Genomic DNA, 52,906 nt, shown 5'->3' with positions numbered 1-52,906 from the left:
CCGATCTTCTTGCCGTAATCCATCACGACGACCCGGTCGGACAGGTCCATGACCACGCCCATATCGTGTTCGATCAGGCAGATCGTGGTGCCGAACTCGTCGTTCACGTCGAGGATGAAGCGGGACATGTCCTCCTTTTCCTCGACATTCATGCCGGCCATCGGCTCGTCCAGCAGCAGAAGCTGCGGCTCGGCGGCCAGCGCGCGGGCCAGTTCCACGCGCTTCTTCAGGCCATAGGGCAGCCGGCCGACGGGCGTCTTGCGGATGTTCTGGATCTCGAGGAAGTCGATGATCTTCTCGACGGCCTCGCGGTTCTCGTTCTCTTCGCGTTCGGCGCCGCCCCACCACAGGGCCTGGGCCAGAAAGCCCGCCTTCATGCGGTTCAGCCGCCCGGTCATGATGTTGTCCAGAACCGACATCCCGTCGAACAGCGCGATGTTCTGGAAGGTGCGGGCGATGCCCAGCCGGGCGACCTGATAGGGTTTCATCGGCCCGCGGCGATAGCCCTTGAACCAGACCTCTCCCTCTTGCGGGGTGTAGAAGCCCGAGATGATGTTCAGCATCGAGGACTTGCCCGCCCCGTTCGGCCCGATGATCGCGCGGATCTCGCCCTGGCGGATGTCGAAGCTGATATCCTTGATCGCCACCACGCCGCCGAATCGCAGGGTGATGTTCTTCAGCTCCATCAGCACGCCGCCGATCTGGCGGCCATCGGGGGTGACGTAACCTTCGGTGTTCATCTGGTTCATTGGGCGGCCACCTTCTGCTGGCGCTTGTCGCCGAAGACCGGGGCATCCTCGATGCGCAAGGTGGCCTTGATGCTGCCCTTGCGGCCATCCTCGTAGGTCACTTCGGTCTCGGTATAGATGCTGGTCGATCCGTCATAGAGCGCGCCCACGAGGTCGGCGAATTTCTCGCTGATGACGGCGCGGCGCACCTTGCGCGTGCGCGTCATCTCACCGTCATCGGGGTCCAGTTCCTTGTGCAGCACCAGGAAGCGGTGGATCTGGCAGCCCGACAGCATCGGGTCTGCAGCGACCGAGCGGTTCACCTCGGCCACGTGTTCGCGGATGGTCTGATAGACCTGCGGATGCGCGGCCAGTTCCTGATAGCTGCCATAGGCGATGTTGTTGCGTTCGGCCCAGTTGCCCACGGCGGTCAGGTCGATGTTGATCATCGCGGTGCAGAAGTCGCGCCCGTTGCCGATCACCACGGCCTCGAGGATGTTAGGATAGAACTTCAGCTTGTTCTCGACATATTTGGGCGCGAACATCGACCCGTCGGCCATGCGGCCCACATCCTTGGCGCGGTCGATGATCCGCAGATGGCCGCTGTCCTTGTCGAAGAAGCCCGCATCGCCGGTGGCGACCCAACCCTCGGGATCCTTGGTCGAGGCGGTGCTTTCGGGGTTCTTGAAATAGGCGACAAAGGTGCCGGGGCTGCGATAGAACACCTCGCCCGTCTCGGCGATGCGGACCTCGACGCCCGGAGAGGGCACGCCGACCGTGTCCGAGCGCACCTGCCCGTCAGGCTGCTGGGTGATGAAGACCGACGCCTCGGTCTGGCCGTAAAGCTGCTTGAGGTTGATCCCGAGCGCCCGGTAGAAATCGAAGATCTCGGGGCCGATCGCCTCGCCCGCCGTGTAGCCCACGCGGATGCGGCTGTAGCCAAGCGTGTTCTTCAGCGGCCCGACCACCAAAAGCTTGCCAAGCGCATAGGACAGCCGGTCCATCGCGCTGACCGGGCGTCCATCCAGAAGCGCGGGGCCGACGCGGCGCGCGACGCCCATGAAATGGCGAAACAGCGCCCGCTTGACGCGGCCGGCATCCTCCATCCGGATCATCACGCTGGTCAGCTGGCCCTCGAAGACGCGGGGCGGGGCAAAGAAGTAGGTCGGCCCGATCTCGCGCAGGTCGGTCATCATCGTATGCGCGCCCTCGGGGCAGTTCACGGTGAAGCCGCACCACATCGCCTGACCCATCGAAAAGATGAAATCGCCGACCCAGGCCATAGGCAGATAGGCCACGATCTCCTCGCGCTGGTCCAGGCCGTCGAACTCGGCGCTGTTCTTCGCGGTCTCGATGATGTTGCGGTTGGACAGGACCACGCCCTTGGGCTTGCCGGTCGTGCCCGAGGTATACAGCATCACGCAGGTCGAATCGTAGTCCAGCGCGGCGATGCGCCGGTCCAGTTCCGGCCCCAGACGCTGCGCGGCGGCGCGGCCCTCGGCCTGCACATCGGCCAGCGCGTTCATGCTGGAATGGTCGTATTTCCGCATGCCGCGCTTGTCGGTATAGACGATCTGCTCGATCCCCTGGACGGTCTGGCCGACCTCCAGCACCTTGTCGACCTGCTCCTGATCACCGCAGAGCACGAAGCGCGCGCCGCAATGGCCCAGCACATAGGCCATCTCTTCGGCGACCGCGTCCTGATACAGCGGCACCGGCACCGCGCCGCACATCTGCGCCGCGATCATGCCCCAGTAATGCGCCGGGCGGTTGCGGCCGATGATCGCCATGTGATCGCCCGGCTTCAGGCCAAGCGCCAGAAGCCCAAGGGCCAACGCCCGGATCTCGTCTGCGGCCTCGGCCCAGGTCCAGCTTTGCCAGATCCCGAATTCCTTTTCGCGATAGGCGGGCCGGTTGCCGAAACGGGCCACATTCCGCGCCAGAAGCGCGGGCACAGATCGCAATTCGCCCGAAGGCGTCAGCCGCTCTGCCATGTTTCCTCCCTCATGCGCGGATCGCGCCTGTCCGCCGGGCCTCCCCGCCCTTGTGCGAACGGGCCCAGTCTTGTCCGCAATCCTTGCCGCAGTTTTGCCGGATTCCAACGAAATGTTACGGCGCTTTCGGCGCGTGACGCAGGGTGCTATCCCCGACAAGGGGGGCAGCCAGGGGGGACGGGGCCATGCACCAGCCGGTGATCGACACGGCGCTGACACAGGCGGAAATCGAGGCCGAGCTGATCCGGTCGGGGCTGAACCTGATCGGTCAGGCCCTGTCGATCTTTGACGCCGATCTGCGGCTGCGGGTGGCGAACCGCCAGTATCAGGCGATGTTCGATCTGCCCGACGCGCTGACCCTGCCCGGCACGCGCTTCGAGGACACGATCCGCTTTCTGGTCCTGCGCGGCGAATACGGCCCCCAGCCCGACCCCGATTCGGCGGTGGCCTTCCGCGTCGAACAGGCCCGCGCCTTCCGGCCGCATTATTTCGAACGCGAACGCGCCGATGGCCGGTGGGTCGCGGTCGAGGGCGCGCCCCTCTCGCAGGGCGGCTGGGTCACGGTCTATACCGACATCACGGACATCAAGCAGCAAGAGGCGCTGCTGCGGGCGCGCTCGGATGCGCTGTCCGACCAAGTGCTGCACCATGCCGAACGGCTGGCGGCGGCGAACCGAAAGCTGGCCGCCACCAATGCCGCCCTGTCCGAGGCGCAACGCATCCTGACCCGGACCGAGGCCCGAACGCGGCAGGTGACCGAGATGGTCCCCGCCCATATCGCCCATATGGACGCGCAGTTCCGCTATACCTTCTCGAACCGCAGGCTGGCCTCGGTCTTTCCGGGGGCGGCCAGCGACATCGTCGGCAAGACGGTGGAACAGGCCCATGGCGCGGAAACCTTCGCGACGCTGGAACCCCATATGCGCCGGGCGCTGGCAGGCGAGGCGCAGGTCTTCGAGATCACGCATCCCATATCCGGGCGGCGCATCCGCATCGCCCTGACGCCCGACCGCGAGGGCCAGGGCGTCTATATCCTGTCCACCGATGTCTCGGCCGAGGTGCAGGCCCGCGAGGCGCTGGCCCATGCCAGCCGCCGCAGCCTGGCCGCGCAGCTGACCTCCGGGATGGCGCATGATTTCGGGAACCTGCTGACCATCATCCTTGGGCTGCAATCGCGTCTGGCCGCCCGCGACCTGCCCGCAGACGCGGCCGAGGATGTCGAGGCGACGCTGGCCGCGGCCCGCCGCGGCGTCGCCCTGCTGGAGGGCCTGTCGCGGATCAGCGCGCCGCGCGACCTGACGCCCGAACCCGCGCTTCTGTCGCGGCTGCTGCCGCAACTGGCCCGGCTGGCCAGGCCCAGCCTGACCGAGGGCAAGGAGCTTCATCTGGATCTGGACCTGCCCGAGGGCCAGGTGCTTCTGGACCCCGGAGCCCTGCAGGATTCGCTGCTGAACCTGATCCTGAACGCCAATGCCGCCATGACCGGGCCAGGGCGGATCACCCTGTCGGCCCGCCGGAACGGCGAATGGCTGGAACTGACCGTCGCCGATTCCGGGCCCGGCTTCACGCCCGAGGCGCTAAAGCGCGCGACCGAACCCTTCTACAGCACCAAGAAGGGGCGCGGGTCGGGGCTGGGCCTGTCGATGGTCTATGACCAGACCAAGTTGGCGGGCGGCACGCTGCGGCTGGACAACGACCCCGGCGGCGGCGCGCGGGTGACGCTGCGCCTGCCCTGGCGACCGGTCGCGCCGCAGATGGTGCTTCTGGCCGAGGATGACGACGCGATCCGCGCCGAGGTGCGCGACCAGCTGACTGGTCTGGGCCATTCGGTGATCGAGGCTGCCTCGCTGGCCGAGGCGCGCGCGCTGTCTGACCTGCCGGGCCTGACGCTGATCCTGTCCGACATCCAGCTGGGCGACGGGTTGGGCCATGACCTGGCCGGACGCGGCCTGCCGCTGGTGCTGATGACCTCGCTGCCGGCGGGCGACGCCCTTCGCGACAGGGCCGACGGGCCGGTGCTGACGAAACCCTTCCCGCCCGCCCGCCTCGCCGCCGCGCTGGCCGCCGCAACAAAGGCCCTGCCATGACCGACACGCCCCTGATCGCGATCCTCGACGACGAGCCGGAAATCCGCCGCCTGCTGTCGGCCGCGCTGGAAGATGCAGGCTTCCGCACCCAATCCTTCGCCCGCGCCACCGAATTCGAGGCCGCGCTGCGCCGCATCACCCCCGATGCCTGCCTGATCGACCTGGGCCTGCCGGACCGCGACGGGCTGGCACTGGTCCACCGCCTGGCCAGCGACACGGGGGCGGCCATCATCATCATCTCGGGGCGCGCGCAGGTGCAGGACCGGGTGACGGGCCTCGAACTGGGCGCGGACGACTACATCATCAAGCCCTTCGAGCCCGCCGAGGTCGTGGCGCGCATCCGCGCCCGCCTGCGCCGCCCGGCCCAGGGCCAGACGGCCCGCGCCCAGAACCTGCGCTTCGCGGGCTGGCAGGCGGATTTCGACCGTTACATGCTGACGGCGCCGGACGGCACAGAAACACCCCTCAGCCATGCCGAGGCCGAGGTGCTGCGGCTCTTCACGGACAATCCCCGGCGCCTGATCACCCGCGCCCAGATGCTCGAGGCGCTCGGCGGGGCAGCGGGCGACAGCTTCGACCGCGCGATGGATGTCCGCATCTCACGGCTCAGGACGAAACTGGGCGAAGACCCGAAGAACCCCCGCCTGATCAAGACGATCTACGGCGCGGGCTACATCTTCCTGGCGGAAATCGGCTGAGCCTCCGCCACCACAGCCCCGGACGAACAGCCTGCGGAATTGCCCTGCCGGGCGGTGGCAGCGAAAGCCGGTCCCCATTTAGGGGACCATCTTTCGCGGGGGCCATGCCCCGCCTCGCCCCCTCGGGCAGAGCACACGCAAGCCCCTTTGCCTTGGTTGAAATATCCCACAGGGGGGTCCGGGGGGACGTGAAGTCCCCCCGGCTTCGCCTGCCCGTCAGGGCAGGCAATCAGGCGTCCGTGTCCCAGCCGCTGATCGCCTTGCTGTCCATGAACTCCTCAAGCCCCATCACGCCGCCCTCGCGCGCACGGCCCGACATCTTGACTCCTCCAAAGGCCGAACCCGCCCCGCGCGAGACGCCGTTCATCTCGACCATGCCAGACCGCAACTGCCGCGCCACACGGTTGCGGCGGGCGCCGTCCTGCGACTGGACATAGTTCGTCAGGCCATAGGGTGTGTCATTGGCGATCCGGACGGCCTCTTCCTCGCTGTCAAAGGGGATGATCGACAGGACCGGGCCAAAGATCTCCTGCTGGGCGATGGTCATGTCGTTCGTCACGTCGGCAAAGACCGTGGGCCGGACGAAATAACCGCGATTGACGCCCTCGGGCAGGCCCGTCCCGCCCGCGACCAAACGCGCGCCCTCGTCGATCCCCGCCTGGATCAGGCCCTGGATCTTCTCCCATTGCTGCTTGCTGACGACGGGGCCGATATGGCGGCCCGGCTGGTGGGCGCTGGCCACGGCGGTCTCGTTGGCGACCTGCGCGGCGATCTCGACGGCCCGGTCATAGGCCGAACGCTCGACCAGCATCCGGGTCGGCGCGTTGCAGGACTGACCGCTGTTGTAGAAGCAGTGGCGCGCCCCGCGCACCACCGCCTTGTCGTCGGCATCGGCAAAGACCAGATTCGCGCCCTTGCCGCCCAGTTCCAGACAGACCTTCTTCAGGCTGTCCGCCGCGGCCTTGCTGATCGCGATCCCTGCCCGGGTCGAGCCGGTGAAGCTGATCATCTCTACATCGGGATGGACGGAAAGCTGACTACCGACGCCGGCCCCGTCCCCATTCACCAGGTTGAAAACGCCCGCCGGCACCCTGGCCTCGTCAAGGATCTCGGCAAAGACCATCGAGGACAGCGGCGCGATCTCGGACGGCTTCAGCACTGAGGCATTGCCCGCCAGCAATGCCGGGATGACCTTCAGCGTCACCTGGTTCATCGGCCAGTTCCAAGGGGTGATCAGGCCGACCACGCCCACGGGCTCCCACGCGACCATGCTGGTCGGGGCGTGATCGCCAAGCGGGCGCACGAAGCGGAAATCGCGAAAGGCGGTGATGAAGTTGCGGATGTGGTAGCTGCCCGAATCGACCTGGTCGCCAAGGGACATGTCGGCCGGTGCGCCCATCTCCAGCGTGATCGCACGGGCCATGTCGGGGGCGCGGCGCTTGTAGATCTCCAGGATCTTCTCGACCAGGGCCAGCCGCTCGGCGGGCGGCGTCGCGGCCCAGGCGGGAAAGGCGCGCTTGGCCGCGGCCACGGCGCGGTCCGTATCGGCCTGTCCGCCAAGCGAGATCACCGCGACCGGCTCTTCGGTCGAGGGGTCGATCACCTCGAGATCGCGCGGCGCGGCGGGCGCCACCCAGGCGCCGTCGATATAGAAGCTGCGCTTGTCCAGCATGTCGGCCATCTGTTCCTCCATCTGCGTTTCGTGCAAAGCCTGTCACCGCAAGCCGCCCGCCGCAAGGCCGGTTCCGGCGGCACCCCGCCCGCCATCCGGTCAGAATGCCCGCCCCCGATGCTCTGGCATTCCCGCGCGGGCTGCTTATGTTCAGCCCGAGCCAACCAACCGAAAGGACAGGCCATGTCCCTGCGCATCAACGACATCGCCCCCGACTTCACGGCCGAATCGACCGAAGGCACGATCCGCTTCCATGACTGGATCGGCGACAGCTACGCCATCGTGTTCAGTCATCCGCGCGACTTCACCCCGGTCTGCACGACGGAATTCGGCGCCGTCGCGCAGCTGGCCCCCGAATTCGAGGCCCGCAACACCAAGGTTCTGGGCGTCTCGGTGGACAGCGTGGACGATCACCGCAAATGGAAGGCCGACATCGCCAAGGTGGCGGGTGTGCCGGCGAATTTCGCGATCATCGACGACAGCGATCTGGCCGTGGCCAAGGCCTATGACATGCTGCCCGCCGATTACTACCTGCCGACCGAAGGCCGCACGCCCGCGCATTCCGCGACCGTCCGTACGGTCTTCATCATCGGCCCCGACAAGAAGGTCCGCCTGACGATGACCTATCCCATGTCGGTCGGCCGCAACTTCGCCGAGATCCTGCGTGCGCTGGATGCGGTCCGCAAGACCGACGGCGTGCCGCTGGCGACGCCCGCGAACTGGGTGCCGGGTCAGGACGTGATCGTGGCGCTGGCGCTGGACGACAAGGCCGCCGAGGAGAAGTTCGGCCCCCTCGACATCAAGCTGCCCTATCTGCGCTATGCCAAGGATCCGGCCTGAGCCGGCGGTGCGGGACGCCCGGCGCGCCTAGCGCGCCAGCCGGGCGGCCCGCAGCAGATAGGCCTCGGTGACGGGGCCGTTCATCAAGGCCAGCGTGTTCTTGCGGATGCGGTATTTCCCGCGGCCCAAGGCAAGGCCCAGCAGCATCTTGCGGTCCCGATTCAGCAGGGACAGCCGGCGGCGCAGGCTGAGCTTGCATCGCGGCGGCATCAGGTCCGCGATGCGGTCCGCATGGAACTGCCAGATCCGCCCCAGAGGCGTCGGCAGCGCCCAGGGCTTGTTGTTGACCACGTAATGCAGGACCAGCGGGGCCTGCGGGAAATCGGCGCTCTGCGGGTAAGAGCCGGGATCGGAATAGACGTTCAGCCGCGGGTCCAGCAGCCGCATGCGCCCCCGCGCGATGATGTTGATCGCGGACTGGTCCTCGCTGAGAAGCGGGCGGTCCGGGTCGGACAGCAGCCGCATGCAGGTCTCGGCCACGCGCTCCTGCCGCCAGAGCGGCAGGTTCATCACCAGAAGCCCCGCATTGACATAGGTGCCCAACATGTGGCCCGTCGCCTCGACCTCCAACGGGTCGGGGCTGGGGCAGGGAACGGCGGCGATCAGCGCGTCGCCCAGCTCGACCTGATCCAGTTCCGACAGATCGCCCATGACGACCATGTCGCAATCCATGTAGATCGCCCGGTCCTCGTCGGGGAACAGGTCGGGGATCAGCAGGCGCAGATAGGTGCTGCGGGTCAGGTGGTCGCGCTTGATCAGCAGGTGGTCGAAATGATCCTCGGACACCTCGACCCGGCGCAGCGAGACGCCCAGCCGATGCGCCAGCGCGTCGATTCGGGCGCGGTTCTCGGGATTGATCCCCATATCCAGCACCGCGAAGCGCGCCGAGGGGTTATGCAGCGCGGCCGAGGCGACAAGCACCAGAACGCCGGGGACGTAATTGTTGTCGGAGCCCGTCACAATCAGCATGGATCTACCTTCAGTCAGGCGCCCTGTCACGCGGCGCCCGACCAGGCGCGGCGCAACCAGTCGATATTGCCGATGCGCCGATACCACCGGCCCCCGCGTCCGGCAAGGACGTCCCCCATCTTGGGCGAGCCCGCGAACAACACGATTCTGGCACCGGGCGGGCAGATCGGGTCGCGCAGCCAGCTGGTCAGGAAGCGCCCGACGCAATCGTTCTTGAAGCTGACGCACCAGCCCGCCGGCCAGTAGCGCAGCCGCCCCTGCCGGTCGAGGATGTCGCTGACCATCTGCTGTTCGTGTTCATAGCGCGCGGCGGCGGCGGCAGGATCGGCCAGATAGGTCTCCAGCACCTCGGGATGGGCTCCGACGGTGAAGCGGAAGACCGAGGTATTGCCGACCATGTGCAGGAAGCGGTCGCGCGACGGGTTCAGGCGGCGCAGGGGCTTGGGCCGGAACAGGTCGTCGTCGCGCAGGATCAGGAAATCGCCGGGCAGATCGAAGAAGGGCGCCAGATCCTCCACGATGACCAGATCCAGATCCAGAAACAGCGCCGTCCCGGACAGGGCCGCTTCGGGGCCGCCCAGATCGCGGCGAAACAGGGCCAGCTTGCGCCAGCGCGTGTCGCGGCTGCCTTCGGGCAGGCCCAGCTCGGGCAGGGGCAGCGCGGTGATGCGGTCGTCCAGCCCGGTCGGGTCGTCGGTGAAGCAGACGAAGCGGTGCGGTCGCGACAGGTGGCGGCGGACCTGCGCCGCCAACCGGTTCACGTCGTCCGAGGAATAGAGCGTCCCCCAACGCATCGTCAGGATGGTGATCCCGCCTTCGCTCATGCCGCACCCCGCTGCCAGATCAGGCCAGATAGGCGCAAGGCCGGGCAAAGGTAAAGCCTGCGCTCAGCCCCGCAGGCGCGCGCCCTGACCATCGGCGAAGGCCGCGACCTGCGCCTGATGGGCGGCCACGGCCTCGGCCAGGACGGACAGAGCCAGCGTCGCGGGATCGCGTGTCGCGGGGATCAGGCCGGCGGGGCTGCGCAGGCGCGACAGGCTGCCGGGGTCATGGCGGGCGGCCAGACGTTCGGCCCGGCGCTGCCGGGCGCGGGCGCCGCCGATCGCGGCGATGTGGCAGGCCTCGCTGTCCAGCGCCCAGTCGAGGATCGGCTCGTCGCGTTCATGGTCGTGCGACAGCAGCAGGACCGCCGTCCACGGGTCGGGGCGGCGGGCGGGCGGGCGGCCCGACGGGTGCAGCGCAGAGGCGATGCCCATGACACGCGCCAGCCGCGACAGGGCGCGGCATTCGGGACCCGCGCCGAAGACCTCCAGCTGCAGGGGCGGCAGGCACAGGCGCTGCGGCAGCGCCGGGTCGGGCAGCGCCAGCACCGCGGGCCGCCGGGCGGCCAGGTCCCGCAGCACGGCGCGGATCGCCCGCCGGTCGGGGGCGGGGTCGATCAGGATGTCCAGACCGCTGCCGCAGGGCAGTCGGAAGTCGATCACCGGCGAGCCGCGCCCGTAGCGCAGCGTCGTGGCCTCCCGCCCCCTCAACCGCTGCGCCTGAAGCGCCAGTTCGGCCTCGAGACAGCCATCGGCCAGGGCGCCGCGCATCCGCCCGTCCCACGCCACCGCCAAATGGGCGCCCGTCGCGCGCGAGAAGCTGCCCTCGATCCGGGTCAGGGTGCACAGCGCGCCCTCGGCCCGGGCCAGAAGACGCAGCGCGGCAAGATCGTGGGGATTCATACCGGGATCACCATGCGGAAGGGGGTTGCGGGGAAGATAGGGGCCGGTGGGCACGTTTGCCAGAACCGCTGCGCCTTGGCGGAACCCTGCCGATCCCGACAGCGTGACAGGACCTTCATCGGCCGAAGGGGTTATCCTTGCCACAGACCGTTCCGCAACGGAGAGAAAGATGAAGAAGAAGACCGTTCCGTCCGTGGCCGTCCTTCTGGCGGCGGCCCTGTCCATCGCCGCGGCGCCCGCCATGGCCGGTCCCGGCAAGGGCAATGGCAAGGGGCCGCATCACGCCCATCTGGCGCAGGCAGGACATTGCCCGCCCGGCCTGGCCAAGAAGAACCCGCCCTGCATTCCGCCGGGTCAGGCGCGTCAGGGCGCATCCGGCCCGCGCGTGGGCGATGTGCTGCGTGTCGGCGATTACATCCTGATCCGCGACCCGGCCCGCTACGATCTGCGGACCAGCCCGGACTGGCGCTATTACCGCGACGGCGACCGCGCCTATCGCATCGATCCCCAGACGCGGCGCGTTCTGGCCGTGGTCGAACTGATCGACGCCTTCGTGAACTGATACCAGCCTGCGGCCCGACCTTGCGCCGGGCCGCAGGGCCGACCCTAGTAATAGGTCAGCTGCGTCGCCTTCCCGCGGAAGACCGTATAGGCGAGGATCGAATAGGCCGCGATGATCGGCAGGACGATCAGCGCACCGACCAAAATGATGATCAGGCTTTCCGGGGCCGAGGCGGCCTCGTAGATCGTCATCCGCTCGGGGACGACATAGGGATAGAAGGAATAGGCCAGCCCGCCGAAGGCCATCATGAACAGACCGGTGCCGATCGTGAACGGCGCCCAGGCCCAACGGTCGCCCGGCAGGGGCAGGCGCTGCAGGACGCGCCACAGCAGATACAGCAGCACCCCCGACAGGATCGGCAGCGGCGACAGATACAGGATCGACGGGAACGAGAACCACTTGTCCCAGATCCGACCGCTGACCAGCGGCGTGGCCATCGAAATCGCGGCGATGCCGAACAGCACCCCCCAGATCCCGCCTCGCGCCCAGCCGACCGCCTTGCGTTGCAGCGGCCCCTCGGCCTTGGCGATGATCCAGCTTGCGCCGATGAAGCTGTAGCCCACGGTCAGGAACAGCGCCGTGAGGATGCCAAAGGCGATGGTCGCGGGCGTGATGACCAGCCCGGTGACATAGAGCCCCAGCATGAAGCCCTGCGACAGCGAGGCCATCAGGCTGCCCGCGAAAAAGGCGCGGTTCCACGCGCTGCGATGGCGCGTCGGTGCCTTGACGCGGAACTCGAACGCGACGCCGCGCAGGATCAGCCCGATCAGCATCACCGCGACCGGCAGGTAGAGCGCCGTCAGGATCGTGCCATGCGCGACCGGAAAGGCGACCAGCAGGATGCCGATTGCCATGACCAGCCAGGTCTCATTGGCGTCCCAGAACGGGCCGATCGAGGCGACCATGCGGTCGCGCTCGTCGGCTTCGGCAAAGGGGAACAGCAGCCCCACGCCGAGGTCGAAGCCGTCGAGGACGACATAGACCAGGATCGAGATGCCCATCAGCACCGCAAAGGCGAAGGGCAGCCAGATGGCGGGGTCTCCGAACAGGTTCATCATGGCATCACTCCGCCGGGGTCATGATTTCGATACCGGCATCGCGCGGCGCGGGATCGGGGGTGGTGCGGCCGCCATGGCTGGCCTTGCGCGCCAGATAGGTCAGCGCGCCCAGATAGGCCGCCGTCAGCAGGGCATAGACCGCCAGATAGGCCAGCAGCGTGGACAAGACCATGCCGCCCGACACGTCCGCCACGGATTCGGCGGTGGTCAGAACGCCCGTCACCAGCCAGGGCTGGCGCCCGATCTCGGTCACATACCAGCCCGCCAGCGTCGCGACCCAGCCCGAGAAGGCCATGCCCGCGAAGGCGTAGATATAGACATTGGGCAGGCCCTCGATGCCGCGCTTGCGGCGCATGAACCACAGGGCCGACCAGGACAGGGCCAGCATCGCAAGGCCCAGACCCACCATCACCCGAAAGGCGAAGAAGACCGGCGCCACGGGCGGATGCTCGACCACCCCGCCCTCGGTGACGAAATCGTTCAGGCCCGGCACGACGCCGTCGAAATCGTGCTTGAGGATCAGCGACGCCATGCCGGGGATCGCGACCTCGAAGCGGTTCTCGCGCGCTTCCTCATCGGGGATGGCGAACAGGACCAGCGGCACGCGGGACTGGGTTTCCCAGTTCCCCTCCATCGCGGCGACCTTGGCGGGCTGATGCTCCAGCGTGTTCAGGCCGTGGAAGTCACCGGCCAGGATCTGCATCGGGATCAGCACCGCGCCCATGATGGCGCCGAAGCGCAGTGTGGCGCGGACCTCGGCGCCCCGGTCGCCCCAGATCCAGCGCAGGGCCGACAGACCGGCGATCAGGAAGGCCACGGTCAGGCCGGATGCCAGCAGCATATGAACCAGCCGGTAGGGCATGGAGGGGTTGAAGATGATGGCGAACCAGTCGGTCGCGTGCACGACACCGTCACGCAGCTCGAACCCGGCAGGCGTGTGCATCCAGCTGTTCAGCACCAGGATCCAGAAGGCCGACAGCGTGGTGCCGAAGGCCACCAGCGCCGTCGCGGTCGTGTGCAGCCATCCGGGCACGCGCCGGAAGCCGAACAGCATGATCCCCAGGAACGCGGCCTCTAGGAAGAAGGCGGTCATGATCTCGTAGGCCAGCAGCGGGCCGGCGACGTTGCCCACGACCTCCATGAAGCCCGGCCAGTTGGTGCCGAACTGGAACGACATGGTGATGCCCGACACGACGCCAAGCGCAAAGGACAGGGCAAAGACCTTCACCCAGAACCGGTAGGCATCCATCCATTTCTCGTCGCCCGTGCGGTTGAAGCGCAGCTTGAAGAACAAGAGCACCCAGCCGAGCGCGATGGTGATGGTCGGAAACAGGATGTGGAACGAGATGTTTGCCGCGAACTGGATCCGCGACAGGATAAGGGGATCCATCGTTTACTCCTTTGCCTTGCGGAAGGGGATCAGGCGCCCGGCCCCTTCGATCATGCGGTTGAGACGGGCGCCCATGTTCAGCAGCGCGACCAGACGTTCGGTCTCCAGGCGGTTCAGCTCGTCGTGGAAATGGGTCATCTGCTCGATGACGGCGCGCAATTCGTCGATCCGGGCGCGCGCGGCCAGATCGCCCTCGGCGGGCTGGGTCATGGCCAGCTCGCGCAGCTTGGTCAGGGTGGGGTCGATCTCGCGCTTGCGGCGTTCGGCGACAAGGGTGCGGACGATCTCCCACAGATCGTCCGGGGTGGCGAAGAAGTCGCGCCGGTCGTCAGGGCGGTGGCGCAGCCGGACAAGGTTCCAGCTTTGCAATTCCTTCAGCGCCATCGAGACATTGGACCGCGAAAAGCCGAGCGCCGCCACGATATCGTCGGCGCAAAGCGGATCGTCGGCCAGAAACAGCAGCGCATAGACCTGCCCGACCGTACGGTTGATGCCCCACCGCGACCCCATTTCGCCGAAATGCAGGATGAATTCCTGCCTGAGGGGGGAGATGTTCATTCTTCACGCGCTCCGGTCATTTCGGAAATTTCTGAAATACCAGATAGCGCAGGAATGCCGAAACGCCACCGGGCCGATTGTCGCATTTCCCGCAGGCGGCCGGGAACAACCTCGCCCTTGGCCGGTTAAGGCCGCCCCCAGACAGAAGGAGCGATCATGGACCACGCAAATCACCCCCGCCTGACGCCGGACGAGATGACCGAGGCCGTGCTGACCGGCGCTCCGATCTACGGCCCCGAAGGCGAAACCGTCGGCACGATCGCCCATGCCCATGGCACCGGGCCGGACATGAGCGTCGTGGTCGATGTCGGCGGCATCCTTGGCATCGGCTCGAAGCCGGTCATGGTGCCGCTGCGGGAACTGGACATGATGCGCGACGAGAATGGCGAGGTTCACGGCCTCACCCGCTACAGCAAGGACGAGCTGAAGACGCTGCCCGAACACCGCCACGGCTGACCACGGCGCGCTTGACGCAGGCGCGGGCCGCGTGAGACACGCAGCCATGCGCCTGCGCCGGCCCGCCACGATCCCGGACGATCCCGTCCCCGAGGACGCCGCCCCCCGCCGGGGCGGCCTTTCTGCGTTGGCGCTGCGCGTCCTGTCGGGCCTGCGCCGGCTGGCGCTGCGGGCGGGGCTGGTGGTGCTGGCGCTTGTGGCGATCCTGGCCTTCGTCAATCCGCCTGTCACCTGGACCATGCTGACCGAACGCCGAGACCATCCCCTGGCGGAACGCCGTTGGGTTCCGCTGGATCAGATCGCGCCGGTCATGCAACGATCGGTCGTGGCGGCCGAAGACGCGAATTTCTGCCTGCATTGGGGTTTCGACATGTCCGAGATCCGCAAGGTCGTGGCTTCGGGGTCCAGCCGGGGCGCCTCGACCATCACGCAGCAGACGGCCAAGAACGTGTTCCTGTGGCAGGAACGAAGCTGGACGCGCAAGGCGCTGGAAACGGGCCTCACTCCGGTGATCGAGGCGCTGTGGTCCAAGCGCCGCATTCTCGAGGTCTATCTGAACGTGGCCGAGTTCGGGCCGGGCGTGTTCGGCGTCCATGCCGCCGCCGCCCATCATTTCGGCACCACGCCGGACCGGCTGACCCCGACCCAGGCGGCGCGGCTGGCGGCGATCCTGCCCGCGCCCAAGACGCGGCGAACGGATCGTGCCTCGACCCGTTCGCGGGCGATCGCGGATGGCGCGGCCACGATCCTGCGCGACGGACGGGCAGATTGCTTCCAGCCGCGCGGCCGCGAACCGTCCGGCGGTTGAAAGGCCGGGGGGCCGGGCGTATCAAGGCGCCGTTGCGACACGAAGGGGTCCCGAGCAGTCAATGAATACAAACACCCAGACCACGCGACTCTATCACACCGCGCTTTCGCCCTATTCGCGCAAGGTGCGGCTGGTTCTGGCCGAGAAGAAGATCGAGGTCGAACTGGTCGAGGAACGCTATTGGGAGAATCCGCCCGACCTGAAGCGGCGCAACCCGGCGGGCAAGCTGCCGGTGCTGCGCTATCGCGGCAACATGCTGGCGGAAAGCCAGGCCATCGTCGAATATCTGGACGAGGCCGTGCCCGCCCCGCCCCTGATGCCGCAGACGCCGCTTGAACGGCACGAGGTCCGGCGTCTCTGCGCCTGGTTCGACGACAAGTTCAACGCCGAAGTCACCCAGCCCATCCTGGGCGAGCGCGTCTGGAAGAAGCTGACCCGGCAGGGCTATCCCGACAGCCGCGTGGTCAAGGACGGGCTGCGCGCCATCAAGGAGCATATCGACTATCTGACCACCCTGCTGGAGACGCGGCGCTGGCTGGCGGGCAACACGCTGAGCCTTGCCGATTTCACGGCGGCGGCGCATTTCTCGTGCCTCGACTACATCTCGGATGTGGACTGGGACCGGTCCGAGACGCTGCGCGACTGGTATGCGACGATCAAGTCTCGGCCGGCCTTCCGCTCGGTCTTGGCCGATCAGGTGCCGGGCATCCATCCGGCCCCCCATTATGCCGAGCTGGATTTCGGGTACGCCGCCGGCGGGACGGTTGCGTCCCGCGACCGCCGGGGGGCCGGCCCCCCGGACCCCCCCGGACGGCACCGATCCCACCGACTGGCACCAGGCCCGCACCGAGATCGAGGCCGAGGCCCACGCGATCGGCTTTGCCGCGATGGGCGTCACCCGGCCTGACGCACTGCCCGAACTGCCCGCGCGGCTGGCGGCCTTTCTGGAGGCCGGGCATCACGGACAGATGGGCTGGATGGCCGAGCGCAGCGCGTGGCGCGCCGACCCCGCCGCCCTGTGGCCCGAGGCGCGGTCGGTCATCATGCTGGCCGAGCTTTACACCCCCGAGACCGACCCGCTGGCGGTGCTGGACCAGCCAGACCGGGCGGCGGTCAGCGTCTACGCGCAGGGGCGCGATTATCACGATCTGGTCAAGAAGCGGCTGAAGCAGTTGGGCCGCTGGTTGCTGGAACGTGCGCCGGGCCATCAGATCAAGGTTTTCGTGGACACGGCGCCGGTGATGGAAAAGCCCTTGGCGCAGGCGGCGGGGCTGGGCTGGCAGGGCAAGCACACCAACCTTCTGTCGCGCGACCTGGGCAGCTGGTTCTTTCTGGGCGCGATCTTCACCACCCTGCCCCTGCCGCCCGACGCACCCGAGCGCGAGCATTGCGGGTCCTGCCGCGCCTGTCTGGATGCCTGCCCGACCGGCGCCTTTCCGGCGCCCTTCCGGCTGGATGCGCGGCGCTGCATTTCCTACCTGACGATCGAGCACAAGGGGCCGGTCGATCCCGAGCTGCGGCCGCTGATGGGCAACCGGATCTATGGCTGCGACGATTGCCTAGCGGTCTGCCCGTGGAACAAGTTCGCGCAGGCCGGATCGGAGATGCGCTATCGCGGCATCATCGACGCGCCGCTGCTGGCGGAACTGGCGGCGCTGGACGATGGGGGCTTTCGGGCGCGGTTTTCGGGCAGCCCGATCAAGCGGATCGGGCGCGACCGCTTTGTGCGCAACGTGCTTTACGCCATCGGCAATTCGGGCCTGCCCGACCTGCGGCCCGTGGCGGCGGCGCTGCTGCAGGACCCGGACGCCACCGTGGCCGATGCCGCGCGGTGGGCCTGCGCGCGGCTGGAAGGCGGCTAGAACAGGAAATCCTCGGCGCCGAGGCCGCTCATGCCTTCAAGGCGGATCAGCATGTCGGCGCGGCGGTCCCCGTCCAGATCGATCCAGACATGCGTCTCGTTGCCCGAGACCTGCCACCGGACCGAGCGTTCGCCAGAATGCCCGCCCTGCCCCATATAGCTGACGCGCAGGAAGGACAGGTCCAGCCGGTCCTCGCCGCGCGTGAAGTCACGGATCAGGTCGGGCGCATCGACGGGGCTGTCATTGCGGCCCAGAACGCGGAAGATGTCGCGCCCCCGCCCGCCGATCAGAGTATCGGCGCCAAGGCCGCCGACCAGCGTGTCATTGCCGTCGCCGCCTTCGAGAAGATCGTTGCCCATCTGGCCGCGCAGCAGGTCGTGTCCCGGCCCCCCGCGCAAGGTGTCCCGGCCCGTGCCGCCTTCCAGCGTGTCATTGCCCATCCCGCCCATCAGAAGATCATGGCCCGGCCCGCCCAGGATGATGTCGGCACCCGGCCCGCCCAGCAGTCGGTCATTGCCGCCGCCGCCGAAGATCCGGTCATTGCCGTTCCCGCCCTCGATCGTGTCGTCGCCGGCGCCGCCATAAAGCGTGTCATCCCCCGGCCCGCCAAGGACGCGGTCATTGCCACCACCCGCATAGACGAGATCGGCGCCGGTCCCGCCCAGGATCGTGTCGCGCCCCGCCCCGGCGCGGATCGTGTCGTTGCCCGGCCCGCCCTCGAAGCGGTTGTTGCCGATCAGGTCCTGCAAGAGATCGTTGCCGATCCCGCCGAACAGAGTGTCATTGCCCGAACCGCCCATCAGCGTGTCGCGCCCCGGGCCGCCGAACAGGCGATCATTGCCGGCGCCCCCCAGAAGGCGGTCATCGCCGCCCTCGCCATGCAGGATGTCGTCGCCCGGCCCGCCATCGATGACATCGTTGCCGTCACCGCCAAAGGCCAGATCGTTGCCCTCGCCGCCCAGGATCGTGTCGCGCCCGGGCCCCGCGCGGATCGTGTCATTGCCTGCCCCGCCGTCAAAGAGGTTGTCGCCCAGATCGTCGATCAGCAGATCGTTGCCCAGATCGCCCTGCATCGTGTCGTTGCCCAGCCCGCCGCGCAGCGTGTCGTCTCCCGCGCCGCCCATCAGCAGGTCGTTGCCGTCGTCACCCCAAAGCTGGTCATTGCCCGCGCCCCCGTGCAGCGTGTCGTTGCCCCGGCCGCCGCTGAGCGAATCGTCACCATCCTCGCCGTGCAGGACATCGTCGCCGTCCTCGCCGAACAGCAGGTCGCGCCCGGCCCCGCCGAACAGGACGTCATTGCCGGTCCCGCCGCGCAGCACGTCGTCGCCCGCATGCCCCCAGAGCGTGTCATCCCCGTCATCGCCCCAAAGCTGATCGTTGCCGCCGCCGCCATACAGCCGGTCGCGCCCCGCGCCGCCGCGCAGCGTGTCGTTGCCCTCGTCCCCGAATAGCTGGTCGTCGCCATTGCCGCCTTCCAGCGAGTCGTTTCCGTCCTCGCCATAGAGCGTGTCGTTGCCGTCCTCGCCCAGCAGCGTGTCCGCCCCGCCGCCGCCCCGCAGCAGGTCATTGCCGCTGCCGCCGTTCAGGTAATCAGAGCCCGCTCCGGCAACCAGCGTGTCGTTGCCCGGCCCGCCCAGCAGGCGGTTGTTGCCCTGCAGCGCCTCGAGATAATCGTTGCCGGCCTCGCCCGACAGGGTGTCGTTGCCCGGACCGCCGAACAGCCGGTCATTGCCGTTGCCGCCATAAAGCAGGTCGTCGCCGCCGCCGCCATGCAGCGTGTCGTTGCCCTCGCCGCCATAGAGCGTGTCGCTCCCGTCCTCTCCGTGCAGGACGTCGTCGCCGCCATCCCCGAACAGCGTGTCCCGCCCCGCACCGCCGTAGATGAGGTCATTGCCCTCGCCCCCGCGCACCACGTCATTTCCGGCCCCGGCCCGCACCGTGTCATTGCCCCCGCCGGCCGAGACGGTGTCGTTGCCGCCGCCTGCATTGATCATCTCGGGGCGGGGGCCGCCCAGCAGCAGGTCCGGCCCCTCGGTGCCGAACAGCCATTCGGGCATGTCCGAAGGCGTGTCCTCGGGGCGGATGCGGGACGGGTCCAGTTCCGGCAGCAGGTAATGCGAGACGGGAAACAGCATCTCGTTCGAGAAATCGCCGATGGTCAGCGACCGGCCGTTGCGGGTCTGGATGTCGATCACCACCTCGCCCGCGACGATCAGGACGCCAGTGCTGGTCGGGACGAAGCGCAGCTGCCAGATGCTGCGGACATTGCCCAGAAGCGCCAGGTCCAGCCGGTCGATGCCCGGCTCGTAATCGGTGATGGTGACGGTCCCTCGCATGCGCGTCACGACGAACAGGTCCCGCCCGTCGCCGCCCGTCAGGCTGATCTGGCGCCCGGCGGTCACCAGGATGTCGTCGCCCGCGCCCCCCGACAGCCGCGTCGTGTCGGGTCCTGCCAGCAGCAGGTCGTTGCCGGTGGTCCCGCCCTGCGCGCCCGCGCCGACCTGCCTCGTCAGCCCGATCCGGCCGGGGTCAAAGACGAATTGCGTGATCCCGGTCTCGGTGGTGCTGGTCACGAACAGCATCACGCGCCCCTCGACCACCACCGCCCGGATCACGCCGACATTGGCCAGCGTGGTGCCGTTCGTGTCCTCGATGGTCAGCAGGTGCAGCAGCCGCCCGTCCGGCAGCAGCGTGAAGACCGAGATCCCGTCATCCGCGCCGCCCACGAACAACAGGGTGCGGCCGTCCACCTGGACGCTTTCCATGGCGGTGACGGATTGGAAGCGCGTCGTCCGTTCGTCGATGATGTGGTCGGTGCCGGTCAGCCGCCCCTGACCGTCCAGCCGGAAGACCGAGATCGAGTTCGACCCGCCCGATCCAAGGATGACGAAGGTGCTGCCCCCGACCTCGACCACCTTCAATTGCGAGGGCTGGTCGTAGCCCATGCCGCGGGCCGCGACATGCAGATTGCCCGGCCCGATATGGCCGCTGTCCGAGACAAGATGCGTCGAGACGAAATTGCCGTTCCCGGAGATGGTGACCACGACGGTCTGGCCATCGACCTGCGCCACCGCCACCTGGTCGATCTGCGCGCCGGGGGTGGCGCGGTCGGGCGTCGGGATGGTCAGCGAGGATTGCCGCACCAGCCCGCCATCCGCGCCCACGCGATGCAGGCTCAGCGTCAGCCCGCCCTGCGCGATCAGCACGAAATCGCCTCCCGGCAGCGACACCTGCTCCATCGCCGTGATCCGACCTGCGGGCAGGCCCGAGGGGAAGGCCGTGCCGAAGGCCGGCATCGCGCCGTTATCCATCCGATAGGTCACGGCCAGATTGGTCGCGCCGCCCAGCTGGCCCAGGTGCAGCAGGTTGCGCCCGCCGATCGACAGCAGCGTGATCTCGGGCGGGCCGGAATAGCTGAAATTGTCCAGATAGGCCCGGTTTCGCAGCATCTGCAGCGGCTGGTCGGGATGGCTGATCGCATAGCTCGTCAGCCCGCCGCCGATCTGGGTCGCCGCGAACAGCATGAACTGCCCACCCGATTCGGCAATCGCCAGATCGGTGACGTTGGACAGCCAGCGTTGTTGCGTGACCCCGAACATGGTCACGTGGCGATAGGTGATCATGATGTTCAACGGCTGCGATGGCCCCGGACCAGACCGGGTTCTGCACCGGCAGGATGGGGGCTTCGCGCTAGCCTGAACAGCCCCGCTTTTGCTTGGATTTTAACGGATCGTCATGATTTACAGGGGGTTAACCCTGTTTCTCGCCCTCGGACAGCGCCAGCGGACCATAGAGGATCAGCGCCGGCTGGTCGGGCACGACACCCTTCAGACGCCGGGCAAGGGCCTCGATCGTGGTCGGCTCCAGCCGCTGGCCGGGATGGCCGACGGCCTCGGCGAACAAAGCGGGCGTGTCGCCGGGCAGGCCATGCGCGCGAAGGCCCGCCACCAGCGCGGGAAAGCTGCGCTGGCCCATGAAGACCGCCGTGGTGGCCTGCGGATCGGCCAGGGCGGCCCAGTTCACGTCCTGCGGCAATTGGCCGGTCACGTCGGCGCCGGTGACGAATTGCAGCCGCCGCGCGGTCAGCCGCCGGGTCAGCGGCATCCCCGCCGCCGCCGCCGCCGCGCTGGCGGTCGTCACGCCCGGAACGATCTCGAACGGGATACCGGCCTGCGCCAGCGCGACCAGTTCCTCTTCCAGCCGTCCGAAGATGCCCGCATCGCCCGATTTCAGCCGCACGACGCGGCGCCCCGACCGGGCGTGATCCACGATCAGCCGGTTCACGGCCTCTTGCCGGGCCGAGGGTCGGCCGGCCCGCTTGCCCACCGCGATCAGCTCGGCCTGCGGATTGGCGTGATCCAGAACGGGACCAGAGGCGAGGTCGTCGAACAGCACCACCTCGGCCTCGGCCAGACGCCGCGCGGCCTTCAGCGTCAACAGCTCGGGATCGCCCGGCCCGGCAGAGACCAGCGAGACAAGCCCGGTTCCTGGCGGCGTTTCGGTCACGCTGTGGGGCATCCTTGTGCTGGCCTTGTCAGGCCGACAGCTATAGCAGCCCAGCCCGGTGTGACAATGGCGCGCATCCCCTTGCCGCCGAAAGCAGGGCGTGATCGGGAAACTTTTCGACGCTTTCGGGCGTGGTGATGCAACGGAAGGGGGCAAACATGACGGTCATCTGCTGGTTCCGGCGCGTCCTGCGTCTTGACGATCACCCCGCGCTGATCGCGGCGGCCAAAGCGGGCGCGGTGATCCCGCTGGTGATCCTCGATCCGGCCGAGGCCGCAGACCACCCGGCCAGCGCCATGCGGCAGGCCCTGTCGCTGCCGCGTCTGGATGCCAGCCTGCGCCAGCGCGGCAGCCGCCTGATCGTCCGGCGCGGCACCCCCGCCGAGGTGATCGAGGCCGTCCTGCGCGACACCGGCGCCACGCAGATTCATGCCAGCACCGGCTTTCCCTTCGCCTCGGATCACGGGCTTCGGGCGGCGGTGGAACGCGGCAGGGCCAGCCTGCACCTGCATCCGCTGGCCGATCTGGTGGAACGGGCCAGCCTGCGGACGCAGACGGGCGGGCCCTACAAGGTGTTCACCCCCTTCTGGAAGGCGCTGCGCCAGCAGGACATCGCCCCGCCGCAGGACGCGCCCCGCCTGTCCTCGCCCGATGACTGGCCCGACAGCGACGGCCTGGACTGGCCCGAGGCGCGGGCGGCGATGGACCGGGGCTGGGACGTGGTCGCCCGCCATACCCGCCCCGGCGAGGACGAGGCCCATGCCCGCCTGTCGGAATTCCTGGACGGCCCGCTGCCGGATTACGACACGCATCGCAACCACCCCTTCCGGCCCCGCGCCACATCCGGCCTCGCCGATGCGCTGGCCGTGGGCGAGATCAGCGCCCGGCGCGTCTGGCACCGCGCCCTGCCCGCCTTTCAGGACGGCCGGGCGGGCGCCGAGGGCTTCCTGTCGGAACTCGCCTGGCGCGAATTCGCCCGCGACCTGCTGCACGAATCGCCGCAGATGGACCAGCGTTGCTGGCGCGAGGAATGGGACCGCTTTCCATGGAAGCGCGACAATGCCGATGCGGAATGCTGGCGGCGCGGCCAGACAGGCGTCGCCATGGTCGATGCCGGAATGCGGGAGCTTTATGCGACGGGCCGGATGCACAACCGCGTGCGGATGATCACGGCCAGCTACCTGACCAAGCACCTGCTGACCCATTGGCGCGTCGGGCTGGACTGGTTCGCCCGCTGCCTGACCGACTGGGACCCGGCCTCGAATGCGATGAACTGGCAATGGGTGGCAGGCTGCGGGCCGGATGCCTCGCCGTTCTTCCGGGTCTTCAACCCCGACGGTCAGGGCGACAAGTTCGACCCGAAATGCGCCTATCGCGACCACTGGATGCGCCCGACGGGCGAGGGCGCGCGTGATTTCGCCGCCGCCGCGCCCCGGTCATGGAAGATCGACCTGACGCGGCGGGCGGTGCCGTCGATCTCGCTGGCGCAGGGGCGGGCGCGGGCGCTGACGGCCTATGAGGACCTGAAATCCTGACAAGGAGGCGACGGGATGGAAAAGGCACTGATCCTTGGTGTTTCGGGCGGGGTCGGCGCGGCGCTGGCCGACAGGCTGCGGGCCCGGGGCGTGACGGTCACCGGCCTGTCGCGCAGCGCTGACGGGCTGGACCTGACCCGTCCCGCAACCGTTGCCGCCCAGGCGCAGGCGCTGGCCGACCAGCGCTTTGACCTGATCTTCAACGCGACCGGGGCGCTGGTGATCGACGGCCGGCAGCCGGAAAAGACCATGGACGCGCTGGACCCCGAGGCCATGGCCGCGCATTTCGCGCTGAACGCCACGGGCGTCGCGCTGGTCATCCGCCATTTCGCGCCGCTGCTGTCGCGCGAGGGGCGGCCCGTGCTGGCCTCGCTTTCGGCGCGGGTCGGGTCGATCGGGGATAACGGGCTGGGGGGCTGGGTGTCCTATCGCGCCGCCAAGGCCGCGCAGAACCAGATCATCCGCACGGCCGCGATCGAATGGCGTCGGCGCAATCCCCGCGCCGTGCTGGTCGCGCTGCATCCCGGGACGGTGGCGACGCCGCTGACGGCGAAATACGCCGCGCGCCATCCGACGATCAGCCCCGATGAAAGCGCGCGCGCGCTGCTGGACGTGATCGCGGCCCTGACGCCGGATGACAGCGGCAGCTTCCGCGACTGGAAGGGTCAGATCGTCCCGTGGTGAGGGCTCAGCCGCGCAGATGCGGCGCAAAGCCCTGACGGATCGAATCCGCACCCGGTCGGGTGAAGGAATTCCAAGTGCCGATCACCTGCCCGTCCGGCCCCAGCAGAACCTTGGCAAAGTTCCACTTCGGCACGAAGCCCGTTTGCTGGCGGACCCAGGCATAGAAGGGATGAACCTCGCCGCGCGCGACCGGCAGGATGTCGGTCATGGGCAGGTCGATCCCGTATTCCATCTCGCAATATTCGCGGACCTCGGCCCCGGTCGCCAGCTCCTGGTTGAAGTCATTGGACGGCACGGCCAGCACGACCAGACCCTGCGGGCCATAGGTCTCGTGCAGGGACTGCATCTCGCGCAGCTGGCCGGAAAAGCCGCACAGCGAGGCCGTGTTCACCACCAGAACCGGCTGGCCGCGCCACGCCATGCTGTCCAGTTCGCCCCCGTCGATCGAGGGAAAGGTGAAGCCCGGCGCCTCGGCCGCACTCGCGCGGCCCGTCAGCGCGCCCATCGCGGCGGCCAGCCCAAGAAATACACGACGACGCATCAGAGCCTCCTGTTGATGCGTGAAGCCTATCTTCGAGCGTAAGCCTGGCAGATGCGACCGGACAGCGCAATCGCGGCCAGGGCGGCCAGCGCGACGATCACCCAGTTTCCGCGCGGCGCATTCGCGGCAACGACGCCCAGAAGCGCCCAGATCACCGCCGTCGGATAGGCCCATTCCAGCGGCTGGCGCGACTGGATCGCCAAGGCGGCCACGGCGATGCCGATCAGGCACAGGATCGCGGCAGCCTGCGGCGACAGCCAGCCATGCCCGCCCAGCCAGACGCCGATGGACACACCCGAGGCCGCCGTCAGCCACCCCGCATAAAGCGCGACGGGCCGCCCCTCCAGCCAGGGATGCCCGCGCCCGGCCCGGATCATGGCCGTGACCGCCGTGGCCATCATCACTAGGATCATCAGGGTGGCCAGACCCGGCAGGCGGTTCGCGACCGGGATCCAGAAGAAGCCGACGGCCAGGCTTGCCAGCAGCCACAACCGCATCGGACGCCAGTCCCCGTCATCGGCATGGCGCCAAAACCCGTAGCCCGCGCCCAGGATCAACCACGCATAGATCACCCCCCAGATCGAGAAGGCCCAGCCCGCAGGCTGCACGGGCGGGTTCTCTTGCGGAATCGGGAACAGTTCGGGACGGTAGCCCGCGAATTCGGGAAAGATCACCGGCGATGCCGCAAAGGCGATGGCGGCGATCAGGACGGCAAGGGCCAGGGCGCGGTTGCTCATGCTCTCTCCTCGATGCATGGGGACAGGGGCACAACGCACGCGCCGGATGCGCGTTCCGGTCGACCCTTGCGATGCTTGCGCCGGTAAGCGTCTGGCGTCTATGATCGTTTCGCGCCGCGCCATGCGGCGGCGAGATCGCGGCGCAGGAGGGGGCGCCGCCTTCCCTGAACGAACCCGACCCGACGGCAAGCAGGACATGAGGCTCAAGGAATTCGCCCGGCTGGTGGGCATGTCGCAAACCACCGTCAGCCGCGCGCTGAACGGCCATCCCGAGGTGAACGAACAGACGCGCGCGCGCCTGATCGCCGCCGCGCGCGAACATGGCTACAGCCCGAACGCCCATGCCCGCTTTCTGGCGATGGGCCGCGCGCCGGTCATCAGCTGCGTCATCCCGATCACCGGCCGGAACGAGATCGTCAGCCCGATCTATGCCGATTTCCTGGCCGGGGTCGGCGAGGAATGCGCCCAGCACAAATACGAGATCAACCTGACCGTCCTGCCCGATGACGAACAGGAAGCCGCCTATCGCAGCCTCAAGTCGCGGCAGATGGTCGGCGGCGTCATCGTGCAATTCACCCGCCATGACGACCCGCGCCCCGCGCTGCTGGACAAGCTGGGAATGCCCTATGTGGTGCATGGCCGCGTCTCGGGCCGGTCCGAGCCCTATTCCTGGGTGGACGTGAACAACCGCCGCGCCTTCGAGCGCGCGACGGGCTTCCTGATCCAGCTGGGCCACAGGCGCATCGCCCTGATCAACGGGGACGAGCGGATGGATTTTGCCCATCGCCGCCGCGAGGGCTATCTGAACGCGCTGCGCGATGCGGGGCTGACGCCCGGACCCGACATGCCGGGCGGCGAGATGACGGTCGCGCATGGCTATGCGGCGACGCGGCACCTTTTGCAGCAGGACCCGCGCCCGACGGCGATCCTGTGTTCCTCGACGATGATCGCCGAGGGTGTGCGTCAGGCCGCGCAGGAATCGGGGCTGCAACTGGGCCGCGACCTGTCGGTGGTCTGCTTCGACGACGACCTGTCCTATTACAGCAACCGTGACGCGGTGCCGGAATTCACGGCGATGCGGTCCTCGGTGCGGCTGGCGGGGCGGCGCATCGCCGCCATGCTGATCCACCGGATCGAGACCGACGACCCGACCCCCGTTCAGGAATTGCTCGAGGCGGAACTGGTCGTCGGCCGTTCGACCGCGCCGCCCAGCTGCTGATGCCGCCAGGGCCGGGCCGCCAGCACGGCGGCGGCGGCGGCCTCCAGCGCGGGCTGATGGCCGAAGCCCAGGATCTGCCCCTCATCGGCCGGCGCCGTGATCGCGGGATGCGGATGCATCAGCGGGGCCAGCGCATCGGCATCGTCCAGATGGCGCAGGGCATGGGCCAGTAAGGTGACTTCGGCCGCATCACGGCAGGCAAACCCCTCGGCCGCGCGGACGGCCTGCCCGATCAGCGAAGGATAGACCTCGACCAGCACCACGCGCGCCGGGTCGCAGGGCTGAAAGGGCCAGATGGCAAGGCCGGGCACCCGGCGCAGCCGGTTCAGCCAGGCGATCCCGGTCAGGCTTTGCGCGCCGACCGCGCCCGCCCCGGCCAGCTGAAAGACCGATTTCGGACGCGCCGCGCCGCTGGCGGCCTCGGTCGCGCGATGCGGGGACAGGTCGGGATGGGGCGGGGGTTTCAGGCGCGGCAGGTCGGGCGTCGGCTCCTTGCGCCCGTCGCCCCAGAAGACCGGCTGCCCAAGCGCGCGATTCATCGCCGCCGCCAGATCGCGGTAATTGCTGCGGTTCCGCGCATCGTCCCGATGGGCCGCGCCCAGATGATCCCACAGGGCCAGCGCGCCGTCCTGCCCGGTGATCCGCCGCGCCAGCCCCGTTGGATGGCCAAAGGCGAAATCCGCGCCGACCAGAACCCGCTCGTCCGCCTTGCGCGCCCGCGACAGCGCGCAGCCCAGCAGCTTCCACGCCCTCTGCCGGGTCTCGGGATTGATCGCGGCAGCGCGGTCGCTGCCGATCCAGATCGAATCGCGGCCGCGTCGCGGCATTCCGGCGGCCGACCAGTCAAGGATCAGGATCCGGTCAAAGAGCGGCAAGCAATGCCTCGGCGCAGGCCAGATCGGCGGGGGTGTTGACGTTCATGAACGGATCGAACGGGTCGCAATCCCAGACCGCCTGCCCTGCCCCGTGGCGCAGGCTCACGTCGCGCACCCGTCTTTCGCCGCGCGCCAGCGTCACGGCCAGATCGTCGCGCAGGGCCACCGGCCAGAGCCCGATAACCGGATGATCGCGGATCGCCGCGCCCTGACCGCTGGCCGCCACCGCCAGCCCCGAAGGCCCCGCCGCCCGCGTCAGGCGCGCCACCAGATCGGCGGGCAGAAAGGGCGTGTCGCCCGCCACCGTCACCACGGCGGGCGCCCCCAGGCCCGCCGCCCAATCCATCGCCGCCAGGACCCCGGCCAGGGGACCGGGCCGGCCCTCGACCGGGTCGGGCAGGATCGGCAGGCCATGGCCCGCATAGGCCCCTGCCGGACCGTTCACGTTCAGCGCGACCGGACCCGCCTGCGGTCGCAGCCGGTCCAGCAGATGCGTCAGAATGGGCCGCCCGCCAAGCGGCAGAAGCGGCTTGGCAGCGCCGTCCATACGCCGGGCGCTGCCCCCGGCCAGGATCGTCACGGGCATCATCATCGCGCCAGATTGGGCAAGGCGCCGTGGAAGGGCAAGCCCCCTTCAGGCCGCGCTTTGCGGCAGCAGCCAGACGCCCTGATCGGGGGCGTGGCGCACCCGCAGGGGGCAGCCATAGGCGCGCTCAAGCAGCCGGTCGGTCAGGACCAGATCGGGCGGTCCCTCGGCCAGGACGCGGCCCGATTGCAGCAGCAGGACGTGATCGGCGGCCATCGCGGTCAGGTTCAGGTCGTGCATCACCGCCACCGTGCCGCCGCCCGCCTGCGCGTGCCGGCGCGCCAGACGCATCACGGCCAGTTGGTGCGCGATATCAAGGCTGCTGACGGGCTCGTCCAGCATCAGCCAGCGGGGCGGTCCGTCCGGGCGGGGCAGCGCCCGGATCTGGGCCAGCGCGCGGGCCAGTTGCGCGCGCTGCTGCTCGCCGCCCGACATGTCCTGCCACAGCCGCCCGGCATGACCGGCCAGTCCGACCTCGGCCAGGGCGGCACGGATCAGCACGGCGCGCTCGGTGGCGGGGATGGGCAGCCCGTCCAGCGCGATGCCCACGATCTCGGACGCGGTGAAGGGAAAGCCGATGGCGCTGTGCTGCGGCAGGACGGCGCGCTGGCGGGCCAGCGCCTCGGGCGGCTGGCCGGCGATGTCGGCGCCGTTCAGCGTGACGCGGCCCGCCTGCGGCGCGACCTCGCCGGTCAGCGCGCGCATCAGCGTCGTCTTGCCCGAGCCGTTCGGCCCGATGATCGCCGTCACCTGCCCAGCCTTAGCGGTCAGATCGACGCCGTGCAGGACCATGCGCCCCGACAGCGCGACCTGCAGGGCGGATGCGGTCAGGCTCATCCCAGCACCTTGCGGTTCGACAGCAGCACCCACAGGAAGAACGGCCCGCCGATGACGGCGGTGATGATCCCGATGGGCAATTCGGCGGGCGCCACGATGCTGCGGCTGATCATGTCCGCCGCGATCAGCATGGTCGCGCCCAGAAGGCCGGAATTGACCAAGAGCCAGCGATGATCCGGCCCCTGGATCAGCCGCAGAAGATGCGGCGCCACGATGCCCACAAAGCCGATCCCGCCCGAGATCGCGACCGAGGCCCCCGTCGCCGCCGAGGTTCCCAGGATCGCCGCCGCCTTGACGCGCTGGACGCGGATGCCGGTATGGGCGGCCACGGCCTCGCCCAAAGCCAGCGCGTTCAGGCCGCGCGCCAGAAAGGGCGCGCAGGCCAGCCCGGCCAGGATGACGGGAGCGGCGGCGGCCAGCTTGGTCCAGCTGGCCCCGGCCAGCGAGCCCATCCCCCAGAAGGTCAGGTCGCGCAGCTGCGCGTCATCGGCGGAATAGACGATCAGCCCCGACAGCGCGCCCACCATCGCGGCCAGCGCGATCCCCGCCAGCAGCATCGTCGCGACCGAGGTCTGCCCGCCCCGCGTCGCCACCGCGTAAAGCACCAGCATGGCGACCCAGCCGCCTGCAAAGGCTGCCAGCGGCACCAGATGCCAGCCCGCGAAGGCCGCGATGGCGGGCGGCAGCATCCCGCCCAGAACGATCGCCGCGATGGCGCCCAGCCCGGCGCCCGCGCTGACGCCCAGCAGGCCCGGATCGGCCAGAGGGTTGCGGAACAGCCCCTGCATCACCGCACCCGACACGGCAAGACCCGCGCCGACCAGCGCGCCCGTCAGCAGGCGCGGCAGGCGGATCTGCAACAGCACGACCCGGTCGGTCACGGCGACCTCGCGCCCCGCGATCAGGTCGCGCAGCACCGCCAGCCCCGACACGCCCGAGGCGCCCTGCATCAGCGACAGGGCCGACACGAACAGCAGCGCCGCCAGCAGGCACATCCCGACCATGCGCCCGATATGGCGCCGGTCGCCTTCGAGGCGCAGGCCCATCTCGGTGGCGACCATCACGGGGCCTCGTAGAGGGCGCGGTGCAGGTCCAGCGCGGCCTGCCCGGTCCGGGGGCCGAAGCCCAGCAGATACAGCCCGTCCATGCGAATCACCCGGCCGTGCTGCGCGGCGGGGGTGGTGCTGATAGCGGGCATGGCCAAGAGCGCCGCATCCGAGGCGCCGTGATCGCTGTCGGCCTCGCCCCGGTTCATCATCAGGATGATGTCGGGCGCGGCGGCGGTGATCGCCTCGTCGGTCAGGGGCTTGTAGCCGGAAAAGCCCGTCACGGCATTCTCGGCGCCGGCAAGGCGCAGCATCGCATCGGCGCCGTTCTCCTGCCCCGCCGCCAGCACCCGCCCGCCTTGCAGCGACAGGATGAACATGACGCGGGCGGGCTGATCAACCGCATCGCGCGCGGCCTCCAGCGCGGCGAAATCGGCGCGAATCGCCGCCAGAGGCGCGGCGGCGGCCTCGGGCGTGCCAAGCGCAGCGGCGACCGCCTCGATCCGGGCGATCACCGAGGCCTCATCCTCGCCCGAGGCGATCTGGTGGAACGGGACGCCCGCCGCTTTCAGGATGTCCACCGTTTCGGGCGGGCCTGCGCCTTCCTCGGCGATGATCAGGTCGGGGCGCACCGACAGCACGCCCTCGGGCGAGAGCGCGCGGACATAGCCCACATCGGGCAGGTCCAGCACCTCGGGCGGATAGCTCGACGTCGTGTCGCGCGCCACCAGCCGGTCGCCTTGGCCCAGCAGGTGAACGGTTTCCGTCACCGCGCCGCCAAGGGCCAGAACCCGGTCGGCCAGCGCGACCGAGGGCAGGGCCAGCGCCGCCAGCAGAAGCGCCGCACCCCTCATGCGGGGACCTCGACGCCCGGCAGGGACGCGACCAGCGCCGCCCAGCCCTCGGCATCGCCGCCCTTTTCGGGACGCATGCCGAAACACTGCCAGATCAGCTCGCCCGCCGCGTCGAAGGCCTCGACCGACAGGGCCGGGCCGCGCCTGGTGGGTTTCTCGACCGCCCAGACCTCGGCCACATGGTCGGCGCGAAGATGCAGGTTGAAGCGCGCATCCATCACGTTCAGCCACGGCCCCATCGGTTTCAGGCTTTGCACGGGGCCGGAATGGATCTGGATGCAGCCCATATTGCCGACGAACAGCATGACCTGCTGGCCCTGATCCAGCAGGGCGCGGAACATCGCATCCGACGCCGCCACCGCCAGAGGCCGCGCCCAGGGCGCGCGCACCAGCCGATAGGCGCCCAGCCGGTTCATCTTGAGCCGCCGGACCAGCGTGTTGAACTGGTGCGTGTCGGTCATCGCCGCCCATTCGGTGCGCAGGGCGTCAGCCCGGTCGGGCGCGATGCGGGCGCCTTCGGGGGCGGGGGCTGGGGCGTATTCCGACAGCCCGTGCTGATCGGGCAGCGCCAGATCCGTCCGCAGCCGCTCCCACGCTGACAGATCGCTGGTCTCGCGCAGATGCACCTTGTGGACCGCAGCGCCCGCCGCATCGAAGACCTGCACCGACCGGCGCGTTCCGGATGGCGTGTCCAGCTGAACCGCGAAGGCATGGACCCAGTGGCGCGGAAATATCCGCAGGTCGATTTCCGGGTCCAGCGTCATCGCGGCGTGATCGCCGTCATGGAAGTCATTGTAGGTGCCGATCTTCTCGATCACGCAGGACCGGTTGCGCGTCAGGGCCATCACCTCGCCCAGGGCCTGCACCGCCGGGATCAGGCGCCCCGGAATCGGGTCGATGCGGGTTGCGCCATGGCCAAGCTCGGCCTCGACCAGGGCGGCCTCGGACAGGCCAAGCTGCGCGGCAAGGTCATAGGGGCGCAGGGCGGCGTCGCGTTTCAGTTCGCGCAGGCGCGCGGGCGTCAGGTCGTTCATGTCAGGCCTCGATCCAATGCAGTTCGGGGGCATCTGGCTGACGGGCTGGACGCTATTCTTGACATCTTTAGTCAGATTCCTTACGCGACGCAAGACGCCAGCCCGATGCCAGCGCGGACATGCGACGCAAAGGGACGAAGATGCGTGGAAACTTGACGGCCTTGGCCGCTCTGCTGGGAACAACACTGATGACGACGCCTCTGCTGGCGCAGGAACAGGCACGCGGGTTGATGCTGGACCCGATCGTCCTGCGCGCGGGCACGGAAAAGGTCGCTTCGTCAGTGCCGCAATCGGTGACGGTGGTGGATCAGGACCAGCTTGACGACCTGAATCCCGGCACGATCGGGGACGTTCTTGCGACAGTGCCGGGCGTTCAGGGCGTGGGCTCGGCAGGGTTCTTCGGGCAGGGCTTCAACATCCGCGGCTTCGGCGCGACGGGATCGGCCGCCTCCGAGGCCGGGATCGTCCAGATCATCGACGGCGAGCGGAAATACTACGAAAGCTATCGCCAGGGGTCTTTGTTCGTCGAACCCGACTTCCTGAAACGGGTCGAGGTGCTGCGCGGGCCGGGGTCGTCCACGCTCTATGGCGCGGGCGCGCTTGGCGGCGTGATCGCGATGGAGACGATCGAGGCGGGCGACCTGATCGCCGAGGGCCGGACCAGCGGCGGGCGCGTGCGTCTGGGCTATGCCAGCAACCCCGACACGGCGCTGGCCAGCGCGGTCTGGGGCTGGCGCCCGACCGACGGGTTCGAGGCGGTCGCGGGCCTTGCATGGCGCAAGCTGGGCGAGACCGAGGATGCCGACGGTAATACGATCGTGCGGTCGAATTCGGAAACGCCGAACCTGCTGCTGAAAGCGCGTCAGCAACTGGGCGATCATTACGTCGAGGCCAGCTATCTGCATCTGGAAGGCGATGGCAGGGATCAGGATTACAACCAGATCGACGGCCCGCAGGTCGGGCTGTTCCCGAACTTTCCGGGCTGGGGCGTGGGCGACATCCTGACCCGCGATCAGACGGCGCGCCTGGTCTGGGGCTACAACCCCGCCGACAATGCGCTGATCGACACGCGGGTGACGCTGTCCTACACGAACACGATCAAGGATGTGCAGCAGGGCTCGGTCGCGGCGGAACCCATCATGCCCAGCCTGCTGGGGCGGCGCGATTACGCGCTGTGGAAGCTGAACGTGCGGAACGTCGCGGACCTGTCGGGCGCGGACCACGAGCATTACCTGACCATCGGCGCGGAAACCTCGCGGCAGGACCGGTCCTCGACGACGATCTCGTCCTCGCATCCCGAGGCCTTCACGCGGCAGAACGCGATCTATGCCCTGTCCGAGGTGACGGTCGGCGCGCTGACCGTGAATACCGGTCTGCGCCAGACTTGGCAGCGGACCGAACCCAAGGACAGCGTCACGGTCAGCGATGACCGCCTGTCCACCAACGCCGCCGAGCCGCAGATCGCGGCGATCTACCGCCTGAACGATCAGTGGCGGGTCTTCGGTTCGGCCGCCGATGTGCGCCGCATCCCGACCGTGGACGAGCTATATGACGGCTTTGCCGGCGGCGCGGCCTCGCCCGACCTCAGGACCGAAAAGGGCCGGAACCTTGAGATCGGCTTCAGCTATCGGGGCGGCGACCTGCTGGCCCAGGGCGACGAGGCCGCGCTGCGCGTGACGCTGTTCCGCAACCACATCCGCGACATGATCGTGCGGACCAATGGCCGCGCCCCCACCCCTGCCTACGAGAACATCGACCGCGCCTATCTGCGCGGCGGCGAGATCGAGGCCAGCTATGCCAGCGCGGGCTGGCAGCTGGGCGCCTCGGTCTCGGTGGTCGAGGGCGAGGATCAGGACGGCACCACGCTGGACACGCTGCAGAACAACCGGCTGGTCCTGCAGGCCGGCTATCGGCTGTCCGACAGCTGGAAGATCGGCGCGCGCAGCACCCTGGCCGATGGCCGGGAGAAGGCCGATGGCACGCATCGGTCGGGCTACGGCGTCCACGACATCTACGCCACCTGGACCGCGCCCGACAGCGTGGCGCCGGGCCTCGAGGTCAATTTCGGCGTCGATAACGTGACCAATCGCGATTATACCCCGGCGACATGGCTGACCGGTCCTGCGGCCGGGCGGAATGTCAAACTGACGCTGACCAAGGCGTTCTGATCCGCCCACCGGGCGGCATGGCAGACAAGGAGCCACCGAATGAACCAGATGACCGAGACCCTGTCCGCCCTGCCCCTGATCGGCATGATCAGGGATGGCGGCTGGACGATGTGGCTGATCGCGGCCCTGTCGGTGCTGACGCTGACGGTGGTGCTGTGGAAGCTGTGGTCGCTGTGGCGGCTGGGCGTCTGGGGCGGGCGCCATTCGCGCCGCGCCATCCAGCTGTGGTCCGAGGGCCGCTGGCGCGAGGCCATGGCCGAGGTGCGGGGCCGCCCCTCGGCCCGCGCCCGCGTCGTGCAGGCAGCCATCGGCACCACGCTTGACCCCGCCTTTGACGACAAGGCCGCCCGCGAGGAAACCGCGCGGGTGGCGCGACAGGCGCTCTATCGCGCGCGCGAGGGGTTGCGGGCGCTGGAACTGATCGCGACGATCGCGCCGCTTCTGGGCCTTCTGGGCACGGTGCTGGGCATGATCGCGGCGTTTCAGGTGCTGCAAAGCTCGGGCAACCAGGCCGATCCTGCGGATCTGGCGGGCGGCATCTGGGTCGCACTGCTGACCACGGCCGCGGGCATGGCGGTGGCGATCCCCGCCGGTGTGGCGCTGTCTTGGTTCGAAAGCATCAGCGACCGGCTGCAGGCGGATCTTGAGGATCTGGCCACCCGCGTCTTCGTTTCGGCGCCGCGCGCGGCGACGCAGACCGATGCGGCGCGGGACGAGCCTTGGCAGAGGCAGGCCGCGGAATGAGCCTGGCCGACGACGACCAGGGCTTCGATCTGGGGCCGAGGCGGCATCCCCGGCGGATGTCGCTGACCCCGATGATCGATGTGGTGTTCCTGCTGCTGATCTTTTTCATGCTGGCCTCGCGCTTCGGGATGGATGCGGTCCTGCCGGTCGCGGGCGGCACCGGCGGCGCCCGGACGGAATGGCAGGGGCCGCCGCGTCTTCTGGATGTCGCGCCTGATGCGCTGCGCCTGAACGGCGCCGAGATCACCTCCGAGGCCTTGCCTGCCGCCCTGGCCGAGCTGATGCCGGTCGAGGCCATGCCCGATGGCGGCGCCGTCATCCTGCGCCCGCGCGACGAGGCCGACCTGCAACGTCTGGTCGAGGTGATGGACCTGCTGCGCGAGGCGGGTTTTACCGACCTTATCCTTATCGAGTAGCCCATGCGGATCGACATGCCCCCCCGACGCCCGCGCGGCGAATCGATCATTCCGATGATCAACGTGGTGTTCCTGCTGCTGATCTTCTTCCTGCTGACCTCGCAGATCGCGCCCTCGACCCCGTTCGAAGTGGCGACACCCGAGGGCGGCGCATCCGAATTGCGGGCCGAGGCGCGTGACGTGCTCTATGTCTCGGCCTCGGGCGATCTAGCCTGGAACGAGGCGCGCGGCGATGCAGTCTGGCAGGCCATCGCCCTGGCCGCGCCCGAACAGGCGGTCGAGATCCGCGCCGACCGGGCCATCCCGGCCGCGATCCTGGCCGCCCATCTCAAGCGCCTGCGCGAGATCGCGCCCGAAGGCGCGCGCCTGGTCGTCAGCGGAGGGTGAGAATGCCACAGAGACGCGTTCTGGAAACCGCCGGCTTCATCACCATCGCCGCCGCGCTGCATGTCTCGGCGGCGGCGATCCTGATGCCCGACCAATTGCAGCGCGGCGAGATGGGCGATCTGGGCCCGACCGCGCTGGCGGCGGGCGGCGTCGAGGTGCAGTCGATGGTGTCCCAGTGGGAAAACACGCCCGAGATCGCCACGCCCACCGATCTGGCGCAACCCGAGACCCCGCCCATGACGCAGCCCATGCCGCAGCCCGAGCCGGTCGAGATCACCGCTTCCCCCGAGACGCCCCCGGCCCTGACCGCGCCCGACATGCCGATGGCCGCGCCGAACCTGCCAGAGGCGCCCCATCCGCCCCGGATCGAAGCCGCCGACCTGAACCTGCCCGAGATCCGGCGCCTCTCACCGCCCGAGATTCCTGTCGAACCCGCGCTGACTCTGGAAGCCTCGGCCCGGCCCGAGCGCCGCCCGGATCGCAGCCGACCCGAGCCACAGCAGCAGCGCGCCGAGCCGCGCCAGCGCGCCCCCGAAGCCCCCGTGCGCCAGCAGGCGCAATCGCAGCCCCCGGCCCAGCAGGCGGGACAAGGTGGCAGCGCGCCCACCTCGAATAGCGGCGGCGGCGGGGCTGGCGGCATCAGCGAGAACCAGCGGGCGAACCTGATGACCCAGTGGGGCGGCCAGATCCGCAGCTGCATCAGCCGCCGGGCCGACACGCCGCGTGGCGCGCGCGGGGGCAGGGTCGTGCTGGCCCTGTCGGTCGGGCGGGACGGGACGATCCAGAACATCTCGGTCGCGACCTCGTCGGGGCGGGCCGATATCGACCAGTCCGTCGCCAGGGCGGCGCAGCGGGCAGGTCGGTGCCCGGCGGCCCCGGCGGGCCTGACCGATGCGCGCTATTCGTTCCAGTTGCCGATCACGATCGACCGCTGATCCCGGCAAGCCGCGAAAGCCGCCCCCATCGAAGGGGCGACTTTCGCCGGGGGCTGCGCCCCCGATCCCGGCCCGACCGGGGCGCGGCAATCAGGCGTGGTGCAGGACCAACGGGCGGCCCTGATGGCGGCCCACCGATATAGGGGCGTCATACAGGCGCGACAGCAGATCTTCGGTCAGCACGGCATCCGGGGCGCCTTCGGCAAGGATGCGGCCATCCTTCAACGCGATGATGTGATCGGCCCAGGCGGCGGCATAGTTCACCTCGTGCAGCACCACGGCCACGCCGCGCCCCTGCTGATCGACCAGCGCGCGCAGGCGGGCCATCAGCGCGCGGGCATGGCTCATGTCGAGGTTGTTCAGCGGTTCGTCCAGCAGCAGCCATTCGGTGTCCTGCGCGAAGGCCATCGCGATATGGGCGCGCTGCGCCTGCCCGCCCGACAATTCGTCCATGAAGCGATCCGCCAGCGGGCCGAGGGCGAAGGTCCGGATCGCCTCGGCCACATGGGCGCGGTCGGCGGCTGTGGGGCGGCCCTTGTGGTGCGGCCAGCGCCCGAAGGCCACCAGCTCGGCCAGGCGCAGGCGGCTGGCGATCAGCGTCTGCTGGCCCAGGACCGCCATGACCTGCGCCAGCCTGTCGGTCGGCGTCGTGGCGATGTCATGGCCCGCGACGCTGATCCGGCCCGCTTGCAGCGGCTCAAGCCGCCCGACCAGCCGCAGCAGCGTGGACTTGCCCGCCCCGTTCGGCCCGATCAGCGCGGTCAGGCGCCCCTCGGGCAGGCGGGTTGTGATGTCGTGCAGGATCGGCGTTCCCGCGATCTGATGGCTGACGGCCCGGATCTCGATCATCGGATGCGCCCCTTGAGAAGAAGATAGAGGAAAAACAACCCGCCCGCGAACTCGACCACGACCGACAGCGTGGCGGCCTGGCCGAGCTGCCGCTCGAACAGCCACTGGCCGCCGATCAGGATCGTGGCGCCGATCAGCCCGGCCGCAGGCAGCAGCACGGCATGCGAGGCGCTGCGCGTCAGCCCATGCGCCAGCCCGGCCACGATCAGCCCGAAGAACGCCACCGGCCCCACCACCGCCGTCGAGACCGAGACCAGCAGCGCCACCAGCGACAGCGCGGCGATGACCACGGCCCGGTGCCGCAGCCCAAGCGACACCGCCGCGTCGCGCCCAAGCGCCAGCACGTCCAGCCGCGCCGACATGCGCCACGCGGCCAGAACCGCCAGAACCGTCACCAGCGCGGCCACAGGCAGCAGCGTGGCGTTCACCCGGTTGAAGCTGGCAAAGCTGGCGGCCTGCACCACTGCGTATTGGGCGGGGTCCATGACCCGGCCCATGAAGCCCGCCAGCGACCGGAACAGAACGCCCAGGATCACCCCCGTCAGGATCATGCGCGGAATGTCCCGCGCGCCCTGCAGCATCAGTGTCCCGAACAGAAGCGAGGCCAGCAGCACCATCAGCGCGATCTCGGAAAGGAACTTCGCGGCGGCGGGCAGCCCCGCGAAACCCGCAATCCCCAGCGAGGCCACCAGCGCCGTCTGCAACAGCACGTAAAGCGCATCGAACCCCATGATCGAGGGCGTCAGGACACGGTTGGCCGCAATGGTCTGGAACATGATCGTCGAGACACCGACCGCCACGCCTACAAGGGCCAGCGCGGCCAGCTTGTTCGCCCTAAGCCCCAGCACAAAGCCCCGGTTGCCCCCGCCCAGCCCCTGCCACATCCACAGGGCCGAAATCACGGCCAGCAGACAGCACAGCCCCGCCAGAACCCAGACGGGGCGCGAGGGACGCGGGGGCGCCGCCGGGATCATCATCACCTCAGCCATGGACCGGCCTGCGATGCAGAAGCCACAGGAACAGGCCCGCGCCCAGAACACCCAAGATCAGCCCGGCGGGCAGCTCGTAGGGGGCGACGACGATGCGCGCGACCAGATCGCAGGCCAGAACCAGAACCGCCCCCGACAGCGCCACCACCGGCAGCGTCTGGCGCAGGTTGTCGCCCATCAGCCGCGCCACCAGATTGGGCACGACCAGCCCGACGAAGGGCAGCATCCCCACCGTCGTCACGACCATCGCCGTGACCACCGACACCACGACCAGGCCAAGCCGCATCACGGCATCGACTGACAGGCCGAGCCCGGTCGCCACCCCGTCGCCCAAGCCCAGTATCGCGAAACGATCGGCCGCAAGCCAGGCCAGCAGCGCCGCGATCCCGGCGATCCACAGCAATTCATACCGCCCCGCAATAGCGCCCGAGAATTCGCCGCTGCCCAGCCAGGTGCCGACGAACTGCATCAGATCATGCTGCCAGGCGATGAAGGTCACCACCGATCCGACGACGCCCGACAGGATGATCCCCGCGATGGGGACCAGCATAACCTCTCGCGCGGGCAGGCGGCGGATCACCGCCAGAAACAGCGCCGTCGCGGCCATCGCGGTCAGGCTGGCCACCACCATCCGCAGCCAGAGCGGACTGGCCGGCGCCCAAATCGTGATGGCCAGCAGGCCCAGGGCCGCGCCCTCGGCCGTGCCCGACGTGTCCGGCCCGACGAAACGGTTGCGCACCAGCGCCTGGATCAGCACGCCGGCCACCGACAGCGCGGCCCCGGTCAGGGCGACGGCCAGCGTCCGGGGCAGGCGCGATTCCAGCAGAACCAGCATCGCCAGCGGGTCCTGCCGCACCATCCGCAGATCGACCTGCGCGGCGCCGATGGTCAGGCTGGCCAGCATCAGCGCGATCAGCGCCGATGACAGGGCGGGCAGGACGCGCATCAGCTGTCGGCTTCGGCGCCCTCAAGCGCCTCGGTCAGCTGGCCGATCAGCGTCATCATCGCACCGTATCCCCCGGCCGAGATATAGGCCGCGCCGGGATCCAGATTGACCACCTGCCCCCGCGACCACGCTGTCGTCTGCGCGACCAGCCCGGAACGCAGGGTCGCCTCGGCGCCCTGCCCCTCCTCGCCGATGGCGGCGCTGCGATCGACCACGATCAGCCAGTCGGGATTCACCTCGGCGATGAATTCATGCGTGATCGCCTGACCATGCGTGGCCTCGTCCAGACCGGGCGCGGCCTCTTCCAGCGCGGTCGCATCGAAGATCCAGCCGAAACGCGACCCCGCGCCGTAGGCCGACATGCGCGTGCCGTTGGTCAGCACGATCAGCGCCCGACCCTTCCCCTCCGAGGCCGCCCGCAACCGCTCCAGCGCGGCATCCAGTTCACCAGTCAGGGCAGCGGCCTCGGCCTCGCGCTGAAACAGCTGGCCATAGCCCGCGATCCGCGCCTTGGCGCTGACCATCAGATCCTCCTCCAGCGTCATGTCTATGGCGGGCGCCACCTGCGACACCGCCTGCAACTGTGCCGCCGACCGGCCGCCGACGATGATCAGGTCCGGCCCGACCCCGGCCAGGGCTTCCAGATCGGGCTCGAACAGCGTGCCGACGCGCTCGGCCCCGGCCACGGCCTCGGCCAGCGCCGGCACGGTCACGCGCTCGATCGTGGCGGCAGGCGTCACGCCAAGCGCGACCAGCGTGTCCAGCGCGGCCATGTCGTAGACCGCCACCCGCTCGGGCGCGGCCTCCAGCGAAACCTGGCCTTGGGCGGTGGGGATCACGACGGTATCGGCCAGCACGGCCGAGGACAGGCCCAGGGTTGCAAGGGCGGTCAGTGCCAGAAGACGCATGCCAATTCCTTTCAGATCGGGTCCGGGCGGTGCATTCCCCCGGCGACAGACGCGGGCTTAGCGCGCGATGTGCACGACGTAAAGAATGGCTGTGTTTTTTTGTCAGGATATCGCCACGCTTTGTTGACAAATTGCATCAACATTCGCTAGCCGCCCCTCAGGACCGCATGACAGGAGTTCCCATGCACATCACCGCCACCTTCCCGACCGAACGCGGCCCGGCCCTGATGGGCACGATGGCCAAGCATTTCGGCCACAAGATCCAGGTCGAGACCTCCGACACCCAGGCGCGGCTGCACTTCGCGGCAGGCACTGCCACCATCGCGCTGATCCCGACAGGCCTGCACCTCGCCGTCGAAACCCCCGAGGCCGAACCGCTGGACACGCTGCGCGGCGTCGTCGAAAGCCACCTGCTGCGCTTTGCCCATCGCGAAGACCCGCAACCGCTGGACTGGCAACCCGCCTGAGCCCTTTGCCTTGGGCCAAATATCCCGGGGGGAATCCCCGGAACGGGGATGGGGGGCAGCGCCCCCCTGCCCGGCCAGCCCCCGCGACGCCCTTTCCTCTGGTTCTCGGGCGCCCTTCGCCCTATGTCAGGGGTCATGCAAAAGATCGCCCTGCCCGTCCGCCCCGACCTAGCCGCGAAGGCCAAAGACGTCGGCTTCACCTTCGCCAACATGCATGGCGAGCCCTATTGGGATGAAAGCTCGGCCTACCGCTTCACACTGGCCCAGATCGAACAGGATATCGAGGATCCGGCGACACAGCTTCACGCCATGACGCGCGAGGCCGTGGCCGCCATCGTCGGCTCGGAAAGGTTGATGGCGCGGCTGGGCATCCCCCCGGAGCATTTCGACCTGATCGCAGACAGCTGGGCGCGCAACGAGCCCGAGATCTATGGCCGCATGGATCTGGCCTATGGCGGCAGCGGCCCGGCGAAGCTGCTGGAATACAACGCCGACACGCCGACCTCGCTTTACGAAAGCGCAGCCTTCCAGTGGCAATGGCTCGAGGATCAGATCGCGGCAGGCCACCTGCCCGAAGGCGCCGACCAGTTCAACGGCATCCACGAGGCGCTGGTCGAACGCTTCCGGGACCTGTTCGCACCCGACACCGACATCCACTTCACCGCCATCCCCGGCAATCCCGAGGATTACGCCACCGTCGAATCCATGGCCTGGGCCGCGCGCGAGGCCGGGATGGGCGCGCATTACAGCGATCTCGACAAGATCGGCGCCAGCGAGGGGGGCCAGTTCCTCGATGCCGAGGGGCGGGTGATCGGCACGCTCTTCAAGCTCTATCCGTGGGAGGACCTGCTGGCCGACGATTACGCCCGCCACATCGCCGGTTCGGGCTGCCTGTTCCTCGAACCGGCCTGGAAGGCGGTCGTGTCGAACAAGGGGCTTCTGCCGGTCCTGTGGCAGATGTTCCCCGGCCATCCGAACCTGCTGCCCGCCTTCTTCGCCGATGACGTGGCCGATGCGCTGGTCTCGGGCGGGCGGACCGCGCCCGACGTGGCCCGCGCCTTCGACATGGCGGCCGCGACCCTGCGCCGGGGCCATGTGGTCAAGCCGCTCTTTTCGCGCGAAGGGGCAGGCATCAGCATCGTCGAGGCGGGCGAGGTCTCGGAATCCAGCCCGGCGGGCGATTACGACCGCCACCCGCGCATCGTGCAGGCCTATCACGCGCTGCCCGAATTCGACGGGTTCCGCCCGGTGATCGGCGCCTGGATCGCGGGCCATGATTGCGTCGGCATGGGCCTGCGCGAGGACCGCTCGCGCATCACGCAGGATCTTTCGCGCTTCAAGCCGCATTTCATCGCGGATTGATCCGCAAGCTTTCAGGCGGAGCGATCCGCCAAGGAGGGGATATGAGAAAACGTTCCAGAACCGTCGCGCTGACCATTCTCGGCGCCGCCGCCTTCACCGTCGCCGGCTGCCGCGAGGAACAGGTCGAGGCGCAGGCCTTCCCCGATCTGGCAAGCTGTCAGGCCGCCGCCGCGCAGGGCGGGCTGTTCACCGCCGCCGAATGCGACCAGGCCTTTGCCGAGGCCGCAGCCCTGCATGTCGAGGCCGCCCCCCGCTATGACAGTCTCGAGGTCTGCGAGGAACAGCACGGCGCGGGCAATTGCGGCTCGGAAGCGCAGCAGGCGGGCGGATCCGGCAGCATCTTCATGCCGCTTCTGGCGGGCTATCTGATCGGCTCGATGCTGGGCCGGGCCACGGCCGGGCAGGCCGCCGCCCAGCCGATGTATCGCAACGCGCAAGGCGGATACACCAACGCCGCGCGCACCACGAATTTCGGCAGCAACACGGGCCGCGCGACGGTCAGCGGCCAGCAATTCACCCGCCCGGCCGCCACCGCCGGCCAAGCCCCCATGAGCCGCGCCACGGCGGCCTCGCGCGGCGGTTTCGGCAGCACCGGCAGCAGCCCGGCCCGCAGCAGCGGCGGCTGATCCGCATCCTGTCGCGGAAATCCGGGAACCGAACGCCGCTCTCGGGAATTGGATCACGGCTCCGCCCGGCCTCTGCCCGGGTCGGAAGGCGTGGGCCGTGACCAGGACAGGAGTTTCCGATGACCCGACGCCGCCTTGCCCTTGCCGCAATCCTGATGATGGGGGCCGCAGGCGCCTCGGCGCAGGAGATCACCGTTTCCTCGAAGATCGATACCGAGGGCGGGCTTCTGGGGAACATGATCCTGATGGCCTTGCAGGATGCGGGGCTTCCGGTCCGCGACCGCCTGCAACTGGGCGGCACGCCGATCATGCGCGACGCGATCACCACCGGGCAGATCGACATCTATCCCGAATACACCGCCAACGGCGCCTTCTTCTTCAACGAGGCCGACAGCGAGGTCTGGCAGGATGCCGAGGCCGGACTGGCCCGCGTGGCCGAGCTGGATCTGGCGCAGAACGACATCGTCTGGCTGACCCCCTCGCCCGCCAACAACACCTGGGCCATCGCGCTGCGGCAGGACGTGGCCGAGGAGAACGCGCTGACCACCATGTCCGAGATGGGCGCCTGGATCGCGGGCGGCGGGACGATCCGGCTGGCGGCATCGACCGAATTCGTGACCTCGCCCGCCGCGCTGCCGGCCTTTCAGCAGACCTACGGCTTCACCCTTGCGCCGGATCAGCTGATCCAGCTTTCGGGCGGCGACACGGCGGCGACCATCGCGGCGGCGGCGCAGCAGACCTCGGGCGTGAACGCGGCGATGGTCTACGGCACCGATGGCGGCATCGCGCCCGCCGGACTGGTCGTGATGGAGGATGACCAGGGCGTGCAGCCCGTCTACCAGCCCGCCCCGATCGTCCGGGCCGAGGTGCTTGAGGCCCATCCCCAGATCGCCGAAATCCTCGAGCCGATCTTCCTGGCGCTGGATCTTGAGACCCTGCAGGAACTGAACGGCCGCATCCAGGTCGGCGGCGAGCCTTCGGACGCGGTCGCCCGCGAATGGCTGACGGAAGCGGGCTTCATCGACGGATGACCGCCCGGCTGGACCGCCCCGGCCTGCTGTTCGCGCTGATCGGACTGGCTGGGCTGGCCTTGCCGCTGGTGCAGTTCCGGCCGAACCGCATCCTGCCCGGAGAGGGTCTGGCCCTGCATCAGGCCCTGCCCTGGGGCTGGGCGCTGACGGCGGCGCTGGCGGCGCTGTTTCTGGCCGCGCCGCGCCTGAAGCCGGGGGCGCGGATCGCGCTGCCGCTGGCGGGGGTGCTGGCGCTGCTGCTGGCCCTGGGCGCAGCGGCAGACGCTCTGACGCCCGAAGGCGACCGGATGGCCCGCATCTCGCCGGCCGCCGGGTTCTGGCTGGCCGCTCTGGCGCTGTCGCTGATGCTGGCCGACGCGATCGCGCGGCTGGACCCGCCGTTGCGGCTGCGCTGGCTGATCCTGGGCGGCGCGGTGGCGGGGATCGGGGCAGTTCTGGCCTCGGGGGCGCTGGATCAGGTCTCTGTCATGCGGGAATATCAGGCGCGTCAGGCGGTCTTTCTGCGCGAGGCGCGGGCGCATCTGGCGCTGGCCTTCGGGTCGCTGGCACTGGCGCTGGCGGCGGGGCTGCCGCTTGGGGTGCTGCTGCATGGCCGGGCGCGGATGCGCGGGCCGGTCCTGTCAGTGCTGAACATCCTGCAGACGATCCCCTCGCTGGCCATGTTCGGCATCATGATCCCGGTCTTCGGCTGGATCGCGGCGACCCTGCCCGGCGCGGCGCAGGCGGGCGTCTCGGGGATCGGCCCCTTTCCGGCGCTGGTCGCGCTGTTCCTTTACGCGCTGCTGCCGGTCGTGGCGAATACGCTGGCGGGTCTGGCCTCGGTCCCGCCCGCCGCGCTGGAGGCCGCGCGCGGCCTCGGCATGACCCGCGCGCAGGTGCTGGCGCAGGTGATGCTGCCGCTTGCGCTGCCCGTGCTGCTGGCGGCGGTGCGGATCGTCCTGGTCCAGAGCATCGGTCTGGCGGTGATCGCCGGGCTAATCGGGGGCGGCGGCTTCGGCACCTTCGTCTTTCAGGGCCTGAACCAGACGGCGATGGATCTGGTCCTTCTGGGCGCGCTGCCTACCATCGCGCTGGCCCTGGTCGCGGGCATCGCGCTGGACCTGCTGACCCGCGCCAGCCGCCGTGAAAGGACCGCGCCATGATCGAGATCCGCAACCTGACGCGGCGCTTTGACGACGTGCTAGCCGTCGACGATGTCAGCCTGACCGTGCCGACGGGCCAGATCGCGGCGCTGGTCGGCACGTCCGGTTCGGGCAAGACGACACTGCTGCGGATGATCAACCGGCTGGTCAGGCCAAGCGCCGGGCAGGTGCTGATCGACGGGCAGGACACGGCGGATCAGCCCGCCCATCTGCTGCGGCGGCGGATCGGCTATGCGATCCAGGGCCACGGCCTGTTCCCGCATCAGAGCGTGGCGCGCAACATCGCCACCGTCCCGCGCCTTCTGGGCTGGCCGCGCGACCAAATCGCCGCGCGCGTGGACGAGCTGCTGACCCTGTTCCAGCTGGACCCCGCCGCCTATCGGGACCGGATGCCGCAGGACCTGTCGGGCGGCCAGCAACAGCGGGTGGGCGTAGCGCGCGCGCTGGCCGCGCGGCCCGACCTGCTGCTGATGGACGAGCCTTTCGGCGCGTTGGACCCGGTCATCCGCGCACAGGCGCAAGAGGATCTGCGCGCCGTCCAGCGCCGCCTCGGGACGACGGTGATCCTGGTGACCCACGACATGGACGAGGCGATCCGCCTGGGCGACCGCATCGCGGTGATGGATCAGGGGCGGCTTGTCCAATACGCCCCCCCGGCCGAGATCCTGACCGCGCCCGCCTCGGATTTCGTCCGCGACCTGATCGGCGACCGGCAGCGGCCCTTCTACCTGCTGTCGCTGTCGCAGGTGGACGCCCTGCGGAGCCCGGGCCATGCCGAGGGCGCGCCGATCCCGCCCGAGGCCAGCCTGCGCGATGCGCTGGCCGAATGCCTGTGGCGCGGGGCCGAGGCGCTGCCCGTGGCCGGGGGCGGCATCGTCACGCTGGCCGCCCTGCGCGCAGCCGCACGGCCCGAGGCAGGGCAGGCATGACGGGGCGCATCCTGCTGGCGCTGGCGGGAATCGGGCTGCTGGCCTTTCTGGTCCAGCCGCAGGCCTTCGCTCCGCTGTTCCAGCCCTTCACCCGCAACAGCGCGCCCGCGATCTATATGCAGACCCCGCTTCTGGCGCTGACGCTTTGGCATCTGGCGCTGGTCGCGCTGGCGGTTCTGGCATCGACCATCGTGGCGCTGGCGCTGGCGGTGCTGGTCGCGCGGCCCTCGGGGCGCGAATTCCTGCCCTTGGCGCGCACGATCACCAGCGTCGGCCAGACCTTTCCGCCCGTCGCGGTGCTGGCTCTGGCCGTGCCGCTGATGGGGTTCGGCACCGGACCGACGCTGCTGGCGCTGTTCCTCTATGGTCTGCTGCCGGTCTTCGAGAACGCGCTGGCCGGGCTGACCGGCCTGCCCGCCCCCGTGCGAGAGGCCGCCCGAGGCATGGGCCTGACCCCCCGCCAGCGCCTGTGGCAGATCGAGCTGCCGCTGGCCCTGCCGGTGATCCTGACGGGGATGCGGCTGACGGCGGTGATCTCGCTTGGCACGGCGACGATCGGATCGACCGTCGCGGCCCGCACCCTGGGCGAGGTCATCATCGCGGGGCTTCTGTCGGGCAACACGGCCTTTGTGCTGCAGGGCGGGCTGATCGTCGGCATCCTTGCGGTGATGATACACGAGGGGTTCCAGCGGGCCGAACGCATCGCGGCCCGCCGGGCTGGTGCGGCCTAGGGCGTGACCGGCGGCACATCCCAGATGTCGCGCATATAGCCCCGGATCGTGCGGTCGGACGAGAAGAAGCCCGAGCGCGCAATGTTCAGGGCGGCCATCCGATCCCATCCCGCCTGATCACGATAGACCCGGTCCACGTCGCGCTGCGCGGCGAAATAGGCGTCGAAATCCGAGGCGACCAGGAACGGGTCGTCGTTCCACGTCCGGTCTAGCAGCGAATAATAGCTTTCGGCACGGCCAAACCGCCCTTCGGCGATCAGTTGCAGGGCGATCTTCATGTCCTCGGACGCTTCGATGGCGGCGCGGGCATGGCCGGGGCGCGATTTCTCGGCGGCGGCCTCTTCGGCGGTCAGGCCGAACAGGAAGAAGTTCTCGGCGCCGACATGCTCGCGGATTTCGACATTCGCGCCGTCCAGCGTGCCGATGGTCAGTGCGCCGTTCATGGTGAACTTCATGTTGCCGGTGCCCGACGCCTCCTTGCCCGCCGTGCTGATCTGTTCGGACAGATCGGCGGCCGGGATCAGGTCCTCGGCCATCGAGACGTTGTAGTTCGGCGGATAGGCGATCTGCAGCAGATCGCGCGTCACCGGGTCGTCGTTGATCGTGGCGGCCACGTCGTTGATCAGGTGGATCACCGACTTGGCCAGCCAATAGCCCGGCGCGGCCTTGCCGCCGAAGATCTTGACGCGAGGCGTCCAGTCGCCGTTCGGGTCCTCGTGGATGCGGTGCCAAAGGGCGATGGTCTCCAGCACGTTCAGCAGCTGGCGCTTGTATTCGTGGATGCGCTTGACCTGCACGTCGAAGATCGCGTCCGGGTCGGGCCTGACGCCAAGCCCCGCCAGCAGCCCGTTCGACAGGGCGACCTTGTTCGCCCGCTTGGCCGCGCGCAGCCGGTCCAGAAAGCCCGCATCATCCGCATGAGGCTCAAGCCCCGCAAGCAGGTCCAGATCGGCGGTCCAGCCGGTGCCGATCGTGTCGTCCAGCAGCCCCGCCAAGGCCGGGTTCGACATGCGCAGCCAGCGGCGCGGCGTGACGCCGTTGGTCTGGTTCACGATCCGGCCCGGATGCAGCCGGTTCAGGTCGGCAAAGACCGTGTCCCGGACCAGATCGGTGTGCAGCGCGGAGACACCGTTCACCCGCCCCGCCATGATGAAGGCCAGCTCGCCCATATGGACCTGATCGCCATGCACGATGCCGACATGCGCCGGGCGGCCGCTGGTCTGGCGGTGATGGTCGTCGATCATCTCGATGATCTGCATGTGGCGCGGCAGCACGCGGCCCACCAGCCAGGTGGACCAGCGCTCCAGCGCCTCGGGCAGCAGGGTGTGGTTGGTGTAGTTCAGACAGCCCTGCGCCAGCTCGCGCGCGCGTTCGAAGGGCAGGCCGTGTTCGTCCATCAGCAGCCGGATCAGCTCTGGCCCGGCAATGGCGGGATGGGTGTCGTTCAGCTGGATCGCGACCTTTCCGGGCAAGAGTGCCAGATCGCCATGTTCCGCCATGAAGCGCCGCAGGATGTCCTGAAGGGCGGCCGAGGTCAGGAAATATTCCTGCTTCAGCCGCAATTCCTTGCCCGATTCCGTCGTGTCGTCGGGATAGAGAACGCGCGACAGCGTGCGGGCCAGCGCTTCGGGCTCGGCCGCCGCCGTGTGGTCGCCAGCATTGAAGCGGCCCAGATCCAAGAGCGTGGTGGGATGCGCCCCCCACAGGCGCAGGCTGTTCGCCCAATCGCCGCCCCAGCCGATCACCGGCGTGTCATAGGCCCGCGCGATCACGCTTTCGCCCGGATGCCAGACGGCGCGGCCATCCACGGTCTCGACATGGCCCTTGAAGCCGATCTCGTAGCTGTAATCGATGCGCACGAATTCCCAGGGATGGGGCTGGTTCAGCCAATCCTCGGGGGTCTCGACCTGCTGGCCGCCCTCGAACCGCTGGCGGAACAGGCCGTGTTCATAGCGGATGCCGTAGCCGAAGGCGGGGCAGGACAGCGAGGACAGCGATTCCATGAAGCAGGCCGCCAGCCGCCCCAGACCGCCATTGCCAAGCGCCGCGTCGGGTTCGTCGTCCAGGATCACCTGCTCGTCCAGGCCCAGCATCTGCAGCGCCTGACCCATCGCGGGCTCGAGTTGCAGGTTGATGATCGCGTCGCCCAGGATGCGACCGATCAGGAATTCCATCGACAGGTAATAGACGCGCTTGGCACCCTGATCGCGGGCGGCGCGGATCGCGCCGACCCAGGGGCCGACCATCAGGTCGCGGACTGTGTAGCTGACCGCAAGGCGCCAGTCGAAGGTGGTTGCGAATTCGGGGCCGCGTCCCTGGGTGTGGGTCAGGTGATGCAGGATCTGGTCGCGCAGGGCTTCGGCAGTCGGACGTTCGGACACGGGCAGGGCCTCATTCAGGCATGTGGTGGATGGATGGCCGCGCCTCAGGGGGCGGGGCAGAACTGAAAGGCGGTCACGCTTTCGGCGGCGACGGTTTCAAGGGCTTGGGCGGGCTCGTCCACGTCGTCGTCGCGGGCGCTGTCCAGATGACGGCGCCAGCGCCCGCCGGTCGGGGTATCGGGCAGGCGCACCTGCGCCTGGGGGCCGTTGTTGAAGACGATGAAGACCGCGCCGGGCAAGGCCGCGTAATCCGGCGTCCCCGAGGCCATCCGCATCTCGACCGCCAGGAGGCGCCGGTCGCGGTCGTTCCAGTCCTCGGGCTGCATCGGCGCGCCGTCCTCACGGCGCCAGAAGATGTCGGGCAGGCCGTCCTGACGGCGCGGCTGGCTGTGCAGGAACCGCTTTTGCCGCAGGATCGGATGGGCCGCCCGAAAGGCGATGACGCGGCGGACAAAGGCCAGAAAATCCGGATCGGCGCCGTCCCAGTTCACCCAGCCGGTCGGATTGTCCTGGGCATAGGCGTTGTTGTTGCCGCCCTGCGAATTGCCCAGCTCGTCCCCCGCCAGCAGCATCGGCGTGCCCTGGCTCAGCATCAGGGTGGCGATCAGGTTGCGGCGGCGGCGGTCGCGGCGCGCCAGGATCGCGGGATCGTCGGTCGGCCCCTCGGCGCCCATGTTGTCGGACAGGTTGTGGTTGTGGCCGTCGCGGTTGCCCTCGCCATTGGCCTCGTTGTGCTTGTCGTTGTAGCTGACCGTGTCCATCAGCGTGAAGCCGTCATGAGCGGCGATGAAGTTCACGCTGGAGGTCGCGGGCCGCCCGTCATGGTCGAACCGCGCCGCCGATCCGGCGATGCGCTTGGCCAGCTTGCCGATCATGCCCGGATCGCCGCGCCAATAGCCGCGGATCTGGTCGCGGAAGCGGTCGTTCCATTCGGCAAAGGGCGCGGGGCAGGCACCCAGCCGATAGCCGCCCTCGCCCAGATCCCAGGGTTCGGCGATCAGCTTGACGCGGTTCAGGACCGGATCCTGCCGGATCGCGCGGAAGAACGGCCCGTCGCGGTTGAACGCGCCCTGCGGCCCGGTGCGCCCCAGAACGCTGCACAGGTCAAAGCGGAAGCCGTCGACATGCATCACCTCGACCCAGTAGCGCAGGCTGTCCATGACCAGCCGCAGCGCGAAGGGATTGTCCAGGTTCAGGACGTTCCCGGTGCCCGCGTCGTTGACGTAATAGCGCGGGTTCTCGGCCAGCCGGTAATACGAGGCATTGTCGAAGCCGCGAAAGGACAGGGTCGGCCCAAGCTCGTTGCCCTCGGCGGTGTGGTTGTAGACCACGTCCAGGATCACCTCGATTCCGGCCTGGTGAAAGCGCGCGACCATCTGCTGGAACTCGGCGATGTCGCCGTCGCGCATGTAGCGCGGCTCGGGGGCAAAGAAGCCGTGGGTCATGTAGCCCCAGTAATTCCGCAGGCCCTTGTCGATCAGGAAGCGGTCATCGGTGAAAGCATGGACAGGCAGCAGCTCGATCGCGGTGACGCCGAGGCGGGTCAGGTGGTCCAGCACCGGGTCCGAGGCCATGGCCAGGTAGGTTCCCGCATCGGCGATGTCGCTGCGCCCGGCGGTCAGGCCCTTCACATGCGCCTCGTAGATGACCGTCTCGGTCATGGGGCGGCGGATCGGGCGATCCTCGCCCCAGGTGAAGGACGGGTCCACGACCACGCAGCGCGGCATGTGGGGCGCGCTGTCGCGGCGGTCAAAGGACAGGTCGGCATCGGCATGGCCCGCGCGGTAGCCCATCACCGCGTCGTGCAAGCGCGGGCTGCCCGTCAGACGCCGCGCATAGGGGTCCATCAGCAGCTTGTTGGGGTTGAAGCGATGCCCCTCGGCGGGCTTGTAGGGGCCGTGGACGCGATAGCCGTAGCGCTGGCCCGGACGCAGCCCCGCGACATAGCCGTGCCAGACATGCCCCTCGCGTTCGGGCAGGTTCACGCGGATCTCGCGGTTGCGGTCGTCGAACAGGCACAGAACGACCCTTTCGCCATGCTGCGAAAAGACGGCGAAATTGACGCCAGCCCCGTCGAAGGTCGCGCCCAGAGGCGCGGGATGGCCCGCCGTCACGGCATGAGGGAAGCGCTGGCGGGACAGGATCATCGGGCCTCGGTCAGTCTTGCGTAAAGCGCGGCATAGGCCTTGGCCGACGGACCCCAGCCCACCGGATGACCCATCGCGTTGCGCACCATGCGGGACCATGTCCTGCGATCCTTGTAAAGCGCGCAAAGGTGTAGCAACGCATTCGTCAGGCTTTCGGCATTGACCGGCGCGAATTGCAGGCCCGTCGCCACGTTCCGCGCCAGCGCCGCCGGCGAGGCGTTGATGACCGTGTCGGCCAGCCCGCCGGTCAGCGCCACGACAGGGATCGTGCCGTAGCGCAGCCCGTAAAGCTGGGTCAGGCCGCAAGGCTCGAACCGCGAAGGCACGAGGATCGCGTCGCCCCCCGCGATCATGCGGTGCGACAGCGCCTCGTCATAGCCGATGCGGACCGCGACGCCGGCATGATGGTCGGCCAGCGCGCGAAAGCGCCCCTCGAGCTCGGCATCGCCCGAACCCAGCAGCGCAAGCTGGCCCCCGCGATCCAGCAGCGCGGGCAGGGCCGCGGCCAGCATGTCCAGCCCCTTTTGATGCGTCATCCGCGAGATCACCACGCAAAGTGGGCCGGGCGCGTCGGGCAGGCCCATCTCGGCGCGCAGGGCGGCCTTGTTCGGGGCCTTGCCCGCCGGGCCGTCATAGGGCGTGATCGCGGGATCGGCGGCGGGGTTCCAGAGCTGATCGTCGATCCCGTTCAGGATGCCCGAAAGCACGTCGCGCCGATGGCGCATCACGCCGTCCAGCCCCATGCCGAATTCGGCGCTCATCAATTCCTCGGCATAGCGGGGCGACACGGTGGTCAGCGCATCCGCCCCCATCAGCCCCGCCTTCAGGGCCGAGATCGCGCCCCAGAATTCGTAGCCCTCGGCGTGGAAGCGGCCGGGGTCCAGCCGCAGCGCGTGGACAAGACCGGGATCGGCCGGGCCGGGAAAGGCGATGTTGTGGATCGTCAGCACAAAGGGCGGGGCGGCGGGATCGGTGCGGCGATATTCCGCGACCAGCCCCGCCTGCCAGTCATGGCCGTGCAGGATGTCGGGGCGCCAGCCGCCCGCACCTTCGGCGCCGATCCGGGCGGCGACCCATGACAGGGCCGCGAAACGCTGCGGATTGTCCGGCCAGTCGCGCCCGTCCGGCCCCAGATAGGGATTGCCCGGCCGCGCGAACAGATGCGGCGCGTCGATCGCCAGAAGGTCCAGACCGGCCGCCTGCCCCGCCAGCAACCGGGCCGGGCCGCCGAAGAGGTCGGGCCATTCGGCCACAGCCTGCCCGCCCTCCAGCGCCGAGAGGATCGCGGGATAGCCCGGAACGAGCGTCCGCATCCGGACCCCCTGCCCCGCCAGCGCGGCAGGCAGGGCGCCCGTGACATCGGCCAGCCCCCCGGTCTTGACCAGGGGCGCGATCTCGGAGGCGACCGACAGGACCTGCATCATGCCCCCGCTCACAGGCTTGCCGCCCGCCGGTCCAGCATGTCCTGCGTGATCAGCGTGATGCCCCGGTCGCTGACGCGGAACCAGCGGGCATCGTCCTGCGGATCCTCGCCCACGACCAGACCTTCGGGAATGGTCACGCCGCGATCAATCACCACGTTGCGCAGCCGCGCATGGCGGTGGACGGTGACATAGGGCAGCACCACCGCATGATCGAGGATCGCGTAGCTGTTCGTCTGGACCTGCGTGAACAGCAGCGAATTGCGGATCTCGGTCCCCGAGATGATGCAGCCCCCCGACACCATCGAGGATATGGCAACGCCCCGCCGGTCCTTTTCGTCATGGATGAACTTCGCGGGCGGCACGCTTTCGGAATAGGTCCAGATCGGCCAGTCGCGGTCCCACAGGTTCAGTTCGGGCACGAAATCGGTCAGGTCGATATTCGCGCGCCAGAAGGCATCGACCGT

The 52,906-nt window shown here is 69.0% G+C and carries 48 protein-coding genes and 2 pseudogenes; 23 read left to right on the top strand and 27 right to left on the bottom strand.

Translation table 11 applies throughout. The features are described from left to right. Positions 1-749: ABC transporter ATP-binding protein (locus QAR72_RS09510; RefSeq protein WP_304617129.1), on the bottom strand; the 749-nt coding region annotated here is incomplete at its 3' end. Further along, complete coding sequence (locus QAR72_RS09505) at positions 746-2,722, bottom strand: AMP-binding protein (protein ID WP_304617128.1); 1,977 nt, start codon at positions 2,720-2,722, stop codon at positions 746-748. The genes QAR72_RS09510 and QAR72_RS09505, both read right to left, overlap by 4 nt. 185 nt (positions 2,723-2,907) lie before the next feature. Here QAR72_RS09505 and QAR72_RS09500 point away from each other — a divergent pair, with 185 nt between their 5' ends. Then, positions 2,908-4,809, top strand: a complete 1,902-nt coding sequence (locus tag QAR72_RS09500; protein WP_304617127.1) for a hybrid sensor histidine kinase/response regulator — start codon at positions 2,908-2,910, stop codon at positions 4,807-4,809. After that, complete coding sequence (locus tag QAR72_RS09495; RefSeq protein WP_304617126.1) at positions 4,806-5,507, top strand: response regulator transcription factor; 702 nt, start codon at positions 4,806-4,808, stop codon at positions 5,505-5,507. The genes QAR72_RS09500 and QAR72_RS09495 overlap by 4 nt, the downstream gene beginning before the upstream one ends. A gap of 229 nt (positions 5,508-5,736) precedes the next feature. Here QAR72_RS09495 and QAR72_RS09490 read toward each other — a convergent pair whose 3' ends face one another. Then, positions 5,737-7,179: an aldehyde dehydrogenase family protein gene (locus QAR72_RS09490; RefSeq protein WP_304617135.1), complete on the bottom strand. Its 1,443-nt coding sequence runs from the start codon at positions 7,177-7,179 to the stop codon at positions 5,737-5,739. A gap of 183 nt (positions 7,180-7,362) precedes the next feature. Here QAR72_RS09490 and QAR72_RS09485 point away from each other — a divergent pair, with 183 nt between their 5' ends. Further along, positions 7,363-8,019 carry a peroxiredoxin gene (locus QAR72_RS09485; protein ID WP_304617125.1) on the top strand — a complete coding sequence of 219 codons (657 nt, stop codon included), beginning with the start codon at positions 7,363-7,365 and terminating at the stop codon, positions 8,017-8,019. Positions 8,020-8,046: 27 nt separating this feature from the next. Here the strand turns inward: QAR72_RS09485 and QAR72_RS09480 are convergent, their stop codons facing one another. The 3 genes from QAR72_RS09480 to QAR72_RS09470 form a co-directional block, all read right to left on the bottom strand. After that, entirely contained in the window at positions 8,047-8,988 is a 942-nt protein-coding gene (locus QAR72_RS09480) for a glycosyltransferase family 8 protein (RefSeq protein WP_304617124.1), read from the bottom strand. Positions 8,989-9,014: 26 nt separating this feature from the next. Continuing rightward, complete coding sequence (locus QAR72_RS09475) at positions 9,015-9,812, bottom strand: hypothetical protein (protein ID WP_304617123.1); 798 nt, start codon at positions 9,810-9,812, stop codon at positions 9,015-9,017. Between the two features lie 63 nt (positions 9,813-9,875). Continuing rightward, positions 9,876-10,712 (bottom strand): XdhC family protein, encoded by an 837-nt coding sequence (locus tag QAR72_RS09470; RefSeq protein WP_304617122.1) that lies wholly within the window; start codon positions 10,710-10,712, stop codon positions 9,876-9,878. Between the two features lie 169 nt (positions 10,713-10,881). On the opposite strand from QAR72_RS09470, the gene QAR72_RS09465 reads away from it, so the two are divergent. Next, a complete protein-coding gene (locus QAR72_RS09465) occupies positions 10,882-11,274 on the top strand; it encodes a hypothetical protein (protein ID WP_304617121.1) in 393 nt (130 codons plus the stop codon). Positions 11,275-11,318: 44 nt separating this feature from the next. Here the strand turns inward: QAR72_RS09465 and QAR72_RS09460 are convergent, their stop codons facing one another. Genes QAR72_RS09460 through QAR72_RS09450 form a run of 3 tightly spaced genes read right to left on the bottom strand, consistent with a single transcriptional unit; the run spans position 11,319 to position 14,280 of the window. Then, entirely contained in the window at positions 11,319-12,329 is a 1,011-nt protein-coding gene (locus tag QAR72_RS09460; RefSeq protein WP_304617134.1) for a cytochrome d ubiquinol oxidase subunit II, read from the bottom strand. A 7-nt stretch (positions 12,330-12,336) separates the two neighbouring features. After that, entirely contained in the window at positions 12,337-13,722 is a 1,386-nt protein-coding gene (locus QAR72_RS09455; RefSeq protein WP_304617120.1) for a cytochrome ubiquinol oxidase subunit I, read from the bottom strand. Between the two features lie 3 nt (positions 13,723-13,725). Further along, a complete protein-coding gene (locus QAR72_RS09450; RefSeq protein WP_219828676.1) occupies positions 13,726-14,280 on the bottom strand; it encodes a GbsR/MarR family transcriptional regulator in 555 nt (184 codons plus the stop codon). 156 nt (positions 14,281-14,436) lie between these two features. Between QAR72_RS09450 and QAR72_RS09445 the strand changes: the two genes are divergently transcribed. The 4 genes and pseudogenes from QAR72_RS09445 to queG all read left to right on the top strand — a co-directional run bounded on the left by QAR72_RS09445 (position 14,437) and on the right by queG (position 17,406). Beyond that, positions 14,437-14,736 (top strand): PRC-barrel domain-containing protein, encoded by a 300-nt coding sequence (locus tag QAR72_RS09445; RefSeq protein ID WP_304617119.1) that lies wholly within the window; start codon positions 14,437-14,439, stop codon positions 14,734-14,736. Positions 14,737-14,782: 46 nt separating this feature from the next. Next, positions 14,783-15,544: a monofunctional biosynthetic peptidoglycan transglycosylase gene (mtgA, locus tag QAR72_RS09440; protein WP_304617118.1), complete on the top strand. Its 762-nt coding sequence runs from the start codon at positions 14,783-14,785 to the stop codon at positions 15,542-15,544. Between the two features lie 61 nt (positions 15,545-15,605). Then, positions 15,606-16,286: pseudogene (gene fzlA / locus QAR72_RS09435) on the top strand (FtsZ-binding protein FzlA); the annotation flags it as partial. 145 nt (positions 16,287-16,431) lie between these two features. Continuing rightward, positions 16,432-17,406, top strand: coding sequence for a tRNA epoxyqueuosine(34) reductase QueG (gene queG, locus QAR72_RS09430; RefSeq protein WP_304617133.1), 975 nt, complete (start codon positions 16,432-16,434; stop codon positions 17,404-17,406). On the opposite strand, the gene QAR72_RS09425 is transcribed toward queG, so the two are convergent. Together QAR72_RS09425 and cobA are read right to left on the bottom strand one after the other, a co-directional pair. Next, a complete protein-coding gene (locus tag QAR72_RS09425) occupies positions 17,403-21,029 on the bottom strand; it encodes a calcium-binding protein (protein ID WP_304617132.1) in 3,627 nt (1,208 codons plus the stop codon). The genes queG and QAR72_RS09425 overlap by 4 nt on opposite strands. Before the next feature lie 127 nt (positions 21,030-21,156). Further along, on the bottom strand, positions 21,157-21,912 hold the full coding sequence (cobA, locus tag QAR72_RS09420) for a uroporphyrinogen-III C-methyltransferase (protein WP_304617117.1): 756 nt from the start codon (positions 21,910-21,912) through the stop codon (positions 21,157-21,159). A 158-nt stretch (positions 21,913-22,070) separates the two neighbouring features. On the opposite strand from cobA, the gene QAR72_RS09415 reads away from it, so the two are divergent. Together QAR72_RS09415 and QAR72_RS09410 are read left to right on the top strand one after the other, a co-directional pair. Then, a complete protein-coding gene (locus QAR72_RS09415) occupies positions 22,071-23,447 on the top strand; it encodes a cryptochrome/photolyase family protein (protein WP_304617116.1) in 1,377 nt (458 codons plus the stop codon). A gap of 15 nt (positions 23,448-23,462) precedes the next feature. After that, positions 23,463-24,131 (top strand): SDR family NAD(P)-dependent oxidoreductase, encoded by a 669-nt coding sequence (locus QAR72_RS09410; RefSeq protein WP_304617115.1) that lies wholly within the window; start codon positions 23,463-23,465, stop codon positions 24,129-24,131. Between the two features lie 4 nt (positions 24,132-24,135). On the opposite strand, the gene QAR72_RS09405 is transcribed toward QAR72_RS09410, so the two are convergent. Further along, positions 24,136-24,672, bottom strand: coding sequence for a glutathione peroxidase (locus QAR72_RS09405; RefSeq protein ID WP_304617114.1), 537 nt, complete (start codon positions 24,670-24,672; stop codon positions 24,136-24,138). 26 nt (positions 24,673-24,698) lie between these two features. After that, positions 24,699-25,409, bottom strand: coding sequence for a TspO/MBR family protein (locus QAR72_RS09400; protein WP_304617113.1), 711 nt, complete (start codon positions 25,407-25,409; stop codon positions 24,699-24,701). A gap of 196 nt (positions 25,410-25,605) precedes the next feature. Here QAR72_RS09400 and QAR72_RS09395 point away from each other — a divergent pair, with 196 nt between their 5' ends. Beyond that, positions 25,606-26,628 (top strand): LacI family DNA-binding transcriptional regulator, encoded by a 1,023-nt coding sequence (locus tag QAR72_RS09395; protein ID WP_304617112.1) that lies wholly within the window; start codon positions 25,606-25,608, stop codon positions 26,626-26,628. Here QAR72_RS09395 and QAR72_RS09390 read toward each other — a convergent pair. The 6 genes from QAR72_RS09390 to QAR72_RS09365 are packed head-to-tail and all read right to left on the bottom strand — an operon-like array spanning position 26,568 to position 31,860. Then, positions 26,568-27,455 (bottom strand): molybdopterin guanine dinucleotide synthesis, encoded by an 888-nt coding sequence (locus QAR72_RS09390; protein WP_304617111.1) that lies wholly within the window; start codon positions 27,453-27,455, stop codon positions 26,568-26,570. The genes QAR72_RS09395 and QAR72_RS09390 overlap by 61 nt on opposite strands. Before the next feature lie 34 nt (positions 27,456-27,489). Further along, complete coding sequence (mobA, locus tag QAR72_RS09385; protein WP_304617110.1) at positions 27,490-28,095, bottom strand: molybdenum cofactor guanylyltransferase MobA; 606 nt, start codon at positions 28,093-28,095, stop codon at positions 27,490-27,492. Positions 28,096-28,137: 42 nt separating this feature from the next. Beyond that, positions 28,138-28,926, bottom strand: coding sequence for a heme ABC transporter ATP-binding protein (locus tag QAR72_RS09380; RefSeq protein ID WP_304617109.1), 789 nt, complete (start codon positions 28,924-28,926; stop codon positions 28,138-28,140). Next, the gene (locus QAR72_RS09375) at positions 28,923-29,987 is read right to left on the bottom strand and encodes a FecCD family ABC transporter permease (protein ID WP_304617108.1); all 1,065 of its coding nucleotides are present in this window, start codon (positions 29,985-29,987) and stop codon (positions 28,923-28,925) included. The genes QAR72_RS09380 and QAR72_RS09375 overlap by 4 nt, the downstream gene beginning before the upstream one ends. After that, a complete protein-coding gene (locus QAR72_RS09370; protein WP_304617107.1) occupies positions 29,987-30,826 on the bottom strand; it encodes a heme/hemin ABC transporter substrate-binding protein in 840 nt (279 codons plus the stop codon). Before QAR72_RS09370 ends, QAR72_RS09375 begins: the two co-directional genes overlap by 1 nt. Further along, entirely contained in the window at positions 30,823-31,860 is a 1,038-nt protein-coding gene (locus QAR72_RS09365; protein ID WP_304617106.1) for a hemin-degrading factor, read from the bottom strand. Before QAR72_RS09365 ends, QAR72_RS09370 begins: the two co-directional genes overlap by 4 nt. Before the next feature lie 188 nt (positions 31,861-32,048). Here QAR72_RS09365 and QAR72_RS09360 point away from each other — a divergent pair, with 188 nt between their 5' ends. The 5 genes from QAR72_RS09360 to QAR72_RS09340 are packed head-to-tail and all read left to right on the top strand — an operon-like array spanning position 32,049 to position 36,510. After that, positions 32,049-34,028: a TonB-dependent receptor domain-containing protein gene (locus tag QAR72_RS09360; protein WP_304617105.1), complete on the top strand. Its 1,980-nt coding sequence runs from the start codon at positions 32,049-32,051 to the stop codon at positions 34,026-34,028. Between the two features lie 39 nt (positions 34,029-34,067). Beyond that, positions 34,068-34,772: a MotA/TolQ/ExbB proton channel family protein gene (locus tag QAR72_RS09355; RefSeq protein WP_304617104.1), complete on the top strand. Its 705-nt coding sequence runs from the start codon at positions 34,068-34,070 to the stop codon at positions 34,770-34,772. After that, positions 34,769-35,188: an ExbD/TolR family protein gene (locus QAR72_RS09350; RefSeq protein ID WP_304617103.1), complete on the top strand. Its 420-nt coding sequence runs from the start codon at positions 34,769-34,771 to the stop codon at positions 35,186-35,188. Before QAR72_RS09355 ends, QAR72_RS09350 begins: the two co-directional genes overlap by 4 nt. A 15-nt stretch (positions 35,189-35,203) precedes the next feature. After that, positions 35,204-35,575 (top strand): biopolymer transporter ExbD, encoded by a 372-nt coding sequence (locus tag QAR72_RS09345; RefSeq protein WP_304617102.1) that lies wholly within the window; start codon positions 35,204-35,206, stop codon positions 35,573-35,575. Between the two features lie 2 nt (positions 35,576-35,577). Next, positions 35,578-36,510: a cell envelope integrity protein TolA gene (locus QAR72_RS09340; RefSeq protein ID WP_304617101.1), complete on the top strand. Its 933-nt coding sequence runs from the start codon at positions 35,578-35,580 to the stop codon at positions 36,508-36,510. A 90-nt stretch (positions 36,511-36,600) separates the two neighbouring features. Here the strand turns inward: QAR72_RS09340 and QAR72_RS09335 are convergent, their stop codons facing one another. The 4 genes from QAR72_RS09335 to QAR72_RS09320 are packed head-to-tail and all read right to left on the bottom strand — an operon-like array spanning position 36,601 to position 40,202. Further along, on the bottom strand, positions 36,601-37,359 hold the full coding sequence (locus QAR72_RS09335; protein WP_304617100.1) for an iron ABC transporter ATP-binding protein: 759 nt from the start codon (positions 37,357-37,359) through the stop codon (positions 36,601-36,603). After that, the gene (locus tag QAR72_RS09330; RefSeq protein ID WP_442953569.1) at positions 37,356-38,348 is read right to left on the bottom strand and encodes an iron chelate uptake ABC transporter family permease subunit; all 993 of its coding nucleotides are present in this window, start codon (positions 38,346-38,348) and stop codon (positions 37,356-37,358) included. The genes QAR72_RS09335 and QAR72_RS09330 overlap by 4 nt, the downstream gene beginning before the upstream one ends. Then, positions 38,341-39,294 carry an ABC transporter permease gene (locus tag QAR72_RS09325; protein ID WP_304617099.1) on the bottom strand — a complete coding sequence of 318 codons (954 nt, stop codon included), beginning with the start codon at positions 39,292-39,294 and terminating at the stop codon, positions 38,341-38,343. The genes QAR72_RS09330 and QAR72_RS09325 overlap by 8 nt, the downstream gene beginning before the upstream one ends. Next, the gene (locus QAR72_RS09320) at positions 39,294-40,202 is read right to left on the bottom strand and encodes a siderophore ABC transporter substrate-binding protein (protein WP_304617098.1); all 909 of its coding nucleotides are present in this window, start codon (positions 40,200-40,202) and stop codon (positions 39,294-39,296) included. Before QAR72_RS09320 ends, QAR72_RS09325 begins: the two co-directional genes overlap by 1 nt. A 167-nt stretch (positions 40,203-40,369) precedes the next feature. Here QAR72_RS09320 and QAR72_RS09315 point away from each other — a divergent pair, with 167 nt between their 5' ends. The 7 genes from QAR72_RS09315 (at position 40,370) to QAR72_RS09285 (ending at position 46,490) form a co-directional block, all read left to right on the top strand. After that, entirely contained in the window at positions 40,370-40,669 is a 300-nt protein-coding gene (locus QAR72_RS09315; RefSeq protein WP_304617097.1) for a DUF2218 domain-containing protein, read from the top strand. A 135-nt stretch (positions 40,670-40,804) separates the two neighbouring features. Further along, complete coding sequence (locus tag QAR72_RS09310; RefSeq protein ID WP_304617096.1) at positions 40,805-42,031, top strand: glutathionylspermidine synthase family protein; 1,227 nt, start codon at positions 40,805-40,807, stop codon at positions 42,029-42,031. 41 nt (positions 42,032-42,072) lie between these two features. Then, positions 42,073-42,657, top strand: a complete 585-nt coding sequence (locus tag QAR72_RS09305) for a DUF1190 domain-containing protein (RefSeq protein ID WP_304617095.1) — start codon at positions 42,073-42,075, stop codon at positions 42,655-42,657. 119 nt (positions 42,658-42,776) lie between these two features. Next, a complete protein-coding gene (gene osmF / locus QAR72_RS09300) occupies positions 42,777-43,688 on the top strand; it encodes a glycine betaine ABC transporter substrate-binding protein OsmF (protein WP_304617094.1) in 912 nt (303 codons plus the stop codon). Next, positions 43,685-44,830, top strand: coding sequence for an ABC transporter permease (locus QAR72_RS09295; RefSeq protein WP_304617093.1), 1,146 nt, complete (start codon positions 43,685-43,687; stop codon positions 44,828-44,830). The genes osmF and QAR72_RS09295 overlap by 4 nt, the downstream gene beginning before the upstream one ends. Beyond that, the gene (locus QAR72_RS09290; RefSeq protein WP_304617092.1) at positions 44,827-45,759 is read left to right on the top strand and encodes an ABC transporter ATP-binding protein; all 933 of its coding nucleotides are present in this window, start codon (positions 44,827-44,829) and stop codon (positions 45,757-45,759) included. The genes QAR72_RS09295 and QAR72_RS09290 overlap by 4 nt, the downstream gene beginning before the upstream one ends. Continuing rightward, positions 45,756-46,490, top strand: a complete 735-nt coding sequence (locus QAR72_RS09285; RefSeq protein WP_304617091.1) for an ABC transporter permease — start codon at positions 45,756-45,758, stop codon at positions 46,488-46,490. The genes QAR72_RS09290 and QAR72_RS09285 overlap by 4 nt, the downstream gene beginning before the upstream one ends. On the opposite strand, the gene QAR72_RS09280 is transcribed toward QAR72_RS09285, so the two are convergent. From QAR72_RS09280 to QAR72_RS09265, 4 genes and pseudogenes are all read right to left on the bottom strand, one after another. Beyond that, the gene (locus QAR72_RS09280; RefSeq protein WP_304617130.1) at positions 46,487-48,877 is read right to left on the bottom strand and encodes a glycogen/starch/alpha-glucan phosphorylase; all 2,391 of its coding nucleotides are present in this window, start codon (positions 48,875-48,877) and stop codon (positions 46,487-46,489) included. The two genes, QAR72_RS09285 and QAR72_RS09280, sit on opposite strands and share 4 nt — an antisense overlap. Before the next feature lie 38 nt (positions 48,878-48,915). Then, entirely contained in the window at positions 48,916-51,018 is a 2,103-nt protein-coding gene (glgX, locus tag QAR72_RS09275) for a glycogen debranching protein GlgX (RefSeq protein WP_304617090.1), read from the bottom strand. Continuing rightward, complete coding sequence (glgA, locus tag QAR72_RS09270) at positions 51,015-52,442, bottom strand: glycogen synthase GlgA (protein ID WP_304617089.1); 1,428 nt, start codon at positions 52,440-52,442, stop codon at positions 51,015-51,017. The genes glgX and glgA overlap by 4 nt, the downstream gene beginning before the upstream one ends. 8 nt (positions 52,443-52,450) lie before the next feature. Continuing rightward, a pseudogene (locus QAR72_RS09265) lies at positions 52,451-52,906 on the bottom strand (glucose-1-phosphate adenylyltransferase); the annotation flags it as partial.

Source organism: Paracoccus sp. (in: a-proteobacteria), from assembly GCF_030604785.1.
Classification (GTDB): Bacteria; Pseudomonadota; Alphaproteobacteria; order Rhodobacterales; family Rhodobacteraceae; genus Paracoccus.
The sequence above is the reverse complement of the archived record's forward strand: the minus strand, read 5'-3'. Positions and strand labels throughout refer to the sequence as shown.

Bases quoted from the DNA above. Each gene is read 5' to 3' on its own strand.
- QAR72_RS09505 (WP_304617128.1), bottom strand. From the start codon at position 2,722: ATGGCAGAGCGGCTGACGCCTTCGGGCGAATTGCGATCTGTGCCCGCG.
- QAR72_RS09500 (WP_304617127.1), top strand. From the start codon at position 2,908: ATGCACCAGCCGGTGATCGACACGGCGCTGACACAGGCGGAAATCGAG.
- QAR72_RS09495 (WP_304617126.1), top strand. From the start codon at position 4,806: ATGACCGACACGCCCCTGATCGCGATCCTCGACGACGAGCCGGAAATC.
- QAR72_RS09490 (WP_304617135.1), bottom strand. From the start codon at position 7,179: ATGCTGGACAAGCGCAGCTTCTATATCGACGGCGCCTGGGTGGCGCCC.
- QAR72_RS09485 (WP_304617125.1), top strand. From the start codon at position 7,363: ATGTCCCTGCGCATCAACGACATCGCCCCCGACTTCACGGCCGAATCG.
- QAR72_RS09480 (WP_304617124.1), bottom strand. From the start codon at position 8,988: ATGCTGATTGTGACGGGCTCCGACAACAATTACGTCCCCGGCGTTCTG.
- QAR72_RS09475 (WP_304617123.1), bottom strand. From the start codon at position 9,812: ATGAGCGAAGGCGGGATCACCATCCTGACGATGCGTTGGGGGACGCTC.
- QAR72_RS09470 (WP_304617122.1), bottom strand. From the start codon at position 10,712: ATGAATCCCCACGATCTTGCCGCGCTGCGTCTTCTGGCCCGGGCCGAG.
- QAR72_RS09465 (WP_304617121.1), top strand. From the start codon at position 10,882: ATGAAGAAGAAGACCGTTCCGTCCGTGGCCGTCCTTCTGGCGGCGGCC.
- QAR72_RS09460 (WP_304617134.1), bottom strand. From the start codon at position 12,329: ATGAACCTGTTCGGAGACCCCGCCATCTGGCTGCCCTTCGCCTTTGCG.
- QAR72_RS09455 (WP_304617120.1), bottom strand. From the start codon at position 13,722: ATGGATCCCCTTATCCTGTCGCGGATCCAGTTCGCGGCAAACATCTCG.
- QAR72_RS09450 (WP_219828676.1), bottom strand. From the start codon at position 14,280: ATGAACATCTCCCCCCTCAGGCAGGAATTCATCCTGCATTTCGGCGAA.
- QAR72_RS09445 (WP_304617119.1), top strand. From the start codon at position 14,437: ATGGACCACGCAAATCACCCCCGCCTGACGCCGGACGAGATGACCGAG.
- mtgA (WP_304617118.1), top strand. From the start codon at position 14,783: ATGCGCCTGCGCCGGCCCGCCACGATCCCGGACGATCCCGTCCCCGAG.
- queG (WP_304617133.1), top strand. From the start codon at position 16,432: ATGGGCGTCACCCGGCCTGACGCACTGCCCGAACTGCCCGCGCGGCTG.
- QAR72_RS09425 (WP_304617132.1), bottom strand. From the start codon at position 21,029: ATGATCACCTATCGCCACGTGACCATGTTCGGGGTCACGCAACAACGC.
- QAR72_RS09415 (WP_304617116.1), top strand. From the start codon at position 22,071: ATGACGGTCATCTGCTGGTTCCGGCGCGTCCTGCGTCTTGACGATCAC.
- QAR72_RS09410 (WP_304617115.1), top strand. From the start codon at position 23,463: ATGGAAAAGGCACTGATCCTTGGTGTTTCGGGCGGGGTCGGCGCGGCG.
- QAR72_RS09405 (WP_304617114.1), bottom strand. From the start codon at position 24,672: ATGCGTCGTCGTGTATTTCTTGGGCTGGCCGCCGCGATGGGCGCGCTG.
- QAR72_RS09400 (WP_304617113.1), bottom strand. From the start codon at position 25,409: ATGAGCAACCGCGCCCTGGCCCTTGCCGTCCTGATCGCCGCCATCGCC.
- QAR72_RS09395 (WP_304617112.1), top strand. From the start codon at position 25,606: ATGAGGCTCAAGGAATTCGCCCGGCTGGTGGGCATGTCGCAAACCACC.
- QAR72_RS09390 (WP_304617111.1), bottom strand. From the start codon at position 27,455: ATGCCGCGACGCGGCCGCGATTCGATCTGGATCGGCAGCGACCGCGCT.
- mobA (WP_304617110.1), bottom strand. From the start codon at position 28,095: ATGATGATGCCCGTGACGATCCTGGCCGGGGGCAGCGCCCGGCGTATG.
- QAR72_RS09380 (WP_304617109.1), bottom strand. From the start codon at position 28,926: ATGAGCCTGACCGCATCCGCCCTGCAGGTCGCGCTGTCGGGGCGCATG.
- QAR72_RS09375 (WP_304617108.1), bottom strand. From the start codon at position 29,987: ATGGTCGCCACCGAGATGGGCCTGCGCCTCGAAGGCGACCGGCGCCAT.
- QAR72_RS09370 (WP_304617107.1), bottom strand. From the start codon at position 30,826: ATGAGGGGTGCGGCGCTTCTGCTGGCGGCGCTGGCCCTGCCCTCGGTC.
- QAR72_RS09365 (WP_304617106.1), bottom strand. From the start codon at position 31,860: ATGAACGACCTGACGCCCGCGCGCCTGCGCGAACTGAAACGCGACGCC.
- QAR72_RS09360 (WP_304617105.1), top strand. From the start codon at position 32,049: ATGACGACGCCTCTGCTGGCGCAGGAACAGGCACGCGGGTTGATGCTG.
- QAR72_RS09355 (WP_304617104.1), top strand. From the start codon at position 34,068: ATGAACCAGATGACCGAGACCCTGTCCGCCCTGCCCCTGATCGGCATG.
- QAR72_RS09350 (WP_304617103.1), top strand. From the start codon at position 34,769: ATGAGCCTGGCCGACGACGACCAGGGCTTCGATCTGGGGCCGAGGCGG.
- QAR72_RS09345 (WP_304617102.1), top strand. From the start codon at position 35,204: ATGCCCCCCCGACGCCCGCGCGGCGAATCGATCATTCCGATGATCAAC.
- QAR72_RS09340 (WP_304617101.1), top strand. From the start codon at position 35,578: ATGCCACAGAGACGCGTTCTGGAAACCGCCGGCTTCATCACCATCGCC.
- QAR72_RS09335 (WP_304617100.1), bottom strand. From the start codon at position 37,359: ATGATCGAGATCCGGGCCGTCAGCCATCAGATCGCGGGAACGCCGATC.
- QAR72_RS09330 (WP_442953569.1), bottom strand. From the start codon at position 38,348: ATGGCTGAGGTGATGATGATCCCGGCGGCGCCCCCGCGTCCCTCGCGC.
- QAR72_RS09325 (WP_304617099.1), bottom strand. From the start codon at position 39,294: ATGCGCGTCCTGCCCGCCCTGTCATCGGCGCTGATCGCGCTGATGCTG.
- QAR72_RS09320 (WP_304617098.1), bottom strand. From the start codon at position 40,202: ATGCGTCTTCTGGCACTGACCGCCCTTGCAACCCTGGGCCTGTCCTCG.
- QAR72_RS09315 (WP_304617097.1), top strand. From the start codon at position 40,370: ATGACAGGAGTTCCCATGCACATCACCGCCACCTTCCCGACCGAACGC.
- QAR72_RS09310 (WP_304617096.1), top strand. From the start codon at position 40,805: ATGCAAAAGATCGCCCTGCCCGTCCGCCCCGACCTAGCCGCGAAGGCC.
- QAR72_RS09305 (WP_304617095.1), top strand. From the start codon at position 42,073: ATGAGAAAACGTTCCAGAACCGTCGCGCTGACCATTCTCGGCGCCGCC.
- osmF (WP_304617094.1), top strand. From the start codon at position 42,777: ATGACCCGACGCCGCCTTGCCCTTGCCGCAATCCTGATGATGGGGGCC.
- QAR72_RS09295 (WP_304617093.1), top strand. From the start codon at position 43,685: ATGACCGCCCGGCTGGACCGCCCCGGCCTGCTGTTCGCGCTGATCGGA.
- QAR72_RS09290 (WP_304617092.1), top strand. From the start codon at position 44,827: ATGATCGAGATCCGCAACCTGACGCGGCGCTTTGACGACGTGCTAGCC.
- QAR72_RS09285 (WP_304617091.1), top strand. From the start codon at position 45,756: ATGACGGGGCGCATCCTGCTGGCGCTGGCGGGAATCGGGCTGCTGGCC.
- glgX (WP_304617090.1), bottom strand. From the start codon at position 51,018: ATGATCCTGTCCCGCCAGCGCTTCCCTCATGCCGTGACGGCGGGCCAT.
- glgA (WP_304617089.1), bottom strand. From the start codon at position 52,442: ATGATGCAGGTCCTGTCGGTCGCCTCCGAGATCGCGCCCCTGGTCAAG.